Source organism: Kocuria sp. CNJ-770 (genome assembly GCF_001942375.1).
GTDB classification, from domain to species: Bacteria; Actinomycetota; Actinomycetes; order Actinomycetales; family Micrococcaceae; genus Kocuria; species Kocuria oceani.
Window position 1 is genome coordinate 1 of the sequence record NZ_MKJW01000111.1, and the last position, 56,149, is coordinate 56,149.

The 56,149-nt window shown below is 74.0% G+C and carries 49 protein-coding genes and 2 pseudogenes (1 of these 51 cut by a window edge); 27 read left to right on the plus strand and 24 right to left on the minus strand.

Features of this window, described 5'->3' with window-relative positions:
* Window positions 1-1,013: S-layer homology domain-containing protein (locus BJF77_RS12785; RefSeq protein ID WP_139318571.1), on the minus strand; the 1,013-nt coding region annotated here is incomplete at its 3' end.
* A 316-nt stretch (window positions 1,014-1,329) separates the two neighbouring features.
* Between BJF77_RS12785 and BJF77_RS12790 the strand changes: the two genes are divergently transcribed.
* Together BJF77_RS12790 and BJF77_RS12795 are read left to right on the plus strand one after the other, a co-directional pair.
* Window positions 1,330-2,049 carry a hypothetical protein gene (locus tag BJF77_RS12790; protein WP_075872411.1) on the plus strand — a complete coding sequence of 240 codons (720 nt, stop codon included), beginning with the start codon at window positions 1,330-1,332 and terminating at the stop codon, window positions 2,047-2,049.
* A gap of 94 nt (window positions 2,050-2,143) precedes the next feature.
* Complete coding sequence (locus BJF77_RS12795; protein ID WP_075872412.1) at window positions 2,144-3,196, plus strand: LLM class flavin-dependent oxidoreductase; 1,053 nt, start codon at window positions 2,144-2,146, stop codon at window positions 3,194-3,196.
* A 52-nt stretch (window positions 3,197-3,248) separates the two neighbouring features.
* Here the strand turns inward: BJF77_RS12795 and BJF77_RS12800 are convergent, their stop codons facing one another.
* The 3 genes from BJF77_RS12800 to BJF77_RS12810 all read right to left on the minus strand — a co-directional run bounded on the left by BJF77_RS12800 (window position 3,249) and on the right by BJF77_RS12810 (window position 6,413).
* Window positions 3,249-4,583 (minus strand): sensor histidine kinase, encoded by a 1,335-nt coding sequence (locus BJF77_RS12800; protein WP_075872413.1) that lies wholly within the window; start codon window positions 4,581-4,583, stop codon window positions 3,249-3,251.
* A gap of 50 nt (window positions 4,584-4,633) precedes the next feature.
* Entirely contained in the window at window positions 4,634-5,329 is a 696-nt protein-coding gene (locus BJF77_RS20845) for a response regulator transcription factor (protein WP_082157294.1), read from the minus strand.
* Window positions 5,330-5,459: 130 nt separating this feature from the next.
* On the minus strand, window positions 5,460-6,413 hold the full coding sequence (locus BJF77_RS12810) for a bacterial transcriptional activator domain-containing protein (protein WP_047802903.1): 954 nt from the start codon (window positions 6,411-6,413) through the stop codon (window positions 5,460-5,462).
* Window positions 6,414-6,726: 313 nt separating this feature from the next.
* Here BJF77_RS12810 and BJF77_RS12815 point away from each other — a divergent pair, with 313 nt between their 5' ends.
* The 4 genes from BJF77_RS12815 to BJF77_RS12830 all read left to right on the plus strand — a co-directional run bounded on the left by BJF77_RS12815 (window position 6,727) and on the right by BJF77_RS12830 (window position 11,652).
* Complete coding sequence (locus BJF77_RS12815; protein WP_139318573.1) at window positions 6,727-7,269, plus strand: hypothetical protein; 543 nt, start codon at window positions 6,727-6,729, stop codon at window positions 7,267-7,269.
* A 117-nt stretch (window positions 7,270-7,386) separates the two neighbouring features.
* The gene (locus BJF77_RS12820; RefSeq protein ID WP_075872414.1) at window positions 7,387-9,189 is read left to right on the plus strand and encodes a multicopper oxidase family protein; all 1,803 of its coding nucleotides are present in this window, start codon (window positions 7,387-7,389) and stop codon (window positions 9,187-9,189) included.
* Window positions 9,190-9,258: 69 nt separating this feature from the next.
* Window positions 9,259-9,792 (plus strand): signal peptidase I, encoded by a 534-nt coding sequence (gene lepB / locus BJF77_RS12825; RefSeq protein WP_187347279.1) that lies wholly within the window; start codon window positions 9,259-9,261, stop codon window positions 9,790-9,792.
* Between the two features lie 159 nt (window positions 9,793-9,951).
* Complete coding sequence (locus BJF77_RS12830) at window positions 9,952-11,652, plus strand: heme peroxidase family protein (RefSeq protein ID WP_083665147.1); 1,701 nt, start codon at window positions 9,952-9,954, stop codon at window positions 11,650-11,652.
* A gap of 341 nt (window positions 11,653-11,993) precedes the next feature.
* Here BJF77_RS12830 and BJF77_RS12835 read toward each other — a convergent pair whose 3' ends face one another.
* On the minus strand, window positions 11,994-13,994 hold the full coding sequence (locus tag BJF77_RS12835) for a hypothetical protein (RefSeq protein ID WP_139318574.1): 2,001 nt from the start codon (window positions 13,992-13,994) through the stop codon (window positions 11,994-11,996).
* A gap of 414 nt (window positions 13,995-14,408) precedes the next feature.
* Between BJF77_RS12835 and BJF77_RS12840 the strand changes: the two genes are divergently transcribed.
* Both BJF77_RS12840 and BJF77_RS12845 read left to right on the plus strand, forming a co-directional pair.
* A complete protein-coding gene (locus BJF77_RS12840) occupies window positions 14,409-14,741 on the plus strand; it encodes a helix-turn-helix transcriptional regulator (RefSeq protein ID WP_075872416.1) in 333 nt (110 codons plus the stop codon).
* Window positions 14,738-15,445 (plus strand): cation transporter, encoded by a 708-nt coding sequence (locus tag BJF77_RS12845; protein WP_075872417.1) that lies wholly within the window; start codon window positions 14,738-14,740, stop codon window positions 15,443-15,445. Before BJF77_RS12840 ends, BJF77_RS12845 begins: the two co-directional genes overlap by 4 nt.
* Before the next feature lie 37 nt (window positions 15,446-15,482).
* Here the strand turns inward: BJF77_RS12845 and BJF77_RS12850 are convergent, their stop codons facing one another.
* Complete coding sequence (locus BJF77_RS12850; RefSeq protein WP_075872418.1) at window positions 15,483-16,058, minus strand: cysteine hydrolase family protein; 576 nt, start codon at window positions 16,056-16,058, stop codon at window positions 15,483-15,485.
* Between the two features lie 120 nt (window positions 16,059-16,178).
* On the opposite strand from BJF77_RS12850, the gene BJF77_RS12855 reads away from it, so the two are divergent.
* Complete coding sequence (locus tag BJF77_RS12855; protein ID WP_047802878.1) at window positions 16,179-16,682, plus strand: phosphoribosyltransferase; 504 nt, start codon at window positions 16,179-16,181, stop codon at window positions 16,680-16,682.
* A gap of 18 nt (window positions 16,683-16,700) precedes the next feature.
* On the opposite strand, the gene BJF77_RS12860 is transcribed toward BJF77_RS12855, so the two are convergent.
* Window positions 16,701-18,095 carry an MFS transporter gene (locus tag BJF77_RS12860; protein ID WP_075872419.1) on the minus strand — a complete coding sequence of 465 codons (1,395 nt, stop codon included), beginning with the start codon at window positions 18,093-18,095 and terminating at the stop codon, window positions 16,701-16,703.
* Between the two features lie 177 nt (window positions 18,096-18,272).
* On the opposite strand from BJF77_RS12860, the gene BJF77_RS12865 reads away from it, so the two are divergent.
* From BJF77_RS12865 to BJF77_RS12875, 3 genes are all read left to right on the plus strand, one after another.
* Window positions 18,273-19,034 carry an IclR family transcriptional regulator gene (locus BJF77_RS12865; RefSeq protein ID WP_047802876.1) on the plus strand — a complete coding sequence of 254 codons (762 nt, stop codon included), beginning with the start codon at window positions 18,273-18,275 and terminating at the stop codon, window positions 19,032-19,034.
* A 74-nt stretch (window positions 19,035-19,108) separates the two neighbouring features.
* Window positions 19,109-20,011 (plus strand): shikimate dehydrogenase, encoded by a 903-nt coding sequence (locus BJF77_RS12870; protein ID WP_075872420.1) that lies wholly within the window; start codon window positions 19,109-19,111, stop codon window positions 20,009-20,011.
* Window positions 20,012-20,068: 57 nt separating this feature from the next.
* The gene (locus BJF77_RS12875) at window positions 20,069-21,916 is read left to right on the plus strand and encodes a bifunctional sugar phosphate isomerase/epimerase/4-hydroxyphenylpyruvate dioxygenase family protein (RefSeq protein ID WP_075872421.1); all 1,848 of its coding nucleotides are present in this window, start codon (window positions 20,069-20,071) and stop codon (window positions 21,914-21,916) included.
* Here BJF77_RS12875 and BJF77_RS12880 read toward each other — a convergent pair.
* Window positions 21,841-22,470, minus strand: coding sequence for a hypothetical protein (locus BJF77_RS12880; protein WP_075872422.1), 630 nt, complete (start codon window positions 22,468-22,470; stop codon window positions 21,841-21,843). The two genes, BJF77_RS12875 and BJF77_RS12880, sit on opposite strands and share 76 nt — an antisense overlap.
* 204 nt (window positions 22,471-22,674) lie before the next feature.
* On the opposite strand from BJF77_RS12880, the gene ppc reads away from it, so the two are divergent.
* Window positions 22,675-25,482, plus strand: a complete 2,808-nt coding sequence (ppc, locus tag BJF77_RS12885) for a phosphoenolpyruvate carboxylase (RefSeq protein WP_075872423.1) — start codon at window positions 22,675-22,677, stop codon at window positions 25,480-25,482.
* A gap of 272 nt (window positions 25,483-25,754) precedes the next feature.
* Window positions 25,755-26,792, plus strand: a complete 1,038-nt coding sequence (locus BJF77_RS12890; protein WP_075872424.1) for a zinc-dependent alcohol dehydrogenase family protein — start codon at window positions 25,755-25,757, stop codon at window positions 26,790-26,792.
* Between the two features lie 140 nt (window positions 26,793-26,932).
* Here the strand turns inward: BJF77_RS12890 and BJF77_RS12895 are convergent, their stop codons facing one another.
* The gene (locus BJF77_RS12895) at window positions 26,933-27,238 is read right to left on the minus strand and encodes a DUF4193 domain-containing protein (RefSeq protein WP_035929432.1); all 306 of its coding nucleotides are present in this window, start codon (window positions 27,236-27,238) and stop codon (window positions 26,933-26,935) included.
* Between the two features lie 182 nt (window positions 27,239-27,420).
* Here BJF77_RS12895 and BJF77_RS12900 point away from each other — a divergent pair, with 182 nt between their 5' ends.
* Window positions 27,421-28,188: an alpha/beta fold hydrolase gene (locus BJF77_RS12900; protein WP_075872425.1), complete on the plus strand. Its 768-nt coding sequence runs from the start codon at window positions 27,421-27,423 to the stop codon at window positions 28,186-28,188.
* A gap of 755 nt (window positions 28,189-28,943) precedes the next feature.
* Here BJF77_RS12900 and BJF77_RS12905 read toward each other — a convergent pair.
* The 7 genes and pseudogenes from BJF77_RS12905 to BJF77_RS12935 form a co-directional block, all read right to left on the minus strand.
* Window positions 28,944-30,683, minus strand: a pseudogene (locus BJF77_RS12905) (TIM-barrel domain-containing protein); the annotation flags it as partial.
* A gap of 32 nt (window positions 30,684-30,715) precedes the next feature.
* Entirely contained in the window at window positions 30,716-31,210 is a 495-nt protein-coding gene (locus BJF77_RS12910; protein ID WP_075872426.1) for a hypothetical protein, read from the minus strand.
* Window positions 31,211-31,460: 250 nt separating this feature from the next.
* Window positions 31,461-32,443, minus strand: a pseudogene (locus tag BJF77_RS12915) (pirin family protein).
* Window positions 32,440-32,976: a carboxymuconolactone decarboxylase family protein gene (locus tag BJF77_RS12920; RefSeq protein WP_075872427.1), complete on the minus strand. Its 537-nt coding sequence runs from the start codon at window positions 32,974-32,976 to the stop codon at window positions 32,440-32,442. Before BJF77_RS12920 ends, BJF77_RS12915 begins: the two are co-directional and overlap by 4 nt.
* A gap of 179 nt (window positions 32,977-33,155) precedes the next feature.
* On the minus strand, window positions 33,156-34,298 hold the full coding sequence (locus BJF77_RS12925) for an acetate/propionate family kinase (RefSeq protein ID WP_075872428.1): 1,143 nt from the start codon (window positions 34,296-34,298) through the stop codon (window positions 33,156-33,158).
* 62 nt (window positions 34,299-34,360) lie between these two features.
* Window positions 34,361-36,454, minus strand: coding sequence for a phosphate acetyltransferase (pta, locus tag BJF77_RS12930; RefSeq protein WP_075872429.1), 2,094 nt, complete (start codon window positions 36,452-36,454; stop codon window positions 34,361-34,363).
* Window positions 36,455-36,564: 110 nt separating this feature from the next.
* Window positions 36,565-36,822, minus strand: coding sequence for a metal-sensitive transcriptional regulator (locus BJF77_RS12935; protein ID WP_047802863.1), 258 nt, complete (start codon window positions 36,820-36,822; stop codon window positions 36,565-36,567).
* A gap of 187 nt (window positions 36,823-37,009) precedes the next feature.
* Here BJF77_RS12935 and BJF77_RS12940 point away from each other — a divergent pair, with 187 nt between their 5' ends.
* The 4 genes from BJF77_RS12940 (at window position 37,010) to BJF77_RS20595 (ending at window position 39,100) form a co-directional block, all read left to right on the plus strand.
* Entirely contained in the window at window positions 37,010-37,327 is a 318-nt protein-coding gene (locus BJF77_RS12940) for a thiamine-binding protein (RefSeq protein WP_047802862.1), read from the plus strand.
* A 23-nt stretch (window positions 37,328-37,350) separates the two neighbouring features.
* Window positions 37,351-37,866, plus strand: coding sequence for a GNAT family N-acetyltransferase (locus BJF77_RS12945; RefSeq protein WP_075872430.1), 516 nt, complete (start codon window positions 37,351-37,353; stop codon window positions 37,864-37,866).
* A complete protein-coding gene (locus BJF77_RS12950) occupies window positions 37,863-38,762 on the plus strand; it encodes a spermidine synthase (RefSeq protein WP_075872431.1) in 900 nt (299 codons plus the stop codon). Before BJF77_RS12945 ends, BJF77_RS12950 begins: the two co-directional genes overlap by 4 nt.
* Window positions 38,763-38,884: 122 nt before the next feature.
* A complete protein-coding gene (locus BJF77_RS20595; protein ID WP_047802859.1) occupies window positions 38,885-39,100 on the plus strand; it encodes a helix-turn-helix transcriptional regulator in 216 nt (71 codons plus the stop codon).
* Between the two features lie 23 nt (window positions 39,101-39,123).
* Here the strand turns inward: BJF77_RS20595 and BJF77_RS12960 are convergent, their stop codons facing one another.
* The 6 genes from BJF77_RS12960 to BJF77_RS12985 form a co-directional block, all read right to left on the minus strand.
* Window positions 39,124-39,450: a hypothetical protein gene (locus tag BJF77_RS12960; protein WP_083665148.1), complete on the minus strand. Its 327-nt coding sequence runs from the start codon at window positions 39,448-39,450 to the stop codon at window positions 39,124-39,126.
* Between the two features lie 122 nt (window positions 39,451-39,572).
* The gene (locus BJF77_RS12965) at window positions 39,573-40,367 is read right to left on the minus strand and encodes a GAF and ANTAR domain-containing protein (RefSeq protein WP_082157297.1); all 795 of its coding nucleotides are present in this window, start codon (window positions 40,365-40,367) and stop codon (window positions 39,573-39,575) included.
* A 203-nt stretch (window positions 40,368-40,570) separates the two neighbouring features.
* Window positions 40,571-42,457 (minus strand): pectinesterase family protein, encoded by a 1,887-nt coding sequence (locus tag BJF77_RS12970; protein WP_075872433.1) that lies wholly within the window; start codon window positions 42,455-42,457, stop codon window positions 40,571-40,573.
* Entirely contained in the window at window positions 42,454-43,803 is a 1,350-nt protein-coding gene (locus BJF77_RS12975; protein ID WP_047802857.1) for a polysaccharide lyase family 1 protein, read from the minus strand. Before BJF77_RS12975 ends, BJF77_RS12970 begins: the two co-directional genes overlap by 4 nt.
* Window positions 43,804-44,022: 219 nt before the next feature.
* Window positions 44,023-44,943, minus strand: a complete 921-nt coding sequence (locus tag BJF77_RS12980; protein ID WP_047802856.1) for an alpha/beta fold hydrolase — start codon at window positions 44,941-44,943, stop codon at window positions 44,023-44,025.
* 49 nt (window positions 44,944-44,992) lie between these two features.
* Window positions 44,993-46,474: an NAD(P)/FAD-dependent oxidoreductase gene (locus BJF77_RS12985; protein ID WP_255396257.1), complete on the minus strand. Its 1,482-nt coding sequence runs from the start codon at window positions 46,472-46,474 to the stop codon at window positions 44,993-44,995.
* Window positions 46,475-46,543: 69 nt separating this feature from the next.
* On the opposite strand from BJF77_RS12985, the gene BJF77_RS12990 reads away from it, so the two are divergent.
* The 3 genes from BJF77_RS12990 (at window position 46,544) to BJF77_RS13000 (ending at window position 48,956) form a co-directional block, all read left to right on the plus strand.
* Window positions 46,544-47,566, plus strand: coding sequence for an AraC family transcriptional regulator (locus tag BJF77_RS12990; protein WP_075872483.1), 1,023 nt, complete (start codon window positions 46,544-46,546; stop codon window positions 47,564-47,566).
* A 151-nt stretch (window positions 47,567-47,717) separates the two neighbouring features.
* On the plus strand, window positions 47,718-48,581 hold the full coding sequence (locus BJF77_RS12995) for an SDR family oxidoreductase (RefSeq protein WP_047802854.1): 864 nt from the start codon (window positions 47,718-47,720) through the stop codon (window positions 48,579-48,581).
* A 9-nt stretch (window positions 48,582-48,590) separates the two neighbouring features.
* Window positions 48,591-48,956 (plus strand): VOC family protein, encoded by a 366-nt coding sequence (locus BJF77_RS13000; protein ID WP_075872434.1) that lies wholly within the window; start codon window positions 48,591-48,593, stop codon window positions 48,954-48,956.
* A 10-nt stretch (window positions 48,957-48,966) separates the two neighbouring features.
* On the opposite strand, the gene BJF77_RS13005 is transcribed toward BJF77_RS13000, so the two are convergent.
* Complete coding sequence (locus BJF77_RS13005; RefSeq protein ID WP_075872435.1) at window positions 48,967-49,356, minus strand: YchJ family protein; 390 nt, start codon at window positions 49,354-49,356, stop codon at window positions 48,967-48,969.
* Between the two features lie 91 nt (window positions 49,357-49,447).
* Entirely contained in the window at window positions 49,448-50,917 is a 1,470-nt protein-coding gene (locus BJF77_RS13010) for an NCS2 family permease (protein WP_047802851.1), read from the minus strand.
* Window positions 50,918-51,174: 257 nt separating this feature from the next.
* Here BJF77_RS13010 and BJF77_RS13015 point away from each other — a divergent pair, with 257 nt between their 5' ends.
* The 5 genes from BJF77_RS13015 to BJF77_RS13035 all read left to right on the plus strand — a co-directional run.
* Window positions 51,175-51,654 carry a general stress protein gene (locus BJF77_RS13015; protein ID WP_075872436.1) on the plus strand — a complete coding sequence of 160 codons (480 nt, stop codon included), beginning with the start codon at window positions 51,175-51,177 and terminating at the stop codon, window positions 51,652-51,654.
* 157 nt (window positions 51,655-51,811) lie between these two features.
* Window positions 51,812-53,506, plus strand: coding sequence for a nitrite/sulfite reductase (locus BJF77_RS13020; RefSeq protein WP_075872437.1), 1,695 nt, complete (start codon window positions 51,812-51,814; stop codon window positions 53,504-53,506).
* The gene (locus BJF77_RS13025) at window positions 53,503-54,270 is read left to right on the plus strand and encodes a phosphoadenylyl-sulfate reductase (RefSeq protein WP_075872438.1); all 768 of its coding nucleotides are present in this window, start codon (window positions 53,503-53,505) and stop codon (window positions 54,268-54,270) included. The genes BJF77_RS13020 and BJF77_RS13025 overlap by 4 nt, the downstream gene beginning before the upstream one ends.
* A 26-nt stretch (window positions 54,271-54,296) precedes the next feature.
* Entirely contained in the window at window positions 54,297-55,229 is a 933-nt protein-coding gene (gene cysD / locus BJF77_RS13030) for a sulfate adenylyltransferase subunit CysD (protein ID WP_047802847.1), read from the plus strand.
* A gap of 2 nt (window positions 55,230-55,231) precedes the next feature.
* Window positions 55,232-56,149, plus strand: partial view of a sulfate adenylyltransferase subunit 1 gene (locus tag BJF77_RS13035; protein WP_075872439.1) — the 5' portion only. 471 nt of this gene lie beyond the right edge of the window; 918 of the gene's 1,389 nt are visible here — the first part of the coding sequence; the start codon lies at window positions 55,232-55,234; its stop codon lies off the right edge, out of view.

Sequence of the window (56,149 nt, forward strand, 5' to 3'; positions counted from 1 at the left end):
GAGCCGGCCAGGCGGTAGAGGGCGGCGGCGACCTGTTCGCGGGTCATCTGGTGGGCGGGGCGGTAGGTGCCGTCGGGCCAGCCGCGCAGCACGGCGCGGTTCTTCACCCAGGTGATCTCCGGGGCGAAGGTGTGGGTGGCGGGCACGTCCTTGAACGGGCCCGGGACCACGGGAGCCGGGGCCGGGACGGACGCGCTGCCGTACGTCCGCAGGGCCGCGTCGAGGAGCGCGGCCTGGTCGTACTCGTGGTGGTTGACGCCCGCGGGCACCTGGAGGCTGGTGCGGGTGAAGCCCTGGGCCGCGTAGCTCTGCTGCCCCCGCCGGGCGGAGGCGAGGGCCGACCAGGTCGCGGGCTGCGTGGCGCCGGCGACGTCGTCCGCGCCGGTGACCCACTGGATCGGCAGGGACTTCACGGCCGCGGACGGAGCGGTCTGCATCTTCCGGGCGCCGCCGCCGCCGATCACCACGGCACCGCCACCTCGGATCCAGTTCTGCCTGTCGGCCAGCACCTCCATGGTGATGAACTCCGCGCCGCCGGAGTACCCGGTCAGCCACACCCGGTTGGTGTCCAGGCCGTAGCGCTGGACGAGGTGGCCGGACAGGGCGCGGAACCAGTCCCCGTTGGCGTCGATGTTCTCCCACCAGGTGCGGCTGCCGGTGCGGTCCGGGGACAGGGGGACGACCAGGACCATGTTCCGGGCGGCCGCGTGCCGGGCCATGTTCCGCACCACCGATCCGGTCGGCCGCTGGGCCCAGTACTGGCCGTCGCCGTCGAAGTAGAAGGCCACGCCCACCGGCTTCGAGCGGTCGATGCCGTCGGCGTACAGGTTGTAGGTGGAGCTGAGGCCGTTCGGCGCGGTGAAACCACGGGTGAAGCCGGTGGTCGGGGTCTCGGCGGCCGCAGCGGGGCCGGTGCCGAGGAGGAAGGAGGACAGGACCAGGGAGACGACAGCGGCGAGCGCACCGAGGGGCCGAGAGGCCGTGCGGAACCGCCGCGCGATGTGGGGGGTCATAGCGCGTTCCGATCTGGGGGCACCGGGGGAGGTGCGGAAATGGGGAGGTGCCGGCGTCGTCTCCAGCCCGGAGGCGCACCGGCTGTCCACCCTTTGGTGGACATTGCATAGGTAAACAGAGGGAAGTCCGCTGTGACCAGGGGTTCCGGGAGAATGAAGACCTATGACGCGGGAGTCTGGACGATCGTCCATTCGCCGGGCGCGGGCCCGCGCTCGGGGCGCGGTGGTCGCGGGCCGCCCCGCCCGGGTGCGGGGCGGGGCAGGGCCCTACGGCTGGGGGCGGATCCGCCTTGCCCGACCGACCGAGGAGCAGCACGTGTTCAGCCATCCCGCCCCCGAACCCATCGAGCCCACGGGTCCCTCCGCAGCCGCCCCCGGCGAGCCCGCCCTGGACGGGCGGTGGCGCGCCGCCACCGCCGGATGGCGCCCGTCCTCGATCCGCGCCGCCGGCCCCGAGCGCGTCTGGGCCTGGGTGCGCCACGCCTGGGAGGCTCTCCTCGCCCCTCCGGCCGCGGGCGACGACGACGGGGCGGTGGCGGATGAGGGCGCTCCGGGCCGCTCCGCCACGGGGACCGGTCCCCGGGTGGACGACCTCCTGACGGTGGCCGCGCTGCTCGCCCTCCAGGAGCGGTTCCTGGCCGTCGCCGCCGGCGAGCCGGCACCGGCCGAGGTCCCCGACCCCCGCCGGGACGGCGCCGCCCTGAGCGACGACGAGGTGCTGACGGTGGTGCGCCGGACGTGGGAGATCGACCCGGCGGAGGCGGGCGCGGACGCCTTCGCGGCGGAGCTCTCCGGATTCCTGCAGGACCACCTGGACGAGCAGGCCGAGGAGGTGCGCGAGCGGCTGCTGGACCGGCGCGGGCCGACGCAGCTGTTCGCCGAGCTGTGGAGCCTCGAGCACGTGGACGAGCTCGAGCCCGCCGCCGAGCAGGACGCGGCGCCGCCGTTCCCACTCTCCACGGACGACATCGCCTGGATCGTCAGCGGCGTCCCGGGCCCCGAGAAGCACACCGCCTGGGGATGGCTCACGCGCTGACCGGGACGGCGGGCCGGGATGGGCACCCGGAATAGAACCGTCCGGCCGCGACTTTTATGGATGCATCCACAAAATCACGACGAGGAGCACCGCCATGACCCTCCAGCTCGGCCTCAACACCTTCGGCGACCTCTATCCCGGCCCGGACGGGCGGATGCTCAGCGGCGCCCAGGTCATCCGCAACGTCGTCGCCGAGGCCACGCTGGCCGACCGGGTGGGCCTGGACTTCTTCGGCATCGGCGAGCACCACCGGGAGGACTTCGCGGTCTCCTCGCCCGAGACGGTCCTGGCGGGCATCGCCACGGTGACCGAGCGGATCCGCCTGGGCTCGGCCGTGACCGTGCTCAGCTCCGACGACCCGGTGCGCGTCTACCAGCGCTTCGCCACCGTGGACGCCCTCTCCTCCGGGCGCGCCGAGGTCATCCTCGGGCGCGGGTCCTTCACCGAGTCCTTCCCCCTGTTCGGCTATCCGCTCGACGAGTACGAGGCCCTGTTCGAGGAGAAGCTGCAGCTGTTCGACCGGTTGCGCACCGAGGGCGTCATCGACTGGGAGGGCCGGCTGCGCGCGCCCATCCGCGGGCTGGAGGTCCACCCCAGGACCGAGTCCGGGTCGCTGCCCGCGTGGATCGCCGTGGGCGGCTCGCCCCAGTCGGTGGTGCGCGCCGCCCACTACGGGCTGCCCGTGATCTTCGCGATCATCGGCGGGAGCCCCGCCGCCTTCGCGCCCTTCGCGGACTACTACCGCCAGGCCCTCGAGCACTTCGGCAAGGAGCCGCAGCCGGTGGCCTTCCACTCCCCGGGCTACGTCGCGGAGACCGACGAGCAGGCCCGTGAGGAGTTCTTCCCCCACCAGGCCTACACGCACGCCCGGATCGGCCGGGAGCGCGGCTGGGGCCCGCTGACCCGCGCGGAGTTCGACGCGATGTGCGGCCCGGAGGGCGCCTACTTCGTGGGCTCCCCGGAGACCGTGGCCCGCAAGATCGTGCGCTCCTCGGCGGCGCTGGGCGCCGCCCGCTTCGACCTCAAGTACGCCGTGGGCACCCTGGACCACGCCCGGATGACGCGCAGCATCGAGCTGTTCGGCACCGAGGTGCGCCGCTACGTCGAGGACATGACCGCCGACCTGCCGGCCGGCGCCACCGGCTGAGCTCCCGCCGCCGACCCCCGTGTCCGGGGCGGCCGGGACAGGACGCGGGGTGTCAGAGCCGCACGGTCACCGCGTCGTGGGGCAGGGTCGTCACCACGGTGGTCCCCACCCCCGGCCGGGACCGGATCGAGAGCTCGGCCCCCGCGGCGTCGGCGATGTCCCGCATGATGCGCAGCCCGAGATGGCCCTCCGGCGACGAGCCGGAGTCGTCGAAGCCGGTGCCGTCGTCGCTGACCGTCAGCACCGTGGCCCCGTGCTCCACGCCGAGGTGCACCGTGACCGTGGAGGCGTGGGCGTGCTTCGAGATGTTGGCGAGGGCCTCCCTGGCCACCTTCAGGAACATCCCCTCCTGATCCGGTGCGAGGAACACGGCGGGATCGATCTGCACACTGGTGTCGACCCCGCGCTGCGCGAGCGGCTCCGCCAGGTTCGCCATGGCCTTCGGCAGGCCGAGGGTCAGCAGGTCGGGCGAGTAAAGGGCCGTGGTGATCCCGCGCAGCGTGCGCAGGCTGCCCTGCAGGATCGAACGGGTGCGGCCGAGCACGCCGCGCTGCTCCGGACCGGCATGCATCTCCTGGGCCTCGAGGGCGTAGGAGAGCCCGGCGAGGTCCTGGATCACGTCGTCGTGCAGGTCCCGGGCGACCCGGACGCGCTCCAGCTCGGCCGCGTCCACGGCGTGCTGGAGCAGCCGGGCCCGGGCCGCCCGATGGTCCTGGATCCGCCGGGCGAGGCCCACGGCCGGGGCGAGCTGGGCCAGCTGGAACAGCACCAGCGTCAGCAGGAGCGCGGGGGCCATGCCCATGAGCACCGAGCGCTGCTCGTCCTGCACGATCGCGTCGTCGTAGTAGGCCTCGAAGACGAGCTGCTCCCCGGCGACCGGCACGAACCCGACGTAGACCTCGACGAGCCGTCCTGCACCGGACTCGTGCGCGTTCTCCGCGCCCTCTTGGTGCTCGACGGTGGCGATCCCCTCGCCCCGGGCCACGAGATCGTCGTCCCAGGAGGGCGGGCCGTAGTTCTGGCCGATGAGCTCGTGCTCGTCGGCGTAGACGATGGTCCCGTCCTCGTCCCAGATCTTGATGCGGTGGATGGTGCCGTCGTCCAGCCAGGGCTGCAGCCGGACGTCCAGCTGGGCGGTGGCCGCCGCGTCGCCCGCGAGCAGGTCGTCGGTGATCAAGGGCGCCACGGCGTAGTCGGCCAACCGCTGGGTGACGCGCAGGACGTGCTCCACGGCATGCTCCTCGGCCACGGCCCGGATCCACCAGGTCGCGGGCACCGCGGCGACGAGCAGCACCAGGAGGCCGGTCAGCAGGAACCGCTGCACGGCAGTCCGGACCTCGGACCGGTCCGTGGCCAGGGCCGGTGGAGCCACCGGCCAGTCGGACATCAGGTCCCCGGCCGTGTGCCCAGGGCGCTCGGGGCGCGAGAGCAGGCGCCTCATGACCGGCCCGTCAGCAGGCCGAGCCTCGAGGCGACGGCGACCGCCTCGAGCTGGGAGTGGGCCCCCAGCTTGGCGAGGATCGTCTTCACGTAGCCACGGCAGGTGTTCGGGCTGATGCTCAGCAGCCGGGCGTTCGTGCCCACGCTGTGGCCCTGGGCCATGAGCTGCAGGACCTGCAGCTCGCGCTGGGTGAGCGCCGGCACCGCGGCGCCCCCACGACGGCTGGGGTGGTCCGCGGCCAGCAACGACGGGTGGACCGCCATCGTGCCGCAGCGGGCGCTGCGGATGGTCTCGAGCAGCGTCGCGAGCGAGCCGTCCTTCGGCAGGAAGGCGCAGATCCCCGTGGCCGCCGCGGCCTCCAGGACGTGCTGCGCCGGGTCCCCGGTCAGCATGACGATCCGTGTCCCCGGCCGCTCGCGGAGGATCCGCGCGGCGGCCGTCACCCCGTTGCCGCCGGAGAGGTGGTAGTCCATGACCACGACGTCGGGCCGCAGCATGCCGCACAGGCGAACGCTCGACTCGACGTCGTCGGCCACGCCGACCGCGTGCAGGTCCGTCTCCTGGCGCAGCGCGCCGGTCAGGAGCTCCGCGAACGTGGTGTGGTCGTCGACCACCAGTATCGAGGTGCGCCCATCGTGCACTTCCCCCAGCCCCTCGGCCATGTCCGACCAGCCCCCCGGCAACCCGTGCATTACGTACGAGTAGTATGCCGATCGCAAATCCCTGCCACCAGCTGGGCACGTGTCCCCATTTCGGCGCTTGACGAGGGGGCATGCTCTTCGGGTCGATCTCCCGGCGCACCGGTCCACCGTGCCGCCCGCCTCAGCCGGCCGGGGCGAGGGTGCGCCCCAGGAAGGCCTGGAGGACCGTGGCGGCCTCCTCGCGCGCCAGCGGAGGCGGTGCGCCCGGCAACCACTCCGTGTCACCGCAGGGGCCGTGCAGCACCAGGAGGGCGGACAGGGCCAGTCCCAGCTCACTGCCCGTCGTCGCCGTCGCCTGCAGCATGCGCCCGTAGGCGGCCTGCACGGCAGGCGCCGGAGCGCACCCCAGTTCCTCGCCGAGGATCCGGCGGCAGCGGTCGTACTCCTGCAGGCCCTCCACATGACGGCCCGAGCGCTCCAGTCCCAGCACGAGCACGGTCCAGGCGCGTTCGTGCAGCGGATCGCCCGCGAGTACCCTCCTCGCCTGGGCGACGGACTCCGGGCAGCGGCCCAGCTCCAGGCCGGTCTCGGCCGACAGCACGCGGGCCTCGGTCACGCGGGCCGTGTAGGCGTTGCGCTGGCCCTCGAGCCACTCCGAGTCCGGCTCGTCCCCGAGAAGCGGTGCGGAGGCCATGTCCAGGGCCCGGCGGAGCAGGGAGTGCGCCTCCGGTGCCGCGGCCTGCCGGGCCGCCTCCAGGAGGCGGTCGAACCGGGACAGGTCCAGCTCCACCATGGAGGCGTCCATGACGTACCCGCCGTTCGTGGTCTTCAGCGGGCCGCTCCTGCACTCCCCGGGCTGGAGGTGCCGGCGCAGAACGCTGACATAGCTCTCCAGGGTCGTCAGCGCCGCGGCCGGTGCCCGCCCGCCCCAGAGCAGATCGACGAGCCGGTGCTTCGACACGGGCGTCCCCAGCTGCAGGAGCAGGATCTCCAGGATCTGCCGCTGCCGGGGCCCGCCCAGTTCCCTGGACGTCAGGACCCGGCTCCCCTGCCGGACCACGAGCGGCCCGATGACCTGTACCGAGAGCCGGGCCTTCGTGGCCCCGGCTGCGGATCGTACGTTGACGGCTGACATGTTCACGATGATCACTCCCCCCGAAGTGGCCTCAGTGTGGTGGGCGGCCGCCGCTGTCCGTCAGCCCCGAACGGGGGGTGCGCATCCCCCCCCCATTCGGGGGGTGGGACCGCCGGCCCCGGAAGCACGGGGCCGGGAGCCCGGGAACGACGCGCGTCGGGCGAGCGCGTGCACCCGCTGATCCGGCGCGCACCCCGCGGGCGACGCCACGAATCGTCATGAACGCCCGGGGCGCCGGCCCGGCGGGCGGTGCTCCCGGGCCGACAGCCGTCACCGCAACGTTTCTCCAAGGTCGTGTCCCGAGCGTGGTGCCATGACCACTCAGGAAGCATCGATCACCACGGACGCGTCGCCGGTCCGGCGGAGCCGCCGGCGGTGGATGCCGCCGGCACTGTTCCTGCTGGCGCTCCTCCTGGTGCTGGGGCGCGGTCTCCTCTCCGCGGAGGACGAGCCGAGCACGATGCTCGGCGCCTCCGGTACCGTGCCGGGCGGGCTCGCCCGGCTGCACGGTGTGATGCCGTACACGGAGTTCGCCGCTCTGGAGGGCCGCGAGGTCCCCGCGGAGCTCACCGGCGACGTCCCGCGCGGCGCCCACCAGGTGGTCGTGCTGCTGGAGCTCACCGCCATGGATCCGGACGGGCTCGAGTTCACCGCGGACGACTACGCGGTGGACCGGCTCGGAGGCCGCCGCGCGCCCGTGGTCTGGGCGTCGTCGGCGGCGGCCTCGCTCGCGCAGGGCGAGACGCTGCAGGCGGAGCTGGTCTTCGAGGTGCCCGACAAAGCCCTGGAGCTGACCCTCGAGGGCGCCGGCGACGTCCGTCTCTCGATGGGCACCGATCACCACAGCGGCGGCTGAGGACGCAGGCCGCAGGAACGGCCCGTCCGGGGGGCCGGGCCGTTCCCCCACACGCACTGTCCAAGCACACGGGGCCACGCTCAGCGCAGCGGCCCCGGTCCAAGGGGGAACGACATCATGGCTGTCTCGAGAAGAAACGTCCTGCTGCTGGGGGGGCTGGGGGTCGCAGGCGCGGCTCTGGGCGTGCCGACCACGGCGGTCAACGCCAAGTCGGCGAGCGCGCTCGACGAATCCTTGATGCCCCGGCCGTTCCGGACGGACTTCACCCAGGCCCCGGTGCTCGGGCCCTCGTCGCCGGACACCGTCGATCCCGCGGACGGCAAGACCGTGCGGCACTACACGGTGGTGGAGAAGGCCGCCTCGGCGCAGATCCTGCCGAAGGCGGGTCTGCTCACGCCCATCCTCGGCTACAACGGCATCTTCCCCGGACCCACGATCGACGTCTACCAGGGCACGAAGGTCGAGCTCACCGTGGTCAACCAGCTGCCGGCCAGGCACGCCCTCGGGGGGCACAGCCTGGACACCTCCACGCATCTGCACGGCTCCGCCTCGCTGCCCCAGTACGACGGCTACGCCAGCGACATCACCCGGCCGGGATTCCAGAAGACGTACAAGTACCCGAACTTCCAGGGCGCGAGGACCCTGTGGTACCACGACCACGGGGTCCATCACACCGCGCTCAACGCCTATTCGGGTCTGGCGGGGCAGTACCACATGCACGACGCCAACTCCGAGCGGCTCCTGCCGCGCGGGAAGTACGACGTCGCGCTGACGGTCTCCGACGCGATGTTCGCGGCCAACGGGGCCCTGGGCTACGACGACAACAGCCAGTCGGGGCTGTGGGGGGACGTCATCCTCGTCAACGGGAGGCCCTGGCCCGTCATGAAGGTGCAGAAGCGGGTCTACCGGTTCCGGCTCCTCAACTGCTGCATCTCCCGCTCCCTCCGGCCCAGGCTCAGCACGGGCGACCCGCTGGTCATGGTCGCCACGGACGGCGGCCTGATGCCCACGGCCCAGCCCGTCCGGGAGTACCGGCACGCCGGCGCCGAACGCTACGAGTTCCTGGTGGACTTCAGCAAGTACCGGACGGGACAGCGCATCGAGCTGCAGAACCTGTCCAACGACAACAACGTGGACTACGACTTCACGAACAAGATCATGGCCTTCGACGTCGTGGACGAACCCGTGGACACCGCGGACCCGAGCTGGAACAGGATCCCCACCACGCTCGTCGGCAGCGAGGTGATGAACCTGCAGGAGAGCCAGGCGACGAGGACCCGCCGCTTCCGGGTCAAGCGCGAGAACGGCACGTGGACGATCGACGGGGTCACCTGGGCGGACGTGATCGCCAGCAACTACCGCAAGGTCGCCGCGGAGGTGCCGCTGGGCGCCACGGAGATCTGGGAGTTCGAGAACGGCTCGGGCGGATGGTTCCACCCCATGCACATCCACCTGGTGGACTTCAAGGTGCTGAGCCGCAACGGCAGGGCTCCGTTCGCCTACGAGAAGGGGCCGAAGGACACGGTTTACGTGGGGGAGAACGAGACGGTCCGGCTTCTCGTGAAGTTCGGGCCCCACCAGGGCCGCTACATGGTGCACTGCCACAACCTGGTGCACGAGGACCACGACATGATGGTGCAGTTCCGAGTGGGGGAGCCCGGTGACCCGGACCCCAACGACCCGATGACGGCGGCCCCGGCGGTGCCCTCGGGGACGACCGCCACCGTGCCCGAGCCGGCACCGACACCGTCGGCCACGCCCAGCGCGACGTCTGCACCGGCACCCACGCCCACACCCACGCCCACCCCGTCATCCACACCGAGCCCGGCTTCCACACCGAGCCCGTCATCCACACCGACCCCGACCCCGACCAAGACGTCGGGCAGGACGCAGCCCAAGCGGCAGCGTCCCAACGGGTGACGTGATGTCGATGCCGCAGCCGAACGGGAACGGCGGAGCCGCCGTTCCCGGACGAGAAGAGGAGCCGACATGGCAGCGTTGAGCACGGTCCCGCTCGCGGTCCAGGAGGCCGGGGACCGGCGCCGGCACCGCGGGCGCGGGACGTTCCGGGCGGTTCTGCTCGGTCTGGCCCTGGTCCTGGCCGCCCGGATCTGGCTGGTGGCGCCGGTGGTCGTCGCCTCGGACAGCATGGAGCCCACCCTGGGGGAGGGGAGCGTCGCGCTGCTCCTGAAACCGGGCCCCGACCCCGCCGGGGTGTCCGCGGGCAGCACGGTGGTGTTCCCCCACCCCGACGACGGCAGCACGACCGTGAAGCGGGTGGTGGCCACCGGTGGCCAGACCGTGGCGATCGAGGACTCCGTCCTCGTCGTCGACGGCGTGGCGGTCGACGAGCCGTTCGTGGACCGCAGCCGGATCGACGGCACCTATTTCGGGCCGGTCACCGTGCCCGAGGGCCACGTCTTCGTCATGGGCGACAACCGGGGCGTGTCGGTCGATTCCCGCCACTTCGGCAGCGTTCCGGCCGAGGACCTGGAGGCCACGGTCCTGCTGCCCTGGCCCTAGCGCCGCCGCCCGCGGGACACCGCGGCGGGCCCGGGACGAACCACTCCCCTCGCCCCGGGCCCGCTTCCCCGTGTCACGAACAGGAGTTCCGCAAGGTATTTCCAAGACCTGCGTCGTTTCCTGTTCGCACATGCACTGCCTGGGGGAGAGGAACATCCGATGAGAGCCACGAAGAGGACCCGCGTGCCGGAGGAGACGACGGCGACCGGGGGCATCTCCCGCCGAGGCGTTCTCGGCGGGGTGATGGCCGGCCTGGCCACGCTGCCGGCCGCCGGGCCGGCGCACGCCGCACCCAGGAAGCCCGCGCCCACGGCGCCCGCGGCGGGGCCCGCCGCCGCTCCGATCCTGAGCGCGGCACGGTCCGGCCACGGCGTGGGGGCACCGCGCGGCTCCGACATCGCGATCACCGCGGGACGGGCCAAGGAGGGACGCTTCGGTGTCATGTTCAAGAAGCTCCCCGCCTTCGCCCCGAGCGACGAGCTCCTCGCCGACCTGGCGCAGCAGATGGTCGACCGCACCCCACCTCTGGCCGACGTCTCGCTGAGCAACGACGGGTTCGACAACCCGGACATCCCGGCCGGCTACGCCTACCTGGGGCAGTTCATCGACCACGACATGACGCTCGACCGGACGCCCATGCCGCTGCAGGAGGTGGACCCCAAGGGCCTCACCAACTTCGACACCCCGTTCTTCGAGCTGGGGTCCGTCTACGGGCGGGGGCCGGCCGCCGACCCGCAGCTCTACGAACCGGCGGATCCGCGGCGCCTGCGCATCGGTCGGAACCACGACGGATTCCCGGATCTGCCCCGCAACGCCGACGGCACGGCGGTCATCGGGGACCACCGCAACGACGAGAACCTCATCGTCGCCCAGTTCCACCTCACCTTCCTGCAGCTGCACAACAAGCTCGTCGACGAGGGCAGGACGTTCGACGAGGCGCAGCGGCTGGTCCGCTGGCACTACCAGTGGCTGATCGTGCACGACTTCCTCCCCCGCATCGCGGGCAAGGCCCTGGTGGACAGCATGCTCAGGCCCCGCCGGGGCGGGCCGACCGGGGTGGACTGCAGGTTCTACAAGCCCGGCAACCTCACGCGGCCCATGATGCCCATCGAGTACTCGGTGGCCGCGTACCGGTTCGGGCACAGCATGATCCGCGCCGAGTACGAGATGCACGACGCGGTCACCATCCCCTTCTTCGGGAACCCGTCGCACGACCTCCGCGGGTCCCGCCCGCTGCCGACCATCGCGCGGGCCGACTGGAACTACTTCTTCGACGTCCCGGGGATGAGCGTGCCGGACGACCGCAACATGACCCGGCTGATCGACACCAAGCTCGCGCTCCCGCTCGACGAGCTCCCACCCACCGTGGTCCAGCACGTCGACGGCGCCATCCTCTCGCTGGCCCACCGCAACCTGCTGCGGGGCAAGCGGCTCGGCCTGCCGGCCGGCCAGGACGTCGCCAGGGCCATGGGCCTGGCCCCCATCCCCAACGACAGGCTCGGACTCACGGACCCCCGCTGGAACGGCCGGGCGCCGCTGTGGTTCTACGTGCTCAAGGAGGCGGAGCTCCTCGGTGGGCGGACGCTCGGCCCGGTGGGCGGGAGGATCGTCGCGGAGGTGATCCTGGGCATCCTCTCCCTGGACCGCACGTCGTTCCTCAACGCCCCGAACGGCTGGGCGCCCGAGCGGACGCCCTTCCGGAGCGGCGACTTCCTCGAGATGGCCGGAGCCCTCGAGAACATGCCGGTGGGCAACGAGGACGAGGGCGCCGAGGACGATCCCGGGGCGGAGGAGACCGAGGAGAACGAGGAGCTCCACGCGGAGGACGACGTCGAGGTGGAGCCCGAACCTGCGGGGTGAGCCCCGCCGCGCCGGCCGCGGCGGACCAGGACCGGCCGACCACGACCCGCCCTGCCCAGCCGGGCAGGGCGGGTCCGTGCGCGCGGGCCGGTGACCGACGGAGAAGCCGCTCACCCCACGAGGCCACGCCTGCCGTCGTCCTCGCCAGGAGGCCGAACCCCGGCGGACCGCGTGGACTCCCCGGTGCGGCCGACGACGGCGCGGGAGGCGGCCCCGGCACGCCCCGGCCCGGAGGGGCACGGGTCGGCACAGCACGTCCGGGTACGGGTACGGGCCGGGCCCGTGTTCCGAGAGTTCTCGGAGCACGGGCCCGGCCCGGGGAGTGGCCTATCCGGTCAGCGTCACCCCGCAGCGACCGCCCCCCTCGCCTCGCCGCCGCGCGTCGACTGCACGAGCACGTTGGCGACCGTGCCGCTGGGCGCCGGCCGCAGCCTCAGCTCCCAGTTGCCCAGGGTGTCCACCTGCGCCGTGCCGAGCTTGCGCTTGGACGTCCCGTCCGCGGCCATGTCGTAGACGTTGACCGACGTGGGCGGCTGGAGCAGCGTGGGAGCGCCCTGGACGACGGCCGTGCCGCCGAGCCGGAACTCCTTGCCGGCCCGGAACCTCGCCCCCGGGGCGATGGTGACCTCGTCGTCGCTGTTCAGCGTGATCGTCGCAGGAGCGCTCTTGTTGCCGGCGGGGTCCGTGACCACCAGCTGCAGCACCGGGTTCGCGTCCGGCGCCACGGGTGCCGCGGCACCGGTCGTGGTGAAGAAGGGAACCGTGACCTTGGGCTTGGCCACGTCCTTCCGGTCGAACGCCACCTCGGGACCGCTCACCTGGGACCACTCGTAGGTGACGGCGCCGGCGTTGTCCGTCGAGCCGCTGCCGTCCAGTTCGGTGGCGATGCCGCGGGGCACCGAGGCCGTCAGCGGGGCGATGGCAGCGGTCGGCTCCTCGGCGTCGGCGGGCGGAGTTCCGGTGCCCGGTGTGCCGGTGCCGGGGGTGCCGCCCTCGGTCTCCGTCACGGGACCGGGGTCCTCGCCCTCGGGGGGTGCAGGAACCCCGACGGGGGACACCGGGCCGTCGGTGACGACGACCGGAACGGTGGCCTTGCTGGTGCCGGTGGAGACGGTCACGTTCACCGGGGGAGCGACGGTGTCGAACGAGCCCTGGTAGGTGCCGTCAGCTCCGGGCGCGGTGTCCCCGAACCCGTCGACCTTCGGAGCGGACCCGGAGGTCGTCCTCGCCACGACGGTCAGCTTCGTGCCGTCGTAGGTGGCCGAGGTAGGCACGGAGACGTCGCTCACGCCCACCGTGCTGGTGCTCTGCGGGTCGTCGGCGAGGTTCGTGACGGTCACCTCGCTCGGCAGCGCCCCGTCGACCTTCACGCGGGCGTAGGCGAGTTCGGAGGTCCCCGGCGCCTTCTCCAGGGGAGTGGTGGCGATGCCCTGCCCCGACACCTCGAGCGTGTCGCCGCGGCTGGTGGCGAAGACGTCCAGGTACGTGCCGGTGGCGTCCGAGGTGGCCACGGCCTGCTCGGCCTTCACTCCCGTGTTGGTGGCGATCTTGCCCTGGACGGTGAACTGGTCGGTGCTCGCGGCGACGGCCTCGCCCGTCGCCGCGTTCGTGCCGGACACCGAGAAGGTGGTCCGGAGCCCGCCCACGATCCGGTGCGGCACGTCCGGGTTGCCCAGGTAGCCCGCGGGGGCACCGGTGTCCCACTTCAGGAACGGTCCGAGGTTGCTCCCCAGTGGTGTCTCGAAGTTGCCGACCGCGGGAGAGATGTCCTCCACGAGCTTGGCGTTGCCCTCGGCGTCGGTGTCGACCTCGATGGTCCCGTACGGGTGGGGAAAGGAGAGCGTGCTGTTGGCCGGGCCGTCCTTGACCACGAGACGCTGCCGGGCGAACACCATCTGCTCCCCGGGCGCCACCTCGTTGGCGAAGGCGGCCTCCAGCCCGAGCGTGAGCACGGCGCTCCCGCCGCCGGGGAGGTCCAGCTCGGACCCGGCCAGCATGTAGAAGATCTCGTGGGGGAAGTTGCCGGGCAGCGCGAGAGGCTGCTCGGGATCGAACCCTTCCTCCGGGGCCAGGCCGCACAGCGGGTTCGTGCCGTCGTCGCACAGTTCCAGCCGGGTTCCGGTCCGGTCCTCGTACCAGGCCGGGAACCCGTACTTGCTGCTCACCGGGCCGACCGCCGTCAGCTGCTGCTTGTTCGTCTCGGTGACCTTGGTGACGGCGACGGCGGCGCTGACGCCCGTGGCGCCCAGGGCCAGGGCGAGGGACACCGCAAGGCTCCGGCGGAAGCGAAGTCCTGGCGGCGGGTCCCGCAGCAGCTCCTGGGGGCTGGTTGACGTGCTCATGATGTCTCCTCACAGAGCGGTGGTGATGACATCGCAAATATGTGGACGGGCTCTTGGAAAAACCCTGTTGCAGATGTGACCGGCATCGGCGTCGGACCCGGTCCGTGCGGGGTCGGAGGTGGACGGCGCGACCCGGTGCGCGGCGCGCAGCCCTCCGCCGGGGGCCGTCCGCACCCGGTGCGCCGCGCCGTTCCTGCCCCGAGCCTGCCGGGGAGCAGTGGGAGGCGGACGCCCCGGGGCGTCCCGGGGAACGGCACCGAGGTGCCCGACGCAATGCGACACACACGGACGTCCCGGGCTCCTCGCGGGAGCCCGACCGGGCCGACGTCGGCGCCGTCCTGCTGGTCCCCGCCGCGAGCCGGTCCCCGCAGGCGTGGCACCCGCACGGTACATGGAAGCGTGTACTGTCAGAGGGTGACCACAGTGACCAGCACCCACTCCGCCGCCCTGGCCCGGCTCGGCCACGCCCTCTCGGAGGGCGTTCGCACCCGGATCCTGCTGAGCCTGCGGGAGGCCCCGGCGCGTCCCTCCGACCTCGTCGAAGCCCTGGGCGTGTCGAAGCAGGTGGTCTCCAACCAGCTCGCCTGTCTGCGGGGCTGCGGGCTCGTGGCCTCCGCCCGCGAGGGGCGCAGCACCTGGTACCGGCTGGCCGACCCCCGTCTGGGCGGCGCCCTCGGGGACCTGTTGGACCTCGTGGTCACCGTGGACCCCGACTGCTGCTCGCCGGAAGGCTGCACCTGCGCATGAGCTCCCGCGCCCCGGAATCCACGCCTCTGACCACCGACCGCCGGTCGGTCCTGCACCGGCGGGTGCGCTGGATCGTGGCCGGCACCATCACCTACAACGTCATCGAGGCGGTCGTCGCCCTCGCCGCCGGGGCGGTCGCCTCCTCCTCGGCGCTGATCGGCTTCGGTCTGGACTCCGTCGTCGAGGTCCTCTCCGCGGCCGCCGTGGCCTGGCAGTTCGCCGCGCCCGACCCGCACCGCCGGGAGCGGGCGGCGATGCGGGTGATCGCCCTCTCCTTCTTCGGCCTCGCCGCGTTCGTCACGGTCGACGCCCTGCGGGCCCTGCTCGGGGCCGCCGAGCCGGAGCACTCGCCGGTCGGGATCGGGCTGGCCGCGGTGAGCCTGGTGGTCATGCCGGTGCTGTCCTGGTTCGAGCGCCGCACCGGCCGGGAACTGGGCTCCGCCTCGGCGGTGGCCGACTCCCGGCAGACCCTGCTCTGCAGCTACCTCTCGGCCGTGCTGCTGGTGGGGCTGCTGCTCAACAGCACCCTGGGCTGGACCTGGGCCGATCCCGCGGCCGCACTGGTGATCGCGGCCGTGGCGGTGCGGGAGGGTCTGCAGGCCTGGCGCGGGGACGCCTGCTGCACGCCCGCGGCCGTCCTCGTCGGCGCGGACGCCGACGACTGCGCCGAGGAGTGCGGCCCCGGCTGTTCCTGCTGTTCCTGAGCCCGCTCCCGGACGCGGCGGGCAACGCCGCGGGCACTCAGCCGCGCAGCCGGGCCACCGAGTCGGGCTGGTGCAGGATGTCCTGGCGCATCTCGTTCTCCAGGAAGGCCAGGAGCGCCTGGGAGAGGTCCGTGTTCTCGGAGGCGACCGCGTCCCGGGCCACGGCGACCCGGAAGTTGTGCGCGAACGCGTCGATCGCGGTCTGCGCCACGCAGCTGTGCGTGGAGATCCCGCACAGCACCAGGCGGTTCGCGCCCAGGTTGCGCAGCCGGGCCGCGAGGTCCGTGTCGAAGAACGCGCTGTCGCGGGTCTTGACCAGCCCCACCCCGCCCTCGGTGTCGAGGCCGGCCACGTACTGGGACTGCTCCGTGCCCGGGTAGGCGAAGCCCTGCCCGTCGTCGTGCATGTTGACGGTCCAGGTGGAGCGGTCCCGCTCGTGCTGGGTGCGGATGAGCAGGATCGGGCACCCGCCCTCGCGGGCCGCCGCGATCAGCTCGTTCACCTTCGCCGTCACGGACTCCCGCTGCTCCTCGAGCTCGGGGAAGTCGAAGTAGGAGTTCTGCATGTCGATGACGAGCAGGGCCGTGCGGCCCTCCGTGCGCTGCGGGGTCATGGCGTCCTCTCCGGTGGGGGGCGCCGCCGGGGGTGGCGACACGCGACGATCTGATCAGCGAACTTACTACCAATGCCGCGGCCGCTCCAACCGCCGTCCCGCTCGGGTAGCCTGAAGCCCATGGCTTATCACGCGGACGCCCTGGAGCTCGAGGGCAAGGAGATCCTGACCTGGGAGCGCTTCGGCGAGGCGACCCAGGAACTCGCCCGGAGCGTCGTGGACAGCGGCTTCCTCCCGGACATCATCATCGCGGTGGCCCGGGGCGGCCTCCTCCCGGCGGGCGCCCTGTCCTACGCGATGGGGGTGAAGCTCTCCGACGCGATCAACGTGGAGTTCTACACCGACGTGCACCAGACGCTGCCGGACCCGGTGCTGCTCGCCCCCATGCTGGACACCGAGTCCATCGCGGGGCGCAAGCTGCTCGTGGTCGACGACGTGGCCGACTCCGGGCGCACCCTCGCCCTGGTGCTCGAGCTGCTGCGCGGATTCGGCGCGGAGGCGCGCTCCGCGGTCATCTACGCCAAGCCCCGCTCGGTCGTGGAGCCGGACTTCGTGTGGCGGGCCACCGACGAGTGGATCGTCTTCCCCTGGTCGGCCACCCCGCCGGTCACGGCCGCCGGCTGACGCCGAGCGGGGTCCGGCTCACCGGGAGGCGCGGGAGCTCCCGCCGGCCCGGTCGATCTCGACCAGCTCGAGGGCCTCGGTGCGGGTGGTGTGCAGGTCGTCGATCTGCCCCAGGGTCCGGTCCTTGGTCTCCGTGGCCGTCAGGGCGGCCGCGGCGGAGACCGCGCAGGCGAGGCTGACGAACAGGGCCACGCCCATCCAGTTGGTGCCCTCGGCGCCGGCCAGGGAGCTGGCGATGACCGGGGTGAGGCCGCCGGAGACGGCGAAGCCGATCTGGGTGCCCATGGCCAGGCCGGTCACCCGCACCCGGGTGGGGAACATCTCGGCGTAGAAGGACGGCCAGATGCCGTTGGCCATCGAGTAGAAGAACCCGGACAGGATCGCGCCGAGGACGAAGATCAGCACCCAGTTGCCGGCCGAGACCGCGGCCAGGTAGGGGTACACCATCACGGCCGGGCCGATGACCCCGGCGAGGAAGACCGGCTTGCGCCCCACCCGGTCGGCCACCGTCGCGGCCACGGGGATCATCAGCAGTGCCAGGGCGTTGGCGGCGACGGACACCCACAGCATGGTCGAGCGCTCCAGGCCCACCACCGACGTGGCGAAGGACAGGGACCACACCAGGAACACGACGTTGACGGTGTTGATCATCGCCGCGGCGGCGATCCGCAGGACGGCGGCCTTGTGGTACCTGAGCATCAGGGACAGCGGGGTGGCGGGCCTCTCCCCGGGCAGGGCGGCCTTGGCCTGCTCGAACGCCGGAGGCTCCTCCAGCCGGCGGCGGATCACCCAGGCGACGACCACCACCACGGCGGAGAGCCAGAAGGGCACGCGCCAGCCCCAGCTGAACAGCTGCTCCTCCGTGAGGAGGAGGGTGAAGGGGATGAACACCGCGGTGGCCAGCAGGGTGCCGAACTGGGTGCCCTGCAGGGTCCACGACGTGGTGAAGGCCCGGCGGTGCTCCTCGGCGTGCTCCAGGGAGACCGAGATCGCGCTGGCCTGCTCGCCGGAGGCCGACAGGCCCTGGACCACCCGGCACAGCACGAGCAGCGCCGGGGCGAGCAGCCCGGCCTGGTCGTAGGTGGGCAGGCACCCGACGGCGAAGGTCGCCCCGCCCATCATGAACAGCGTCAGCATGAGGACGAACTTCCGGCCCAGGCGGTCCCCGAGGGGACCCATGACCAGGGCCCCCAGCGGGCGCACGACGTAGGCCACGCCCACGGTGCCCATCGAGAGCAGGATCGCCACCCCGGGGGAGGCGTCCTGGGGGAAGAACAGATGGTTGAGCACCAGGGCGGCGGCGGTGCCGTAGACGGCGAAGTCGTAGTACTCCAGGGCCGAGCCGATCCAGCTGGCAAGCGCTGCCTTCTTCGGCGTCTTGACGTGGGCGGCCGGGGGCGAGGCGTGAGTCATGGTCGGGGTCTTTCACTCGAAGGACGGGCAGGACGGGCCGGGTGCGGCGGCGGTCCGTCGGTCCCCGCTGGAGGCCATCGGGTCGACTTTCCGTCGATTTCCACATATCGGCAATTGTTTCTGTATGCTGGACACACAGCATGTTCCAGATCACACTGGGCGTCAAGGGAGGTGCCTATGGCAACCGAGAAGTCCGGCACGGTCGGCAAAGCCCTGGGGCTGCTCACGCTGCTCGGGGACTACCCCGAGGGCGCGACGGCCGGCCAGATCGCCGACGCCGTCGGGTATCCGTTCAGCACGGCCTACCGGCTGCTCAACACCCTTGTCGAGACGGGGTTCGCCAGCTACGACCGGCGGGAGAAGCGGTACCGGCTCGGCCTGCGGATCTACCAGCTGGGCCAGAAGGTCGCCCACCACCGCGGCTTCGAGGGGGCGGCGGTGCCGGTCCTCCAGCGCCTGACCGACCTCACCGGCGAGAGCTCGATCCTGGCCGTGCTCGACGACGACCGGTTCCTGACGGTGCACAAGGTGGACGGGCCCCAGTTCCGCACCACCACCGACCCCGGCGACCGCGGCCCCCTGCACACCTCCGCACTGGGCAAGGTCCTGCTCGCCTGGACCGACCCGGCCACCCGCGAGCACCTGCTCGGGACGATCGAGCTGACCCCGCGCACCGAGCACTCGATCACCGACCGCGCAGAGCTGGGCCGGCAGATCGACCAGGTCCGCCGCCAGGGCTGGGCCGGGCAGCAGGAGGAGAACGACATCGGCATGGCGGCCGTCGCCGTCCCGGTCCTGTCGGCCTCGGACCGGCTGGTCGCCGCCGTGGCCCTGGCCGCCCCGATCTTCCGGGCCGACCAGGAGGCCCTGCAGGCCCACGTGCCGGACCTGCGCCGGGCCGCCGCCACGCTCGCGCTGGAGCTGCCGCTGCGGGCCTGAGCCCGCCCCGGCCCGTCCGCCCCGGTCCGCCTCCGCCACGGGCCACGCCCTGTCCACCAACCTCGAGGAGCCCCATGAGCACCGTCACCGAGTCCTACCTGGTCGGCCTGATCGGGGCGGGCATCACCGCCAGCCTCACCCCGCCGATGCACGAGACCGAGGCCGCCCACCACGGCCTGCACTACCTCTACCGGCCGGTGGACCTGGAGGTGATCGGCCGCCCGGGCAGCGACGTCGGCGAGCTGCTGCGGGCCGGGCGCGAGCTCGGCTTCAACGCCTTCAACATCACCCACCCCTGCAAGCAGCTGGTCCTCTCCCACCTGGACGAGGTGACCCCCGCGGCCGCCGCGCTGGGCGCGGTCAACACCGTGCTCGTCCGGGACGGGCGGTTCGTCGGCCACAACACCGACCAGTCCGGCTTCGCCGCCGGGCTCACCACCGAGCTGCCGGGCGCGGCGCGGGACACTGTGGTGCAGATCGGCACCGGTGGGGCCGGCTCGGCGGTGGCCGCCGCGCTGCTGTCCGCGGGAGTGCGCACGCTGCACCTGTTCGACGTGGACGGGGCCCGGGCCGCCGAGCGCGCCGCGGCGCTCGCGGCGGTCTTCCCCGGCCGCGAGGTGGTGGCCGCCCCGGCCGGGGCCCTGCCCGAGCTGGTCCCGGCCGCCGACGGGGTCGTCAACGCCACCCCCGTGGGCATGCACCACCACCCCGGCACCCCCGTCGATCCCGCGCTGCTGGACGGGCGCCAGTGGGTGGCGGACGTGGTCTACCTCCCGGTGGACACCGAGCTGGTCGTCGCCGCCCGGGCCAAGGGCTGCCGGGTGCTCGACGGCGGGCACATGGCCGTGGGGCAGGCCGTGGACGCCTTCCGGCTGATCACCGGGGTGACACCCGACCGCGCCCGGATGCGCGAGCACTTCCTGGACCTGCTCGCGACCCGGCAGACGGCCTCCCAGACGGCTCCGCCGGGCCCCTGAGCCGGCCCCATCCGCCCACCTTCCGCCGTTCCCCCACCGACCACAAGGGGTCCCAGCATGAGAACCTCCATCGCCACGGTCTGCCTCTCGGGCACGCTCGAGGAGAAGATGCACGCCGCCGCGGCCGCCGGCTTCGACGGGATCGAGGTCTTCGAGCAGGACCTCGTGGTCTGCCCGTCGGCGCCCGAGCAGATCCGGGACCTCGCCGCGGACCTGGGCCTGGGCCTGGACCTCTACCAGCCCTTCCGCGACGCCGAGGCCGTGGCCCCCGAGCGGTTCTCCGCCAACCTGAAGCGCGCCGAGGCGAAGTTCCGGCTGATGAACCGGCTGGGCACCACCACCATGCTCGTGTGCTCCAACGTCGCGACCGCCCAGGTCGACGACGACGAGGTCATGGCCGGGCAGCTGCGCGCGCTCGGGGACCTCGCCGCGGACCACGGGGTCCGGCTCGCCTACGAGGCCCTGGCCTGGGGGAGGTTCGTCGACGACTTCGAGCACGCCCAGCGGATCGTGGACCTCGCCGACCACCCGCACGTGGGCACCTGCCTGGACAGCTTCCACATCCTCTCCCGCGGCTGGGACCCCGCGCCCATCGAGGCCATCGCGGCCGAGAAGATCTTCTTCGTGCAGCTGGCCGACGCCCCGCTGCTGCACATGGACGTGCTCTCCTGGTCCCGCCACCACCGGGTCTTCCCCGGCGAGGGCGACTTCGACATGGTCGGGTTCCTGTCCCACCTGGTCCGCGCCGGCTACGACGGGCCGGTCTCCCTGGAGATCTTCAACGACGCCTTCCGCCAGGCCGACGTGCACCGCACGGCCGTGGACGGGCTGCGCTCCCTGCGCTGGCTCGAGGACCGGACCCGGCGGGCCCTGGCCGGCGAGCCGGCACGGGACCGGCTGCGGCTGCAGCCGCTGCCGCCGGTGGAGGAGCCGGAGGGCTACGACTTCGTGGAGATCCGCACCGGCCGCCTGGGGGAGACCACCCGGCTGCTGCACCAGCTGGGCTTCGCCCTCGGCGGGCACCACCAGTCCAAGGAGCACGTGCAGCTGTGGGTCCAGGGACCCGTGCGCATCGTCGTGAACGACGCCGTCGCCCCCGACGCCCCCACCGAGGTCGCCGCCCTCGGGTTCGAGGTCGCGGAGCCCGACACCGCGCTCGAGCGCGCCGCCCGGCTCGCGGCCCGGCCGGTGCCCCGCACCCAGGAGCCGGGCGAACAGGTGCTGCGCGGGGTCTACGCCCCGGACGGCACGGAGATCTTCTTCTGCCGCGCGCCCGGCAACGGTGTGCCGCAGTGGCTCGGGGAGTTCGGCGCGGACGAGGAGCTCGACCCCGCCTCCCTGGTCACCGGCGTGGACCACGTCAACATGGCCCAGCCGTGGCAGCACTACGACGAGGCGGTGCTCTTCTACACCTCGGTGCTCGCCCTCGCCGCCCAGCCGGCCCAGGACGTCCCGGGCCCGTCGGGGCTGGTGCGCAGCCAGGTGATGCGCTCCTCCGACGCGGCGGTGCGGCTGCCCCTGAACGTCGCCCCGGCCGCCGCCGAGCAGGGCTCCTTCGTGGGCGCGGCCTATCCCGAACACGTGGCCCTGGCCTGCACGGACGTGGTCGCGGCCGCCCGCCGGGCCCGCCGGCGCGGACTGGAGCTGCTGCCGGTCCCGCAGAACTACTACGAGGACCTCGCCGCCCGGTTCGACCTGGACGAGGAGTTCGTGGCCTCCCTGCAGGAGCTGGACCTGCTCTACGACCGGGACGCCGAGGGTGAGTTCCTGCACTTCTACACGGGCACCCTGGGCACGGTGTTCTTCGAGGTGGTCGAGCGCCGCGGCGGCTACGCCGGGTTCGGGGCGCCCAACGCCCCCGTCCGGCTCGCCGCACAGTACCGGCGCACGCGCGCGCACCGGTGACGCGCCGCCGGCCGGCTCCGGCAGCGCGTCACCGGTGCCCCGTTCCAGGCGGCCGGCCGGGGGTGCGGGCGCCGCTCAGCGCAGCGCCGCCCGCACCCCGGCCGGCCGGCCACGACCAGCCAGAGCACGTTGACGGCCACGAGGGCCACGGTGCTCAGCGCCGGCAGCAGGTGGCCGCCCAGCAGGAACACCGCCAGGTCGAAGACGTCGCCGAGCACGGCCAGGGAGCAGAAGACCAGGCCGAGGACCCACCCCCACTGCAGCTGCTCCCGCAGCGGGAACCAGACCAGCGCGTAGAGCACCGTCGTCAGCGCCACGCCGAACAGCGCCAGCGCGGCCGCCGGTCCGCCCCCGGGCAGCCCGGGGACGCTGATGGCGTCCTCCAGGCCCGGCAGCAGGGTGCTGACCCCCACCACCGCCTGGACGGCGGAGTCCGCCACGTTGACCGCGAACGAGAGCAGGGTGAGCCGCAGCAGCAGGCGCAGACCGGCCGTCCGGGGCGGCCGGGCCGACCCGGGCACGGGGCCGGGCGAACCGTGCTGGTCTCGGGTCATGGCGGTGCCTCCTGGCGCGGGCGAGGTGCTCACCGCCGAACCTACCGCTCCGGGGCACGGCGGGCACGGGAGCGCCCGGGCCGTGACGCCGGATACACCCGTCCGGGCCCGCGGGGTAGGGTGGACGGGTAGGCACCGACGGCGCGACCGGTCGTCGGTCGTGCGCGATTCCGCCCCGACCGACGAGCCAGGAGCAGCCGAGACATGACGACGCAGCACGACCGGCCCCCGCACACCGCCCCCAGTCACCCCGAGGTGATCGACGCCCCGCTGCGGGCCGACGTCCGGCGGATCACCACCCTGCTGGGAGAGACCCTGACCCGCCAGCGCGGCGAGGAGCTGCTGGACCTCGTCGAGCAGGTCCGCCGGCTCACCAAGGACGCCAAGGCCTCCGGGGACGACGGCGCCGCGGCCCAGGTCCGCGAGCTCCTCGGCTCCCTGCCCCTGGACCGGGCGACCGACCTGGTGCGCGCCTTCGCCCAGTACTTCCACCTGGCCAACGCCGCCGAGCAGGTGCACCGGGTGCGCGTGCTCGGAGGGCGCCCCGAGGAGGAGGGGTGGCTCGCCGCGGCGGTCGGCGACGTCGCCGCGGAGGCCGGCCCGGAGGCCCTGCGCCGGGCGGTCGACTCCCTCGACGTCCGCCCGGTGTTCACGGCCCACCCCACCGAGGCCTCCCGCCGCTCCGTGCTGACGAAGATCCGGCACCTCTCCGACATCCTGGCCCACGAGACCCCGGAGGGCTCCTCCGCCCGCCGGAGCCAGGACCGGCGGCTCGCGGAGCTGATCGAGCTGCTCTGGCAGACCGACGAGCTGCGCCAGAACCGCCCCACCCCGCTGGACGAGGCCCGCAACGCCCTCTACTACCTGCGCGAGGTGCTCACCGAGACCATGCCCGTGCTGCTCGCGGACCTCGAGGAGCAGCTCGCGGAGCACGATGTGCACCTCCCGGCGGGCGCCCCGCCGCTGCGCTTCGGCTCCTGGATCGGCGGGGACCGGGACGGCAACCCCAACGTCACCCCCGAGATGACCCGGAAGGTCCTGCAGCTGCAGGGACAGGCCGCCGTCGACATCGCCCTGAGCTTCCTGGACGTCCTGGTCTCCCGGATCTCCTCCTCGACCGCGATCGTCGAGGTCGACCCCGAGCTGCTGGAGTCCGTGGAGCGGGACGTGGCGCACCTTCCCGGGCTGGACCCGCGGGTGCTGGAGCTCAACGCGCAGGAGCCCTACCGGCTCAAGCTCACCTGCATCAAGGCCAAGCTGATCAACACCCGCCGCCGCTTCGCCGAGGAGACCGCCCACGAGCCGGGCCGGGACTACCGGACCACCGCCGAGCTCGTGGCCGACCTCGACGTGGTGGCCCGCTCGCTGCGCCACCACGCGGGGGCGCTCGCCGCCGACGGCACCCTCGCGGCCGCCACCCGCACGATCGCCGGGTTCGGACTGGGCCTGGCGACCCTCGACGTGCGCGAGCACGCCGACGCCCACCACGAGGCCGTGGGACAGCTGCTCGACCGGCTCGGGGAACTCGACCGGCCGTACGCGGAGATGTCCCGCGCCGAGCGTGCCCGGGTGCTGGCCGGTGAGCTCGCCGGCCGCCGTCCCCTCGCCCCGCCGGGGCTGTCCACCGGCGCCGGGCACCTGGACGGGGACGCGGACCGCACCTTCGCGGTGTTCCGGGAGATCGTCCGGGCGCAGGAGACCTACGGCGAGGAGATCGTCGAGACCTACATCGTGTCCATGACCCGCGCGGCCGACGACATCCTGGCCCCCGTCATCCTGGCCCGTGAGGCCGGGCTGGTGGACCTCACGGGGGAGCAGGACCGTGCCGGCATCGGCTTCGCGCCCCTGCTGGAGACCGTCCAGGAGCTGCGCCGCTCGGCGGAGGTCATCGACGAGCTGCTCTCCGACCCCGCCTACCGGCGGGTGGTGGCGGCGCGCGGGAACGTGCAGGAGGTCATGCTCGGCTACTCCGACTCCAACAAGGAGTCCGGGGTGATGACCAGCCGCTGGGAGATCCACCGGACCGAGCGCCGGCTGCGCGACGTCGCCGCCCGGCACGGGGTCCGGCTGCGGCTGTTCCACGGCCGCGGCGGCTCCGTGGGCCGCGGCGGCGGCCCCACCCACGACGCCATCCTGGCCCAGCCCAGCGGCGTCCTGGCCGGGGAGATCAAGTTCACCGAGCAGGGCGAGGTGATCAGCGACAAGTTCTCCCTGCCCGCCCTCGCCCGGGAGAACCTGGAGCTGTCCCTGGCCGCCGTGCTGCGCGCCACCGCCCTGCACCAGGACCCGCGCTCCTCGGAGGAGGAGCTGGACCGGTGGGGCGAGGTCATGGACGTCGTCAGCGACGCCGCCTTCGCCGCCTACCAGGGCCTGGTCGAGGACCCCGACCTGCCGGAGTACTTCCTGGCCGCCACCCCGGTGGAGCAGCTCGGCGCCCTGAACATCGGCTCCCGCCCGGCCAAGCGCCCGTCGTCGGACACGGGCCTGTCCGGGCTGCGCGCCATCCCGTGGGTGTTCGGGTGGACGCAGTCCCGCCAGATCGTCCCGGGCTGGTTCGGCGTGGGCTCGGGCCTGCGCGCCGCCCGCGAGGCGGGGATGGAGGGCGACCTGCGCACCATGCTCGAGCGCTGGCACTTCTTCCGCTCCGTGGTCTCCAACGTGGAGATGACCGTGGCGAAGACCGACCTGGAGATTGCCGCCCACTACGTCCGGGCGCTGGTGCCCGAGCGGCTCCAGCACCTGTTCGAGGTGATCCGCCGCGAGTACGAGCTCACCCTGGACGAGCTCTCCCGGCTCACCGGGCAGGAGGAGCTGCTGGACGGCAACCCCACCCTGAAGCAGACGCTCCAGGTCCGGGACCAGTACCTCGACCCCATCTCCTACCTGCAGGTGGAGCTGCTGAGCCGGATCCGGGAGCAGGCCGCCGCGGGCCAGGAGGTCGACGAGGGCCTGCAGCGGGCCCTGCTCATCACCATCAACGGGGTGGCCGCCGGGCTGCGCAACACCGGCTGAGCCGGTGGGCCCGCACGGTGGCCGCCACCGGTCACCGTGCGGCCCCCTGCCCGAAGGGCCGTCCGCATGCACCCGCTGACCGCAGCAGAGATCCGCGCCGGCCTCGTCAACTGTTCCCGCAGGGACGTCGCCCGGCTGCCCGTGCCCCCGGACCTCGGGGCTCTGGACTGGGACCGCCTCCCAGGATCCTGCGGAGGCGGTCGCCGGACCACCGCGGCGCGGACGGCGCCGCCCGGCGCCGGGAGCCCGGCCACCGTGGGAGAGTGGGAGCCATGCGCGCAGTGGTGATCGATGCTGTCCGGGCCCGGCCCGAGGTCCGTGACGTCGCCGAGCCCTCGGCCCCGCCGCACGGGGTGGTCGTCCAGGTGCGGGCCACGGGTCTGTGCCGCAGCGACTGGCACGCGTGGGCCGGGCACGACGAGATCGCGTGGCCCCACGTGCCCGGGCACGAGCTGGCCGGGGTGGTCGCCGCGGTGGGCGAGGGCGTGCGCCGCTGGAGGACCGGGGACCGGGTCACCGTCCCGTTCGTCTGCGGCTGCGGTCGCTGCGACTGGTGCCGGGCCGGCGACGCGCAGGTCTGCCCCGCGCAGGAGCAGCCGGGGTTCACCCACTGGGGGTCCTTCGCCGAGCGCGTCGCCCTGCACGCCGCCGACACGAACCTCGTGGCCGTCCCCGAGCACGTCGACTTCGCCACCGCGGCCGGGCTGGGATGCCGGTTCGCCACAGCGTACCGGGCCCTGGCCGCGCGGGCGCGCGTGGCCGAGGGGGAGTGGGTGACCGTGCTCGGCGCCGGCGGCGTGGGGCTCAGCGCGGTGATGATCGCCCGCGCGCTGGGCGCCCGGGTGATCGCGGTCGACCGCAACCCCGAGGCGCTCGCCCGCGCCCGCGAGCTGGGCGCGGAGCACACGCTGCGCGCGGACGGGACCGACGTCCCGGAGGCCGTCGCCGACCTCACCGGCGGCGGCAGCCACGTGGCCGTCGACGCCGTGGGCAGCGAGCAGACCTGCGCCGACGCCGTGCTGAGCCTGCGCCGGCGGGGACGGCACGTCCAGATCGGCCTGCTGCCGCCGGTCGAGGGCCACCCGCGGGTGCCGATGGCGCGGGTCATCGGCTGGGAGCTCGACCTGCTCGGCAGCCACGGGATGGCGGCGGCCGACTACCCGGCCATGATGTCGCTGATCGAGCAGGGCACCCTGCAGCCCCAGAGGCTCATCGAGCGCACCATCGGGCTCGACGCGGCCGCGGCGCTGCTGCCCGTGTTCGACCGGGCGGCGGTGGCCGGCATCACCATGATCGACCCGGCGCGGTAGACGTCGTCGAGGAGGTCCGCCCCGGGAGGGCGCGGGGCCGCCTGTGCCCCACCTCGCCCGGTGGCGCACGGAGGGCGGCTCGGGCCCCGGCGCGTCGTGCGCCGGGGCCCGAGCCGTCGTCCGTCGGTGGCTGCGAGGGCTCAGCCCTCGCAGTCGGTGCAGTAACTGGTGCCGGCGCTGGTGCGGGCGAGCTGGGAGCGGTGGCGGACCAGGAAGCAGGCCCCGCAGGTGAACTCGTCGCTCTGCTCGGGGATGACGGCCACGGTGAGCTCTTCGTGCGAGAGGTCCGCGCCGGGCAGGTCGATGCCCTCGGCGGTGTCGAAGTCCTCGGCGTCGATCACCGCGGTCTGGGTGGCGGCGCTGCGCTGGACCTGGATCGCTTCCAGGGACTCGTTGGCCGGCTCGTCCTCGGGGCGGGTGCGCGGAGCGTCGTAGTCGGTGGCCATGATGTGGTGCGTCCTCCTGGGAAAGGCGTTGCTGTGCAGGGCTGCCCTGCACGGAAGGACCAAAGTGTAACCGCACCGGGTGGGGATCTGCTGGGGCCCGGGGCTCACGGCCCGGTCCGTCGCTCCGGTCCGTCGCTGCGTGGTGCTGGTGCGGCGCGTCCGGGGAGGCGATACTGAGGCCCATGGACACCGAGGGGACCGGCCGGCCCGCGCGGCTGTGGTTCGATGCCCGCGGGGACGGGCCGCCCTTCGTCCTGCTGCATCCCGGCGGCACGGACTCCCGGGCCCTGGAGCCGCTGGCCGGGGAGCTGGCCGGCAGCTACCGGGTGCTCACCCCGGAACAGCGGGCCCACGGCCACACCCCCGACCCGGGCGGTCCGCTGTCCTACGCCGCGATGGCCGGGGACACGATCGCCTTCCTGGAGCGGGAGGCGGGGGCCCCGGTGCACCTGCTGGGCTACAGCGACGGGGCCGTGGTCGCCCTGGCCGTGGCGCTGCGGCGTCCCGACCTGGTCCGCGACCTGGTCGTCGCCGCCGGGGTCCACCACCACAGCGGATGGGCGCCGGGAGTCCTCGAGGACCAGGCCCGGGTGCCGGAGTTCATGGCCGACGCCTACGCCGAGGTCTCGCCCGACGGGCGGGAGCACTACGGGCAGGTGGTGGAGAAGCTGCGGCGGATGCACGCGACGGAACCGGCCTTCACGGACGCGGACCTGGCGGGTCTCGGCCTTCCCGTGCTGGTGCTCCTCGGCGACGACGACGAGGTCCGGCTCGAGCACGCCGTGGCCATGTACCGCGCCCTGCCGCAGGCGGAGCTGGCCGTGGTCCCGCACGCCTCCCACGGGGTGCTGGTCGAGAAGCCGGGGCTGTGCGCGCGGCTGATCACCGACTTCCACGCCACCGACAAGCCGGAGACCCTCGCCCCGCTCCGGCGCCGCGCGGACGCCTGACCGGAGCGCCGGGGACGGACGAGCGCACCCCGGTGGCGCGGTGCGGGCGGGACCCGGACCGGAGGGCCCGGCGGGCTGCCGGGCCCCGGGATCAGGCACCGTCCCGGGAGGCCAGGACCAGCTCGGCGAGCGCGCTGAGCAGTGGCCCCTCGGCGCCCAGGGCCGGGGCCTGGCCGAGCGCCGCCACGGGGTCCTGCCGGACGGCGGCGTAGAGGCGCTCCTTGACGTCGTAGCCGATCTGGGCGTCGTTGAGCAGGTCGAAGACCCGGGGCGCCGGGTCCGGGGCCGACACCCCGCACAGGCCCGGGGAGCGGAGCACGACCTGCGCCCCGGCCGGGACGTCCGGGACCGTGACGGAGGTGCGCCGGTCCCGCCGGACGACGGACACCGGGGCGTCCTCGCCGTCCACGGTGACGGTGAGGCCGGTCAGCTCCGCGGCGCCGAGGACGGTGAGGGTCCAGGTCCGCACCGGCGGCAGGCAGCCGAGGTTGCCCGCGCGGGCCGAGCGAGAACTCCCCGGCCGCGACGTCGAGGGCCAGCTCGGTGCGGGCCCAGCGGGCGGGGTCCCGGCCGTCCCCGGCGTCGTCGTCCTCGTCCAGGACGGCGCCGTGGGAGTCGCCCGCCACCACCAGCACCTCGAGCTCGGCGGGGTTTCCCGGGCCCGGTGCGGCGTCGCGGTCCGCGCCGGCGAGCGGGAGTATGGCGCCGGCGCGCGCCAGGACGGGCAGCTCGCCGAGGCCGCGGTGCAGCACGAGCTCGCGCCCGCCGTCGTAGACGGTGCCGGTGAACAGGTCCGTCCACGACCCCTCCGGCAGCCACACGGGCACCGCGGCGCGGGTGAGCACGGGGTCCACGGGGGCCGTCACGGGCGCGACCATCAGCTCGGGGCCGAACAGGTACTGGTGGTCGTAGCGGTAGGCCTGCTCCGCCTCCGGGTGCTCGAAGTACAGGGGCCGGACCAGCGGCACGCCGTCGACGGCCGCGGCGCGGTTGGCGGTGTGCAGGTACGGCACGAGACGGTGCCGCAGGCGCAGGCCTCGCTCCATGATCTCGGCGTAGGGGGAGCGGTAGCGCCACGGCTCCTTGGCGATGAAGTCGTTGTCGCCCGAGTGCAGGCGCAGCACCGGGGAGAACACCCCGAACTGCAGCCAGCGCGTGGCCAGCTCGTCGTCGCGGGAGCCGTGGATGTGCCCGCCGATGTCGTGGCTCCACCAGCCGAAGCCGATGTTCGCCGCCGTCGCGGTGAACCGCGGCTGGAAGGCCAGCGAGGCCCAGAAGATGACGGTGTCGCCGGAGAACCCCACGGGATAGCGGTGGCTGCCGGGGCCCGCGTACCGGGAGAGGATCAGCGGGCGCTCGCCGCCCGAGGCGGAGTCCAGGAAGTGATAGTGGTTGAGCACCCACAGCGGGTCCACACCGGGCAGGCGGGAGTGCTCGCCGGACTGCCAGTCGATCCACCAGAAGTCCACGCCCTCCGCCTCCAGGCCCCGGTGCAGGACCTCGAAGTAGGCGGAGAGGAACTGCCGGTCGGTGACGTCGAAGGCCACCGGCTCCTCCGTCCCGGGGTCCCGGCCCAGGGCCTCGAGCATCGCGGGATAGGGCTCCTCGAAGGAGCGCACGCCGTCGGCCGGGTGCAGGTTGAGGGTGACCCGGTAGCCGCGCTCGTGCGCCCACCCCAGGAAGCGCCGCGGGTCCGGGAAGAGCTCCCGGTTCCAGGTGTAGCCGGTCCAGCCCGAGCCGTGGTGGCGTTCCACGTGCTCGTCGGTGAGGTGCCAGTCCATGTCCACCACGAGCACGGAGAAGGGCAGGCGGCGCTCCGCGAAGTCCTGGACCAGCTGCCGGTACTCGGTCTCGTCGTAGGCGTGGTAGCGGCTCCACCAGTTGCCCAGGGCGTAGCGGGGCAGCACCGGCTGCGGCCCGGACAGCGCGTAGAAGGCGCGCAGGGCCTCCTGGTGGTCGTGGCCGTAGCCGAAGAAGTAGAGGTCCACCGCGCCCTCCTCACGGGGACGCGGGGCGTACCAGCCGTCCTCCGTGAGCAGCACGGACCCCGAGTCGTCGACCACCCCGAAGCCCTCCCGGGAGTTGATGCCCGGCTCGAGCGGGATGGGGCCGTCGGCCTCGTCGAGGGTGCGGGCGGTCCCGCCGAGCGTGGGCACCGGGGTGCCGTAGCGCCACACGCTGTGGTAGTTGGTCACCCCGCCGCGCACCTGCACGGACAGGCCGGAGGGGCTGAACTCCCGCTCGTCGTAGCTCAGGTGGATCCGGTCGGTGAACAGCTCCAGGCCGGCCTCCGAGCGCCGGACGCGGAACGGCGGCACCGGGAACCGGCGGTGCACCGCGAAGGCCGAGGGCCGGTCCTCGAACCGGCCTCCGGGGCTGTACTCCAGGCGGAGCAGCCCGTCGGTCAACACGGTGATGCGGTAGTGCGCGCCGGCGACGACGGCGGCGGGCTCCGGGGAGCCGTGGCCGGTGGGACGGAAGCGGGGGAGGGGCATTCCCCCAGCGTAGGGCCCCGGACCCGGCCGGGTCAGCGCAGGGCGGCGCGCACCCCCGGGCGCACGGCCACGACCAGCCACGCCGCGTCCACCGCGAGCTTGAGCGCGGCGGGCAGCAGCTGCAGCGGCTGCGTCCCGGTCGGCACGACGGGCACGGCGAACGACAGCACGAGACTGGCCACGGTGCTGAGCACCGCCATGGACGCGAAGACGATGCCGAGGATCCAGGCCCACTGCCGCTGATCGCGCAGCGGGAAGAAGACCAGGGCGTACAGGCCCGCGCTGACGGCGACGCCCACCACGGCGCTCGCGAGCACGAAGCCCGTGCCCAGGAACATGCCGCCCGAGGCGGCGGCCACCTGCTCCGAGGACGTCAGGTAGCCGATGACGCTGCCCAGCACGCCGATGGCGAGGGACGCCACCGTGAGCCGCAGCAGCAGCCGCAGGTCCGGGGTCCTCGGCGGGACGGGACGGGCCGCCCACGGGCCGCCGGGGGCGCTGGACGGGCCGTACGGGTACTGGGTCATGGCGGTCGACTCCTCGCGGCGGGACGGGCCCGGTCGGGGCTCAGCACCGAACCTAGCCGCTGATCCCGCCCGCCGGACCGTTCGCGACCGTGAAGACACCGGCGCGTCGCCGAACGGCGGCCTGCGATCCCCCTTCGGGGCACGGGTTCTCCCGGCGCGGGCCCACCGACCCTGTGCCGGGCGCTCCGGTGCCCGGCGACTCGGTGCCGGGCGAACGGCGCCCGGCACCGGGCCGGGCGGCCCCGGGGGCTCAGCCGCGCGGGCGCAGCGGGACGGTGGGCAGGGCGGGGGCCGGCAGCGGAGCGGGCTCTCCCTCCGGATAGGGGCCGAAGCGCGGGTCGGCCGCTCCGGCCGGTGCCGGCTCGGCCCGATCTCCGCCTGCCAGGCCGCCCGGTAGGAGGCGACCTCCTCGTGGCTGCGGCCCACGAAGTTCCACCACATCACGATCCGCTCGCCCAGGGGCTCCCCGCCGATCAGCAGCGCCCGGACGGGGAGCGACCCGGCCTCCAGGACCAGGCGCGCCCGGCCCGGGGGCAGGTAGGCCAGGTGGTCCGCCGGCACCGGGTCCCCGTCCAGGGCGAGGTCCCCGGCGTCCAGCAGCACCCCGTGCTCGAAGGCCGGATCCACCTCCAGCTCCAGCCGGGCACCGGCGTCCAGGGCGATCTCGGCGGCCAGCAGGGGCGGGGTGTGGGTCCGCACCGGGGAGACGGACCCGGCCAGGGAGCCCAGGTACACCCGCAGCAGGCTGCCCGGCCCGGGCACGGGCTCCGGGGCGTAGTGCTCGAACGTCGGGGCCGTGTGCCGGGTCCGGTCCGGCAGCGCGTACCACAGCTGCACCCCGTGCAGGAGGCCGGTGTCCGGGGTCGAGAACTCCTGGTGGGAGATCCCGCGCCCGGCCACCATGAGGTTGACCTCGCCGGGGCGCACGATCGCGCGGTACCCGGCGGAGTCCTGGTGGGCGATCGCCCCGGTGAAGAGCAGGCTCACCGTGGCCAGGCCGGTGTGCGGGTGCCGGGCCACCCGCATCCCCCCGGACGCGGAGACCGGGTCCGGGCCGTAGTGGTCCAGGAAGCACCAGGAGCCGATCAGACTCCGCCGGCGCTGGGGCAGGGTCCGGCGCACGGTCATCGCCCGGGGCCCGCCCAGCGGCACGTCGCGCGGCGGGAGCAGCTGCGGGCCCCCACCGCCCTCGGTGCAGACGACCTCCTCGGGGCGCGCGTCCAGATTGGTCATGCCCCGCCCCCGGGCACGCTCGCCGGGGCAGGGGTGGCCGGGGCCGTCGCCGCGGCCGCCTTCGCGCCGCCCCTCGAGCGGACGGGGTGGCGGGAGAGGATCGAGATCCGGTTGAACGCGTTCATCGTCACCGCCGCCCACTGCAGCGCCGAGAACTGCTCGTCGGTGAGCGCCTCACGGGCCGCGGCGAGTTCCGCGGTGCGCGCCGGTTCCTCGGGCAGGACCGTGGCCGCCTCCCCGACGGCCAGCGCCGCGCGCTCGAGGTCCGAGTACAGGGCCTCGGCCTCCCGCCAGGAGGTCAGCACAGCGAGCTGCTGGGAGCTCACCCCGGCCTTCACGGCGTAGCGGACGTGCAGGTCCAGGCAGTAGGCGCACCCGTTGAGCTGGGAGATCCGCACGTTGACGAGTTCGAGCACCGCCCGGGAGACCCCCGCCTCCTCGGCGGCGTCGGCGACCGTGCCGGCCAGCCCGTTGAGGGCGCGCCAGGAGCCGGGATCGGACTTGTCGAGGAAGAAGCGGTCACGGGCGGTCATGGATCCTCCTCGCCGTCGGTGCGGTCCGGTGCGTCGGTCAGCGGAGCCCTGTCCTTCAGCAGACACCTCCGCCGCTGCCCCGTCAAGGGCGGGCGGCACCGCGCCGTCAGCGGTGCGCGGCGGGCCGGCGGTGCGCCCGGTGCGGCGCTCCGGTGTGCCGGTCCGGTCTCCCGGGATGCTCAGCCGGCGACCAGCGCCGCGGTGGCCGCGGCGATCGCCTGCTCCTCGTCGGTGGGCACCACCAGCACCTCGAGGGCCGAGCCGGGGGCCGAGATCCGCCGGGTCCCGCGTGCGCGGGCGGCGTTGGCGTCGTCGTCGAGCCGGACCCCCAGGGCGCCGAGCCGGTCGCAGACCCGCTTCCGGAACGGCGCGGCGTTCTCGCCGATGCCGGCGGTGAAGACCAGCGCCTGCGCCCCTTCCACGGCCACGTGGTAGCCGCCCACGTACTTCGCCAGGCGGTAGGCCGCCATCTCCAGGGCCAGCTCGGCGCGCTCGTCGCCGCGTTCGGCGGCCTCCTGGACGGCGCGCATGTCGTGGTCCCCGGCCACGGCCCGCAGCCCGGACTCCTTGTTCAGCACGGCGTCGAGCCGCTCGGGGGTCATCTCCGGGTCCCGGCGCAGCACGGCGGTGACCACGGACGGGTCCAGGTCCCCCGTGCGGGTACCCATCACCAGCCCGGCCAGGGGCGTGTAGCCCATCGAGGTGTCGTAGGAGCGGCCGTCCCGGATCGCCGTGACCGAGGCGCCGTTGCCCAGGTGGGCGACGACGGCGCGGAACCGCTCGCGCGGGATCCCCAGGAACTCCGCCGCCTGCCCGGTCACCCAGTCGTGGGAGGTGCCGTGGAAGCCGTAGCGGCGGATCCCCCAGTGCTCGTAGAACCGCTCCGGGACCGCGTAGCGCCACACGTGCTCGGGCATGGTGCGGTGGAAGGCGGTGTCGAACACGCAGACCTGCGGCAGCTGCGGCCAGGTCTTCTGGACGGCGCGCAGGCCCAGGACCGCGGCCGGGTTGTGCAGCGGCGCCAGCGGGACGAGCCGCTCGATGTCGCGGATGATCTCCGGGGTCGCCAGCACGGGTGCCGAGAACCGCTCGCCGCCGTGCACCACGCGGTGCCCGGCGGCGTCCACGGTCCGCCCGTCCAGCTCGGTCCCGAGGCGCCCGGCGAGCAGCTCGAGGGCCTGCGTGTGGTCCTGGATCCGGGAGCTGCCGATGTTCTCGATCAGCCCGGACGTGAGCACGGTGCCGCCGTCGGCGCCCGGCTCCAGCTCCCGGACCTGGTACTTCAGCGAGGACGAGCCGCAGTTGACGACGAGCACGAGCATGGTGGGTCTCCCTGGGACGGTCGGGAACGGGGCGGTCGGGAAGCGGGCGGCGGGGCGCCGGCTCACATGTGCTGGGCCTGGATCGCGGTGATCGCCACCGTGTTGACGATGTCGTCCACGGTGCACCCCCGCGAGAGGTCGTTGACGGGCTTGCGCAGCCCCTGCAGCACCGGGCCCACGGCCACGGCGCCGGCGGACTGCTGGACGGCCTTGTAGGTGTTGTTGCCGGTGTTGAGGTCCGGGAAGACGAACACGGTCGCCCGTCCCGCCACGGCGGAGCCGGGCAGCTTGGAGGCCGCGATCGAGGCGTCCACCGCGGCGTCGTACTGGATGGGACCCTCCACCTCCAGCTCGGGGTCCGCCGCGCGCACGATCTCGGTGGCCGCCCGGACCTTGTCCACGTCCTGGCCGGAGCCGGAGCCTCCGGTGGAGTAGGACAGCATCGCCACCCGGGGCTCCACGCCGAACTGGCGGGCGGTGCGGGCGGAGGCGAGCGCGATGTCCGCGAGCTGCTGGGCGTCGGGGTTCGGGTTGACCGCGCAGTCGCCGTAGACCAGCACGCGGTCCTCGAGGAGCATGAAGAACACGGAGGAGACGATCCGCACGCCCTCGGAGGTCTTCACGAACTCCAGGGCGGGGCGGATCGTGTTGGCCGTGGTGTGCGCGGCGCCGGAGACCATGCCGTCCACGTCCCCCATCTGCACCATCATGGTGCCGAAGTAGGAGCCGTCGAGCATCCGCTCCAGGGCCGCGTCCTGCTGCACGCCCTTGTGGGCGCGCAGCCGCACGTACTCGCCGGCGTACTTCTCGCGCAGCGCCTCGTCGTGCTCGAAGTCGACGAGCGTGAGCCCCTCGTCGTCGAAGTCGAGGTTGATGCCCTCCGTCTGGCACAGCCCGGCGATCCTCGCGGGGTCGCCGAGGACCGTGAGGTCGCAGAAGTTGCGGCGGTGGATCATCTCGGCGGCGCGCAGGATGCGGGGGTCCTCGCCCTCGGGCAGCACGATGTTCTTCCGCTGCGTGCGCGCCGCCTCGACCAGTTCGTGCAGGAAGCGCAGCGGCGTGCGCCGCAGCGGGCGCGGCAGGTCCAGGCGGCTGACCAGCTCCTCGTCGTCCACGCGCCGGGCCCACTCGCCCAGCGCGGCCGCGACCTTGCGCGGATGGGCCCCCGAGAGCGTGCCGCGGGAGCGGGAGACCGCGCGGGCGGCGCTGTAGGTGTCCAGCCCCGTGGTGAGCACGGGGAACGGCGCCGCGGCGGTGAGCTCCTGGATCCGCCCCTCGGTGCCGAAGCCGCCGGTCAGCAGCATCCCCGAGGGGACCGGCAGGGCCGGGGAGAGGGCGGAGGCCAGGGACGCGACGACGATGTCGGAGCGGTCCCCCGGGGTGATGACGAAATCGCCGTCGGCGAGCTGCTCGAGGTAGTGGGCCACCGTCATCGCGGCGATCTTCACGCCCTTGACGTCGCGGTCCAGGGAGACGTCCGAGGGCCCGTCCCCGAAGCCGTGCCGGTCCCGCAGCTCGGCCACGGTGGGCGCGGCCACCGCGGCGTTCTCGGCGATCACGTAGACGGGCAGCCCGCGCACGCCCCGGGAGGCGTTGGCGCTCAGCCGCTCGACCCACTCGGGCCGGGCCCGGTTGACGATGACGGCGAAGATGTCGCACCGGGCCTGGTGCAGCTCCGCGCGGGTGACCTCGATCGCGTTGAGCACGTCCTCGGGGGACTCGGACTCGTCCGCGCCGATCACGGCCAGCACCGAGGTGCCCAGGTTGTTGGCCATCCGGGCGTTCATGTCGAACTCGGCGGTGGCCGCGTTGTGCGCCAGCAGGTCGGTGCCGTCCACCACGATCACGTCGCAGTGCCGGGCCATCTCGCCGTAGACGCTCACGGCCATCGAGTCGAGCTCGTCGTGGTCCCCGGCCGCGAGCAGCTCCCGGGTGCGGGCCAGCGAGAGCCCGCCGCGGCACCGTTCGTCGGGGAGGTCGAAGTTGCGCTTCATGAGCTGGACCATGGGGTCCTCCGCCGGGCTCCGCCCCAGGTGGACGGGCCGGAAGTAGCCCAGGCGGTCGGTCCTGCGGAACAGCGAGTCGGCCAGCCCGAGGGCCACGAGCGACTTGCCGGACTGCGGCGTCATGGCACTGACGTAGATGCCTTGGGTCATGGTCTGGGCGTCCTCCGGTGGGCGGGCTCGGAACTGACGTGCTCGCCCCAGTCTAGGGTCCGCCCGTTCCGGGGGCCGGGCCGCGGCGCTCGCCGCCCGGCCGGGCGGGCTCAGGCCAGGGAGAGGAACATCTTCTCCAGCTCGGCCTTGTCCAGGCTGGGGTCCTCCTGGCGCAGGCACTGCTCCAGGCCGGTCGCGATGATGCTGAAGCCGGCCTTGTCCAGGGCGCGGGAGACCGCGGAGAGCTGGGTCACCACGTCCTTGCAGTCGCGGCTCTCCTCGAGCATGCGGATGACGGCGGTGAGCTGGCCCTGCGCCCGCTTGAGGCGGTTGATGGTCGGGGTGAGGTCCTGGGGATCGAGTTGCACGGGGCGCTCCTGGGGGACGAGGGCGGGTCCCGGCCATTCTATACCCCCCGGGGGATCCGGCATACCCTTCGGGGTATCTTCCGCGACGGGTCCCCACCGCTCCGGGCCGGACCGCCCCGGGGCGGCGGGGCCGTCGTCGTCGTGGCGCGGGGTTCTCCCCGGGCGTCCCGGGTGGGAGACTGGGGGCATGCTGGTTGCCTTCTCCGTCTCCCCGTCCGGTGGCTCCGACGCCACCGGCTCCGTGCACGACGCCGTCGCCGCCGCCGTCCGGGTGGTCCGCGACTCCGGACTGCCGCACGAGACCGACGCCATGTTCACCACGATCGAGGGCGAGTGGGACGAGGTCATGGACGTCGTCAAGCGCGCCACCGAGGCCGTCGGCGCCTACGGGCCCCGGGTGTCCCTCGTGCTCAAGGCCGACATCCGCCCCGGTCGCACCGGCGAGCTGACCGGCAAGGTGGAGCGGCTCGAGGCCGCGATCCGGCGGCAGGCGATCGAGTCCTGACCCGCGCCACCACGGCCGCGCGGGTGCGCCCCGCCGGTGTCGAAGACGCCTCCGCGTGGTCCGCCCTGCACCTGCGCTGCCTCGACGAGACCTACCGCCCGCTCTTCGGCGACGCCTTCGCCGACCGGCAGCGCGACGCGGCCGACCGCACGGCCGGCTACGACCGCGACCTCCTCGCCGACCCGCGCGTGCGCACCCTCTGGGCGCTCGACGACGACGGAGCCGCCCTCGGGCTGGTCTCCGCCGGACCGGCACCCGCCGCGTGGGAGACCCGCGCCGGGGTGCCCGCCCCGGTGGTCCCCCGGCAGCTGTTCCAGCTCTACACCCTCGCCGCGACGCACGGCACCGGACTGGGCGCGGCGCTGCTGGAGGCCGCCGTCGGCCCCGCGGACGCCTACCTGTGGATCATGGACGGCAACGACCGCGCCGAGCACTTCTACGCCAAGCACGGTTTCCGAGCCTTCGAGGAATCCTTTCCCGCCGGCGGGCCGTGGACCGGGCAGCACATGCACCGGATGGTGCGGACGGGTCCGGCGTGAGCCGCGCGGCCCGCCGCGGGCGCCGGGCGCCGGAGCCCGCCGCCCCGGGCGGCCCCGCGGCCGGCAGCTACGAGATCTCCACCGGCACCGCCGAGCTGGTGCCCGACGAGTACGCTCCCGGCTCCTGGGTGCTCCACGTCAACGGGGTGCCCTCCTCCCACGTGGACCCGCAGCACCCCGAGCGGCTGGACTTCGAGTACATGCGCTGGATCGCCGCGCTCGTCCACGCCCACGTCGGCGCGCACCTGGACCCCGCCGCGCTGCGCGTCCTGCACCTGGGCGGGGGCGCCTGCTCGATGGCCCGGTACCTCGCCCACGCCTATCCGGCCGCACGGCAGGTCGTCGTGGAGCTCGACGGCCGGCTCGCCGAGCTGGTCCGGCAGTGGTTCGACCTCCCGCGCGCCCCGCGGCTGCGGATCCGAGTGGGGGAGGCCCGCGCCGTCACGGAGTCGCTGACGGCGGCCACCCGGGACGTGGTGGTCCGGGACGTGTTCGCGGGGTCCACGACCCCGGAACCGCTCACCACGGTGGAGTTCGCCCGGCGCGTGGCCCGTGTGCTGGCCCCGGGCGGGCTGTACGTGCTCAACTGCGGGGACACCCGGGACCTCGCCGGGGCGCGGGCCGAGCTGGCCGCGCTGTCCGAGGTCTTCGAGCACGTCGGCGCCGTGGCCGACCCGGCGATGCTCAAGGGCCGCCGCTACGGCAACATCGTGCTGGCCGCCTCCGCCGTGCCGCTGCCGGCGGAGGGCTCGCCGGAGGCCGCCGCGCTCGGCCGCGAGCTGCTGGGCGGAGCGGTGCCCGCCCAGTACAAGGACGGGGCCTGGGCCCGCTCCTTCGTCGCCGGGACGCCCTCGCGCCGCGACGCCGTCCCGCCCCGGGCGCCGCACGCCCCGTGACGCGCCCCGCGCGGGGATCCGGGGGACACGCAGGTGCTCGCCGGGAGTTGCTCGGCAGTGCGCCGCCGAAGCCGCTAAGGTTGCTTGGTAACCGACGAGGGTGTCCGAGGAGGTGGTCGCAGGTGCGCAACGAGCTGAAGGCGCTGCGGGCCGCCCGGACCCTGTCGCAGGGGCAGCTGGCCATCGCCGTGGGGGTCTCCCGGCAGACGATCTACGCGGTCGAGAACGGCCGGTCCGAGCCGTCCCTGTCCGTGGCCCTCGCCCTGGCGCGGTTCTTCGGCCGGCCGGTCGAGGACGTCTTCCACGACGACGCCGGCCGCACCCCGCCCCGGGCCTGACGGACCGCGGCCGGCGCGGGGGCTCACCCGGCGCGGCGAGGACCCCGGGCCGCGAGCTCGGCCGCCACGTCGTGCTGCCGGTCCCGGGTGAGCGGGTGCGGTCCCTCGGGGGAGAGGTGCTCGTGCTCGGCCTGGCGGGTGACGCGGCTGTGGAGCACCTGCAGCTCGGCCAGGGGGAGTTCCTCCAGGCCCTCCGGGAACTCCTCGTCAGGAGCGAGAGCGGTCTCGTCGGCGGGCCCTGCGTCCGCGGCGGCGAGCCCGGCCCGGCCGGGCGCCGGCGCGGGATCGGCGTCACCGCCCAGGACGGCCACGGTCGGGGCGGTGACGGGGGTGGCGGGAACAGAGTGCACGGGAGCTTCTTTCGCTGGCTACGACAAAGTCGCGGCCGACTACTCGACGCACTCCTCGATCCTAGCCGCGCGGCATCCGGGGCGCCACCGCCGGCACCGGGGGACCCGGGGTGCGGTCAAGTTCAGACCACGCTCCCGTCCACCGGGGACGGCACGGGCCGGGACCGCGACGCGGGCGGGGCGGACGGGTTGAAGTGCGTGCTCGTCGGCCCGTCGTTGGCCGCCGCCACCAGCTCGGCGGCGACGTCGCGCAGCTTGACGTTGCGGTGGTTGGACGCGGCGGTCAGCAGGGCCACGGCGTCGTCCTGGGTGCAGCCCTGGCGGGCCATCACCAGCCCGATGGCCATGTCGATCGTGGTGCGCGAGGCCATCGCCGCAGCCAGGTCGGTCTGCGTCTCCCGGTGCCGGGCCAGGCGCAGGGCCAGGCGCAGGGCCCGGGAGGCCAGTGCGACCTCCCGCTCGACCGCCGCCGTGGTCCGGGCGTCGAACGGGCGCAGCGTCCCTGAGTAGACGTTCAGCGCCGCCCGGGCCCGGTCCTCCAGCTCGAAGGGCACGGCCAGGACGGAGCGGACCCCGTGCTCCGCGGCCGCCCGGCTGTAGGCCGGCCACTGCCGGTCGGTGCGGGTGTCGGCCAGCAGCACGACCCGGTGCCGCTCGGCCGCGCTCAGGCACGGGCCGCCGTCGAAGGCGTACTGGACCTCGTCCAGGGCGGCGGCCCGCTCGTGGCTGGCGACCACCGTGGCCGCGGCGGCACCCCGGACCAGGGTGATCGAGCACCACAGGTCGTCGGCGTCCTCCGCGAGGTGCCGCGCCGTGCTGCGCACGAACTGCTGGAGGAAGTCCGTCAGGTCCTCGGAGGCCAGCAGCAGGTCCTCCAGCTGCACGGAGCGCGCGTCGGCCGTCGTCGAATCCACCATGGGCAGGCCCACCCGTTCCGTCCTGTGTGCGGACCCCCTCGCCGCAGTCGAGGCCGGCGCGTGCGCGTGCCGGCGGCAGAACTGTACCAGCACCCCGGACGAGGACGCGCGGGCGGCGGCCCACGGGGACGTGTGCGGGAGGGAGCGGTGGCCCGCCGGGGACGTCGCCGCCCGGCGGGCCACCGCCCCTCGTGGCGGCCGGGTCAGCCCGGCAGGTCGAGCAGGGCGGTGCTGTCGACCGCCGTGCCGGCCAGCTGCGGGGCCCAGCCGTCCTCGCCCGCGAGGTAGTCGCGGACGGTGAAGCGCTCCGCCTCGCCGGCCGGCAGCTGGGGGCGGTCCGGGGTGAGCCGCGCGCCCGGGCCGCGGTTGGCGTGCTCGGCGAAGCGGGCCTCCCGCCACGAGAAGCCGCTCATGTCCGTCCACGGGCTCGCCGCGATGTGGGCGCCGAGCCAGGAGTCGCGCACGAGCACCTGCGCCACGGCCCGGGGGTCACCGCCGGGGTGCCAGGGGCGGCCGAGGTGCACGGTGCCGGCGGCGGCCCCGGACGTGAAGCGGCAGCCGCTGAACAGGTACCCGCGCTCGACGCTCAGGTCCTGGCTGCCGGCCGTGACGTACCCGTTGTTGCTGTCGGAGCCGCGGTCGAGGGACCGGAGCTCGCAGCCGTCGAACACCGCGGTGCCGCGGCCGAACACGAAGTCGACGTCGCCCTCGACGTAGCACCGGTCGAACCAGGACCGCGCGGCCACGCCGCTGTCCGGGGAGTTGACCAGCAGGGTGTCCTGGTTGCCGAGGAGGCGCACCCCGGAGAGGACCGCCCGGTCGCCGGTCAGGTGCAGGGCCACCGCCTGGCGGTTCTTCATCCCCGGGTGCGCGGCCTCGTCGAAGTCGTTGCCGAACGTCAGGTTCCGCGCGACGAAGTCCGCGCCGTCCACCCGGGCAGAGGCGCTGCCGAACGTGCCGAACGGACCGCTCCCGTCGGGCTTGAGGGTCCCGGAGGCGTTGTCGTGCACCAGCACCACGTCCTCGGGTCCCTCGCCCGTCCCGACCAGGGAGATCCGGGGTCTGCTCGACGGCACGTGCAGGACCTCCCGGTACTCCCCGGGGTGGATCCGGATCACCGTCCGGCGGGCGCCGCCGGGCTCCGCCGCGTCCACGGCGGACTGCACGGTGCGGAACCGTTCGCCGGGACCGACGTCGAGCACCACGGGGGTGTCCACGGGCCGCTCGGCGGGCCAGTGCATCCGGCCCAGCGGGTCGGCCGCCGCGCCGGTGTCCGCGAACCAGCCCGGCGGCACGATCCGCTTCGACCGCAGCTCGCGGGCGACCAGCCGGGCCACCGCGAGGGCGCCGAGGGCCTGGAAGTGGGTGTTGTCCGCCGAGCCCTGCGGGTACTGCGGGTGCTCGCCCGGCGCCAGGTGCAGGAAGTGGGAGGTCGTCCCCTCGGGGCCGAGGCGCTGCCACAGGTCCTTGGAGGAGGCGGTCAGGTCCACCAGGGGTGTGCCGGTGGCCGCCGCGAGGTCGCGCACGGCCTGGGGATAGGCCCCGTGGGTGTCCCGGGCCGCCCCGAAGGCGTCGAAGCGCCGGCGCTCCACCGGGGTGACCAGCACCGGCTGCGCGCCCTGCGCGACGGCGCCGTCGACGTAGCGGCGCAGGTACGCCTCGAAGGTGGAGCCCGGCAGCGTGCCGTGGGCCGGGTCCTGGACCTTCTCGTCGTTGTGGCCGAACGCGATGAGCAGGTGGTCGCCGGGCTGGAGCATGCCCAGCACCCGGTCGAGCAGCCCGGCGTCCGCGTAGCTCTTGGACGAGGCCCCGGACCAGGCGTAGTCGGCCACGCCGGCCCGGGGGCCCAGCAGCAGGGGCAGGGCCTGTCCCCAGCCCGCGCGGGGGCGCTCGGAGTGCTGGTAGGCGGACGACGTCGAGTCGCCGACGACGAACAGCGCCGGGCGGGTGCGCCGCATCCCGCCGTTGTTGCCGGTGGCCCCCGGCGCGGCCAGGGCCGGGGTGCCCGCCGCGCCCGTCAGGGCGGTGCTGCCGGCCGCCAGCGCGAACGCGGTCAGGAGGGTGCGCCGGGTCGGCGCGGCGGGGCTCACCGGTTCCCGCCGGTGCTGAGCACGGGACCGGTGGTGCGGGCGAGCAGCGCCGGCACCGCCTGGGCGGAGTGCACCTTGGTGCGCAGCGTGGGCGTCCAGGAGGTGTCGTGGGCCAGCTGCGCGCTCTCGGGGACGGCGGCGTTGTAGGCGGCCCGGAGGTCGACCTCCTTGCCGTTCACGGTGTTGTCCACGGTGGCGACGACCGAGCCCTTGTAGCGGCCGATGAGCCGCGCGGGGTCCGTGCCGGCGGGCAGGGTGAAGGCGTTGGCCTCCGCGTACAGGTGCGACTCGATCCCCGCGCCCAGGGAGTACACGAAGGGCACGGACCCGTCCTCGGGCACCACGTAGTGGTTGTTGTAGACGTCCACCTGGCCGTAGCGCACCCGGGGGGCCCGCTGGCCGACGTCCTCGAACACGTTGTGGTGGACGGTCACCCGCAGTCTGCCGGGGTCCCCCCGGGTGGGGGAGTCGGTGGACCCGATGAGCATCAGCTTGTCGTGGTCGGTGAACCGGTTGTAGGAGATCGTGACCAGGTCCGACCCGTTGGTCACGTCGAGGGCGCCGTCGTGCACCTGGTAGGGGGTGCCGAAGTAGCTGGGCTGCCCGCTGTCGGGGTTCGGGGCGTCGGTGAACTCCGAGTGGTCGACCCACACGTGGGTGGCGCCGTTGATGACCTGCAGCAGGTCGTACTCGCTGTTCCAGGCCCCGGTGCTGCCGTCGCCCGGGTCCCAGGCCGGGAAGCAGTCGGCGGCGTCGGAGAACGTCAGGTTGCGCAGGATGACGTTGTCGGCCCCGTTGATCCGCAGCGCGGCGCCGCGGATCTCGCTGTCCGGGCCGGCGCCGACGATCGTGGTGTTGCCGGGGACGTCCCAGCGGATCGTGCGGGCCTGGTTCGCGGCCGCGGCACGGCGGGCGTCCTCCTGGGCCCCCGCCGGGTCACGGTCCCGGCCCCAGGTGGCGGGGTCGTAGTCCTGCAGGTACTGCTCCAGGTCGTAGCCGGTGCCGGCCGCGTAGTCCGCGCAGCTCAGCGCGGAGCCGTCGGGCGCCGTGTTGGCGTCGATCCTGCCGTGCACGCGGATGATCTTCGGCCGCTCGCCCGAGGCGGCGAGCGCCTCGAGGAGCCCGGCCCGGTCGTCGACGTCGTGGACGTCGGCGGGGGCGGCCGCAGCCCCGCCGGTGGTCCCGCCGTCGGCGGAGGCCCAGCCGTCACCGGCGGGCAGCACCTGCCGCTCGACCGGGGTGCGGGCCGACCGGGCCGTCGGGTCGGCGAGCGGGCCGGGGGCGGCCGCGGCGGGGGACGCCGTGAGCAGCGCCAGTACGGCGGCGGTGGACAAGGACAAGGACATGGACAAGTGCGAGGCGCGTGGGCGCATGATCCCTCTTCCGTCGTTGCGGTGGGCACGCCCCGGTGAGGGGAAGAACTGTGATGGGGGTCACTGGGGGTGCTGGGCAGGACGGTAGCAGAAAGCGCTTTCCGGCCGGAAGGTGTCCGGGTGTGCATGCTCGAAAGGACCTGATCGGCCGGGAGTCATGCTCGGTGGTGCCGCCCGCGGTGCGCCGCGGGATCAGGAGGCCGCGCGGCGATCCTCGGCGGAGGCCACGAACTCCCGGGCCAGCTCCACCAGCTCCGCGGTCCGCTCGATCTGCGGCATGTGCCCGGTGTCCGGGAACACGTGCAGGCGGGCCCCGGGCAGGGCGGCGGCCGCGGCGTCGGCGTGGTGGGCGGGCAGCACGGCGTCGGCGTCGCCCCACAGCACGAGCACGGGCAGCCCGGAGGCACGGATCTTCTCGAGCAGGGCCCGGCGCCAGCCGGGCAGCACGCCCACCACCGGCAGCCCGATGCTGCGGTAGGTGCCCAGGAAGGTGGCCCGGAAGTCCGGCTGCGAGCCCACCGTCGCCGCGTGCCGGAGGAGCTCGGGCGTGGCCAGCGCCGGGTCGAAGAAGCAGTTCTGGTTCGAGCGCACCGCGGCGGCCCTGGCCAGCGGGCGGAACCGGGCGCCCACCACGGGCAGGCGGGACAGCGCGGCCCAGACCATGGGCAGCGGGGAGACGTTGGCCTCCCGGCCGAACCCGGCGCTGTTGGCCAGCAGCAGGCTCGCCACCCGCTCCGGGTGCTCCGCGGCCACGGTCATGGCCACGGCGCCGCCCAGCGAGTTGCCCATCAGGTGCACCGGGCGGTCCTCGCCCACCGCGTCGAGCACCCCGACCACGGCACGGGCGAACGCCCCGAGTCCCGGCTTCTCCGGGCCCGCGGGACTCAGTCCGAAGCCGGGCAGGTCGGTGCTCAGCACCCGGTGGTCCCGGGCGAGCAGCTCGTGGGCGGCCGACCAGTCCTCGAGGCTGCGCCCGATCCCGTGCAGCAGCACCACGGGCGGGGCCTGCTCCGGCCCGGAGAGGCGGATGCGCACGGGCCGGCCGGCGACCTGCACCGTCGTCGTGGCCCCCGGGGCGCCGGCGGCGGGCTGCGAGGTGTGCTGCTCGGTCATGCGTGGGTCTCCTGGGGTGCGGCCGCGGGGCGGGCGGCGGGGCGGGGGATCAGGTCGAGGGTCCGGGACAGCGGGGTGCGCAGGGTGGTCGCCGAGTCCAGCAGGTAGTTCTGCCGCACCCGCCAGGGGTGGCGGTCGCCTGGCGGGGGAACGCGTCGATCGAGCGCCGGACGTAGCCGGATGTGAGGTCCAGCAGCGGGTGCTCGGTCATGCCCGGGGCGGCCTTGGGCACCACGGCGGCGGCGTCGTGGCGCTCCAGGTGCTGGAGCACCTTGCAGACCAGGCGGTGCGTCAGGTCGGCCCGCAGCGTCCACGAGGCGTTGGTGTAGCCGATGCACAGCGCGAAGTTGGGCACGCCCGTGAGCATGGCGCCGTTCCAGACGAACTGCTCCGACAGCTCCACCGGGGCGCCGTCCACCGTGGGGGCGATCCCGCCGAAGGGCAGCAGCCTCAGCCCCGTGGCGGTGACCACCACGTCGGCCTCCAGGACCCGGCCGCTGCTCAGCCGGATCCCCTCGGGCACGAACGTGTCGATCGTGTCGGTGACCACGTCGGCCCGGCCCCGCCGCAGCGCCTTGAACAGGTCCGCGTTGGGCACGGCGCACAGCCGCTGGTCCCAGGGGTCGTAGGACGGGGTGAAGTGCTCGGCCACGAGCTCCTCCGAGCCGAGGATGCGCGCGGCCCGGGACGTGAAGTACTCCCGCGCCGCGGCCGGGCGGCGCCGGCAGAACTGGTATACGGCCGTGCTGAACAGGATGTTCTTCGTCCGGATCAGCCGGTGGGCCGGCCCCGGGGGCAGGGCCCGGCGCAGGGCGTCGGCGCGCCGGTCCCGGCCGGGCACCGCGCTGATCCAGGTGGGGGAGCGCTGCAGCATCGTCACGCTCGCCGCGTCCGCGGCCATCGCCGGCACCAGGGTCACCGCCGTGGCGCCGCTGCCGATCACCACCACCCGCTGCCCGCTCCAGTCCAGCTCCTCGGGCCAGAACTGCGGGTGCACCACCCGGCCCCCGAACTCCTCGATCCCGGGCAGGACGGGGTCGTGCCCCCGCTCGTAGTCGTAGTACCCGGCGCAGGAGTACAGGAAGGAGCACGTCATCGTGCGCCGCCGGAGCCCGCCCTCGTCGTCGCGCTCCTGGAGGCCCAGCGTCCACCGGGCATCCGCGGAGGACCAGTCGGCCGAGACCACCTTGGTGCGGTAGCGGATGTGCCGGTCGATGCCGAACTCCTCGGCCGTCTCGCGGATGTAGGCGAGGATCGAGGGGCCGTCGGCGATGGACTGCGGGTCCCGCCAGGGCTTGAAGGAGTAGCCCAGGGTGAACATGTCGGAGTCCGAGCGGACGCCGGGGTAGCGGAAGAGGTCCCAGGTCCCGCCCATCCCGTCGCGCGCCTCCAGGACGGCGTAGGACAGGCCGGGGCACTCGGTCTGCAGGCGGTAGGCCGCGCCGATGCCGGACAGGCCCGCGCCGACGACCACGACGTCGCGGTGCTCCGCCCCGGCGGGGTTCTCGGGGGTGGGGAAAGTGGCTGACATGGGTCCAGGATCCCCCGCGGCGCCCGGCAGCACTTGACGCTGCACGACGATTGCTTGACCCTGGGCGACATGTCCGTCATCCGTTCCGCGGGGCTGCGCGGCTTCCGCGCCGCGGTGGCCGAGCTCGGGGGCGACGCCGAGGCGCTCGCCGACGCCGCCGGCCTGCCCCGTGCCGCCCTGGACACCGACGACCTCCTGGTCCCGGAGCGGGCCGTCGGGCGGGTGCTGGAGGCCGCCGCCCGGGAGCTGGCCTGCCCCGACCTGGGGCTGCGGGTCGCCGCCCGCCAGGACCCGGGCGTGCTCGGCCCGCTGGCGCTCGCCGCCCGCCACTCCGAGACGGTGCGCGACGCCCTGGAGTGCGCGTCCCGCTACCTCTTCGTGCACGCGCCCTCCCTCGAGCTGGCGCTGGTCGAGGACCCCTACGGCGCCCGGGGGGTGACGGCCGTGCGCTACGGCGGGCACGCCCCGGCGGCCCGGGGCGGGCACGGCAGCCCGCAGGGCACCGACCTCGGGCTGGGGCTGCTGCACCGGGCCCTCACCTCGCTGGTCGGCGGCCGCTACGGGCTGCGCACGGTCGACCTGGACCACCGCCCCGCCGCGCCGCTGCGGGTCTACGAGGAGTTCTTCGGCGTGCCGGTGCGCCCGGGCCGGCCCGAGGTCCTGCTGCGGATCCCCACGAGCACGCTCGCCCGGCCGCTGCACGGGGACGCCGGCGTGCGGCAGGTGGCGCTGGCCTTCCTCGACGCCCAGATCCCGGGTGCGGGCTCGGCGTGGGCGCCGCGGGTGCGCGGGGTGCTGGTGCAGCTGCTGGGCACCGCCGACCCGGAGCTGGAGGCGGTGGCCCGCGTCCTGGACCTGCATCCCCGCACCCTCCAGCGCCGGCTGGCCGAGGAGGGCACCACCTTCGGCGCGGTCCTGGACGAGGCCCGGCGCAGCGCGGCCCTGCGCTGGCTCACCACCACCGAGGTCCCGCTGAGCCAGATCGCCGGGCTGGTGGGCCTGTCCGAGTCCTCGGCGCTGACCCGGTGCGCCCGCCGCTGGTGGGGCGCCCCGCCGCGGGACGTGCGCCGCGGGGTGGCGCGCACGAGCTGATCGTGTCGCGTGCGGTCAACTTCCTGTCGTGACCGGTCAAGCCCGGCTCGGCGGGAGCGCCCCACACTGGACCCCGAGCCCGTCGCCCGGACCCTGTCCCGCGTCCTCGTTCCCGTATCCGCGTCCCGTTTCCTCGTCCCAGGAGCAGCCCGTGTCCCCCTCCGCCCCCTTCCGCTTCTCCGGCGCCACCGCGGTGCTCACCGGCGCCGCCGGCGGCATCGGCGAGCAGCTGGCCCACGGCCTCGCCGCCCGCGGCGCCCACCTGGTGCTCGTCGACCGGGACGAGCCCGGGCTCGAGGGCGTCGCCGGCACGATCCGCCGGCGGCACCCGGAGGTGCGGGTGCGCACCGTCGTGGCGGACCTCGCCGAGCTCTCCGCGCTGCCCGCCGTCACCGACCGGATCCTCGCCGAGCACCCGCGCATCGACCTGCTGGTGAACAACGCCGGCGTGGCCCTCGGCGGCACCTTCGAGCAGGTCTCCGCCGAGGAGTTCGACTGGCTCATGGACATCAACTTCCGGGCCCCGGTCATCCTCACCCGGCGGCTGCTGCCGGCCCTGCTCGCCACTCCCGGCAGCCACCTGGTCAACCTCTCGAGCCTGTTCGGGCTCATCGCCCCGCCCGGGCAGGTGGCCTACGCCGCCAGCAAGTACGCCGTGCGCGGGTTCACCGAGGGCCTGCGCCACGAGCTGGCCGGGCGGGTGGGCGTCACCGTGGTCCACCCCGGTGGGGTCCGGACCCGGATCGCCGAGTCCGCCCGCACCCCGGCCGGCGCGCCGGCCGAGGAGGCCGCGGCCGGTCGCGAGAGCTTCGCCGCGCTGCTGAGCTACCCCGCCGAGCGGGCGGCCGCGGACATCCTGGAGGCGGTGGAGCGGCGCCGGGGCCGGCTGCTGGTGGCCCCCAGCGCGGTGCTGCCGGACCTGGCGGCGCGGCTGTTCCCGGGCACGTACTGGTCCGTCCTCCAGCGCGCCCGCCCGCTCCTGCAGCGCCTTTCCCGGCGGCGGCGCCGGGCCTAGGCTGGCCCCATGACCAGCACCCTGTCCTCCGTCGTCGTCGACTGCCGCGACCCCGCGGCCCTGGCCCGCTTCTGGTGCGCGGCCCTGGGCTACACCGTCCACGGCGAGGCCGAGGGCTACGTGGGCATCGCACCCGCCGCGGGCCCGGGCCCGCACCTGGACTTCCTGCTCGTCCCGGAGCCGAGGACCGCCAAGAACCGGCTGCACCTCGACCTCCGGGCGGCGGACACCGACCAGGACGGGGAGGTGGCCCGCCTGGAGTCCCTCGGCGCGCGCCGGGTGGACGTGGGGCAGGGGCCCGAGGTCACGTGGGTGGTGCTGGCCGACCCGGAGGGCAACGAGTTCTGCGTGCTGGCGGACCTCGAGGACGCCTGAGCCGGCCGGCTCAGGCGGGGGTGCCGTCCACGTAGAACCAGCGGCCGTCCTCGCGCACGAACCGGGAGCGCTCCCGCTGCCGACCGCGCGCCCCGGAGCCGTCGCGCCAGTGGGCGCTGAACTCCACCCGGCCCTCGCTCTCGAAGGGTCCGCCGCCGTCGGCGGCGTGCACGTCCAGCCGGTACCAGCGCAGCTGCGGGTCCAGCGCCACGGAGGCGGGACGCGTGCCGGGGTGCCAGGTGGCCAGCAGGTACTCCTCGTCCCCGGCGGCGAAGGCGCTGTACCGGGAGCGCATCAGCAGCTCGGCGGTCGGCGCGCTGCGGCCGCGGTGGAAGCGCCCGCAGCACGCGCCGTAGTTCTCACCGGTGCCGCAGGGGCAGCGGGCGTCGTCGTCGATCATTCCCCCATCCTCCCGCGGGGTTGCGGCTCACGGCCACCGGGAGCGGCTCGGTGGCCGTGAGCCGCAACCTCGCGGGGGCGGGAACAGCCGGTCAGGCGAGCCAGCCCTCCACCACGCCCTTGCCGAAGAACACCACGAAGGCCGCGGCCACCACGTACATCAGCGGGTGGACCTCCCGGGCCCGGCCCTGCACGAGGCGGATGAAGACGTAGGAGACGAAGCCGGCCCCGATGCCGTCGGCGATCGAGTACGTGAAGGGCATCACGGCGAAGGTCAGGAAGGACGGCACGGCCAGGCCCCAGTCCTCCCACTCGATCCGCACCACCTGCTTGGCCATGAGGAAGCCGACCACGACCATGGCCGGGGCGACGGCCTCGAACGGCACCACGTTGACCAGGGGCGTGACGAACATCGCGAGCAGGAACAGCGCGCCGGTGACCACGTTGGCCAGGCCGGTGCGGGCGCCGTCGGCGATGCCGGTGGAGGACTCCACGAAGATCTGGTTGGAGGACACGGAGCCCGCGCCGCCCGCGATCGCACCGGCGGCGTCCACGAGCAGGACCCGGTCCACGTTCTCGATCTGCCCGTTGCGGCCCACCAGGCCGGCCTGCTGGGAGAGCCCCACCATGGTGCCCATCGCGTCGAAGAAGATCGAGAGCAGGATCGTGAAGACCAGCAGCAGCGCCGCGAGGGCGCCCAGGCTCCGGAACGCCTCCAGCGGGGCGACCGCGCCCACGAGGGAGAGGTCCGGGAGGGCGACGAAGGAGGTGGGGGCCGAGGGCACCACGAGGGACCACCCGGTGGGGTTCTCCACCGAGGAGCCGGACGGGAAGACCGCCTCCAGGACGTGGGCGAGGACCGTGGTGAGGACCACCGCGATCAGGATCGCGCCTCGGACGTTGCGCACCATGAGGGCCAGGGTCAGCAGCAGGCCGACGACGAAGGTGAGCATGGGCCAGCCCAGCAGCGTCCCGCCGTCGCCGAGCTGCACGGGCACGGTGGTGCCGGCGGCGTCCGGGATGCGGCGCACGAAGCCGGCGTTCACGAAGCCGATCAGGGCGATGAACAGCCCGATGCCCACGACGATCGCGGTCTTCAGCGACGGCGGCACGGCGTTGAACACCGCGGTGCGGAAGCCGGTGAGCACCAGGACGAACATGACCACCCCGGCCCACACGACCAGGCCCATCACCTGCGGCCAGGTGAGCTCGGGGGTGGTCACGATCGTCACCGCGAGGAACGCGTTCACCCCCAGGCCGGTGGCGATCGCGAACGGCGAGCGGGCCACGAGCCCCATCAGGATGGTCATCACGCCGGCCACGAGCGCGGTGACGGCCGCGACCCGCTCGGCGCCGAGGGTGTTCCCCGCGCCGTCCGGGCCGTAGCCGAGGATCAGCGGGTTGAGGACCACGATGTAGCTCATCGCGATGAACGTGGCCACGCCGCCGCGGACCTCGCTCGTCACGGAGGAGCCGCGCTCGCTGATCCGGAAGAAGCGGTCCAGGCCGTTGCGCGGCGGACGGGAAGGGGTCTCCGTGGGAACGGAGGCGGAGGATGCCATGGCGGTCCTAAGGGCACTCGACGGGACAGGGCGGGCTCGACGGCGGCGGCCCCGGAGCGGCCCCGGATCCGCGTACCACCGGGGGAACATTACCGGTCCCGCCCGGTGGTGTCGCGGTGAGCGCCCGGTCATGGACGAGGCCGTCCGGCGCCGGGCGGAACAGGGGCGCGCCGGATCCCGTTGGACCGGACGGCGGTCGCACCGCGAGCGCGGCACCGGAGCCCACCCCAGCACCACGGAACAGGAGCGCAGCAGCCATGACCCAGCCCTCACGGATTCCTCCCACCTCCTCCGGCAACTACCGGGTGCTGCGGACCGTGCCCACCTACGCCGAGGCGCAGCAGATCGTCGACGCCCTCTCCGACGAGGGGTTCCCCGTGGAGCACGTGCGCGTGGTCGGCACCGGGCTGCGCTCGGTCGAGCAGGTCACGGGGCGGATGACCAACGGGAAGGCCGCGCTCTACGGCATGGCCTCCGGCGCGTGGCTCGGCCTGTTCGTGGGGCTGCTCCTCGGCCTGTTCACCGTGGGCGGCTGGCTGTCCGTGGTGCTGTGGGGCGTGGCACTGGGTGCCGTCTGGGGCCTGGTCTTCGGCCTCGTGGGCCACGCGGCCACCGGCGGGCGCCGTGACTTCCGCAGCGTCCAGGGCCTCGAGGCGGACGCCTACGACATCCTGGTGAACGCCGAGCACATCGACGACGCCGCGGCGCGGCTGACCGGGGGCGGGTCCACCGCCTGAGGGCGCCCGTGCCGGGTCCGCCCGGCCGGGCCCGGCACGGCTCGCCGCCTTGCACATGCGGGCGTCGGTGTCCAGCCCTGTGTCACGTCGGGTCGGTTCATGGCGGTTTGTGACGACCGGCGTGACTGTCCGGGGCAAGCCGCGAAGAATCGACGCCATGACACAGACGACGCGCGCGCCCCGTGCCGCCCGGAAGCCGAAGCCCGAGGGGCAGTGGAAGGTCGACGGCCGGGACCCCCTGAACCCGAACGAGGTCTTCAAGCAGGCCGACGACGGGCTCAACGTGCGCACCCGGATCGAGGAGGTCTACTCCCGGGAGGGCTTCGACTCGATCGACCCCCAGGACCTGCACGGGCGGTTCCGCTGGTGGGGGCTCTACACCCAGCGCCGGCCGGGCATCGACGGCGGCCGGACGGGGTCCCTGTCCGACGCCGAGATCGAGGACAAGTACTTCATGATGCGCGTCCGGCTCGACGGCGGGGCGCTGACCCGCGAGCAGCTGCGCGTGCTCGGTCAGATCTCGGCGGACTTCGCCCGGGACTCGGCCGACATCACGGACCGGCAGAACATCCAGTACCACTGGATCCGCGTGGAGGACGTCCCGGAGATCTGGCGCCGGCTCGAGGACGCGGGCCTGGACACGACAGAGGCCTGCGGGGACGTCCCGCGCGTGATCCTGGGCTCCCCTCTGGCCGGGATCGCCGCGGACGAGATCATCGACCCCACCCCGGTGATCGAGCGGATCAAGTCCACCTGGATCGGCTCCCCGGAGTTCTCCAACCTGCCGCGCAAGTACAAGACCGCGATCACCGGCCACCCGTCCCTGGACGTGGTGCACGAGATCAACGACTGCGCCCTCGTGGGCGTGGTCCACCCCGAGCTCGGCCCCGGCTACGACCTGTGGGTCGGCGGGGCGCTGTCCGTGGTGCCGTTCCTCGGCAAGCGCCTGGGCGCCTTCGTGACCGAGGAGCAGGCCCCGGAGGTCTGGAAGGGCGTCACGAGCATCTTCCGCGACTACGGCTACCGGCGGCTGCGCAACCGCGCCCGGCTGAAGTTCCTGGTCCAGGACTGGGGGCCCGAGAAGTTCCGCCAGGTGCTCCAGGACGAGTACCTCGGCTACGAGCTCGCGGACGGCCCGGCGCCGGAGAAGGCCGCCGTGCCGGGCGACCACATCGGCGTGCACCGGCAGAAGGACGGCCGGTTCTACATCGGGGTGGCCCCGCGCGTGGGCCGCGTCTCCGGGGCGAAGCTGCTGGCCCTGGCCGACGTGATGGCCAAGTACGGCTCCGACCGGCTGCGCACCACCCCGCACCAGAAGCTCGTGCTGCTCGACATCGAGGAGGCCGACGTGGAGAGCGTGGTCGCCGACCTCGACGCCCTGGACCTGCAGGCGCGGCCCTCCGCGTTTCGCCGCTCCACGGTGGCGTGCACCGGCATCGAGTACTGCAAGCTCGCGATCGTCGAGACGAAGCAGACCGCCTCGGACACCATCGACGAGCTCGAGCGGCGGCTCGACGGCGTGGAGCTGCCCCACCCCATCTCGATGCACGTCAACGGCTGCCCCAACTCGTGCGCCCGGATCCAGACCGCGGACATCGGGCTCAAGGGCCAGCTGCTGCCCACCGAGGACGGCGGGCAGAAGCCCGGCTACCAGGTGCACCTGGGCGGCGGGCTCGCCGCCGACGACCGGGCCGAGGCCGGACTGGGGCGCACCGTGCGCGGCCTGAAGGTGTTCCAGGACGACCTCGCCGACTACGTCGAGAAGCTGGTCCGGCGCTTCCTGGCCCAGCGCACCGGGAACGAGACCTTCGCCGAGTGGACCCACCGGGTCGAGGAGAGTGAACTCGCATGACCAGCACCGACACGGGCACCCGCCCCGCGCTGCGCGACGAGCAGCAGCTGCGCGAGCTCGCGGCGGCCGGCGCCGCCGCGCTGCACGCCGAGCTGGACGCCGAGGGCCGTGTGCCCGCCGCCGGCGAGGCGTCCACGGAGGAGGCGATCCGCTGGGTCGCGGAGAACTTCGACCTGCGCAACGTCACCGTGGCCTGCTCGATGGCCGACGCCGTGCTGCCGGCCCTCGTCGCCGAGCAGCTGCCGGGGGTGGACGTGCTCTTCCTGGAGACCGGCTACCACTTCCCGGAGACCATCGGCACCCGGGACGCCGTGGCGCACATGCTCGACATCACCGTGGTCGACGCCCTGCCGGAGCTCACCGTGGCCGAGCAGGACGAGAAGCACGGCAAGGACCTCTTCGCCCGCGACCCGGGCCTGTGCTGCGCGATCCGCAAGGTGGCTCCGCTCAAGAAGTCCCTCGAGGGCTACGAGGTCTGGTTCACCGGCGTGCGCCGCGACGAGTCCTGGACCCGCACCAACGCGCCCATGGTGACCTTCGACGAGACGCACAAGCTCGTCAAGGTCAACCCGATGGTCCGCTGGAGCCTCGACGAGCTGGTCCAGTGGTCGCAGGACCGCGGGATCCCGACGAACCCGCTGATGGGGGAGGGCTACCTCTCGATCGGTTGCGCCCCCTGCACCCGGCCCACCGCCCCGGGCGAGGACCCGCGCGCGGGCCGCTGGTCCGGCCAGGACAAGATCGAGTGCGGGATCCACCTGTGAGCGCACCCACGACGACGGAGGCGAACGTGACCACCCCCAGCACCGCCCCGGCCCCCGCGGAGGCCGGCGTGCACAGCAGCCTCGACGCGCTCGAGGCCGAGTCCATCCACATCCTGCGCGAGGTCGTGGCCGAGTTCGACCGCCCCGCCATGCTGTTCTCCGGCGGGAAGGACTCGGTGGTCATGCTGCACCTGGCCGCCAAGGCCTTCTGGCCGGGCCGGATCCCCTTCCCCGTGCTGCACGTGGACACCGGGCACAACTTCCCCGAGGTCCTCGACTTCCGGGACCGCACCGTGGAGCGGCTGGGCATCCGCCTGGTCGTGGCGTCCGTGCAGGACTACATCGACGACGGCCGGCTGCTCGAGCGCGCCGACGGCACCCGCAACCCGCTGCAGACCGTCCCGCTGCTGGACGCGATCGCCGACAACCGGTTCGACGCCGTGTTCGGCGGCGGCCGCCGCGACGAGGACAAGGCCCGGGCCAAGGAGCGGATCCTGTCCCTGCGCGACGAGTTCGGCCAGTGGGACCCGCGCAACCAGCGGCCCGAGCTGTGGAACCTCTACAACGGCCGGCACACCGCCGGTCAGCACGTCCGGGCGTTCCCCATCAGCAACTGGACCGAGCTGGACATCTGGCGCTACATCGAGCGGGAGAACATCGAGCTGCCGCCGATCTACTACGCCCACGAGCGCGACGTGTTCCGCCGCGACGGGATGTGGATGGCCGTGGGCGAGTTCTCCGCCCCCTCGGCCGCCGAGCCGGTCGAGCGGCGCAGCGTGCGCTACCGCACCGTGGGGGACATGTCCTGCACCGGGGCGGTGCTCTCCGCCGCGGGCACCGTGGCCGACGTGGTGGCCGAGGTCGCCGTGTCCACGCTGACCGAGCGCGGGGCCACCCGCGCGGACGACAGGATCTCCGAGGCCGCCATGGAGGACCGCAAGAAGGACGGGTACTTCTAGACATGACTTCCCCCAGCACCGTGACCCCGCAGGTCCCCGCCGAGCAGGTCCCGACCATCGACCCCGGCTCGCTGTTCCGCTTCGCGACCGCCGGGTCCGTCGACGACGGCAAGTCCACCCTGGTGGGCCGGCTGCTGCACGACGCGAAGGCGATCCTCGCCGACCAGCTCGAGGCCGTGGGCCGCACCTCGGCCGAGCGCGGCTTCGGCGGCGGCACGGGCCGGCTCGACCTCGCCCTGCTGACCGACGGCCTGCGCGCCGAGCGGGAGCAGGGCATCACGATCGACGTGGCCTACCGCTACTTCGCCACCGACCGCCGCTCCTTCATCCTCGCCGACTGCCCCGGCCACGTGCAGTACACGAAGAACACGGTCACGGGCGCCTCGACGGCCGACGCCGTCGTGCTGCTCGTGGACGCCCGGCACGGGGTGGTCGAGCAGACCCGCCGGCACCTGGCCGTGGTCTCGCTGCTGCGCGTCCCGCACGTGGTGATCGCCGTGAACAAGATCGACCTGGTCGACTACGACCGGGAGGTCTTCGAGCGGGTCGCCGCCGACGCCACCGGCGTCGCCGCCCGGCTGGGCATCGAGGACGTGCACGTGGTACCCGTCTCCGCCCTCGAGGGCGACAACGTGGTGGAGGCCTCCGCGCGCACCCCCTGGTACACCGGGCGCCCGCTGCTGCGCGTGCTCGAGGAGCTGCCCACGGTCGACGAGTCCGGGCGCGGCACCGCCCGCCCCTTCCGCCTCCCCGTCCAGTACGTCATCCGCCCGCAGGGCGGCACGGCGCCGGGCGCGGACGCCGAGGCGCTGCGCGACTACCGCGGCTACGCCGGGCAGATCGCCTCCGGCACGGTCGCGGTCGGCGACGAGGTGGTGGTCCTGCCCGCCGGCCGGCGCACCACGGTCACCGGCATCGAC

What these genes read in the sequence shown, in the direction of transcription:
- BJF77_RS12795 (WP_075872412.1), top strand. Translation starts at nt 2,144, where the DNA reads ATGACCCTCCAGCTCGGCCTCAACACCTTCGGCGACCTCTATCCCGGC.
- BJF77_RS12800 (WP_075872413.1), bottom strand. Translation starts at nt 4,583, where the DNA reads ATGTCCGACTGGCCGGTGGCTCCACCGGCCCTGGCCACGGACCGGTCC.
- BJF77_RS20845 (WP_082157294.1), bottom strand. Translation starts at nt 5,329, where the DNA reads ATGCACGGGTTGCCGGGGGGCTGGTCGGACATGGCCGAGGGGCTGGGG.
- BJF77_RS12810 (WP_047802903.1), bottom strand. Translation starts at nt 6,413, where the DNA reads ATGTCAGCCGTCAACGTACGATCCGCAGCCGGGGCCACGAAGGCCCGG.
- BJF77_RS12815 (WP_139318573.1), top strand. Translation starts at nt 6,727, where the DNA reads ATGACCACTCAGGAAGCATCGATCACCACGGACGCGTCGCCGGTCCGG.
- BJF77_RS12820 (WP_075872414.1), top strand. Translation starts at nt 7,387, where the DNA reads ATGGCTGTCTCGAGAAGAAACGTCCTGCTGCTGGGGGGGCTGGGGGTC.
- lepB (WP_187347279.1), top strand. Translation starts at nt 9,259, where the DNA reads ATGGCAGCGTTGAGCACGGTCCCGCTCGCGGTCCAGGAGGCCGGGGAC.
- BJF77_RS12830 (WP_083665147.1), top strand. Translation starts at nt 9,952, where the DNA reads ATGAGAGCCACGAAGAGGACCCGCGTGCCGGAGGAGACGACGGCGACC.
- BJF77_RS12835 (WP_139318574.1), bottom strand. Translation starts at nt 13,994, where the DNA reads ATGAGCACGTCAACCAGCCCCCAGGAGCTGCTGCGGGACCCGCCGCCA.
- BJF77_RS12845 (WP_075872417.1), top strand. Translation starts at nt 14,738, where the DNA reads ATGAGCTCCCGCGCCCCGGAATCCACGCCTCTGACCACCGACCGCCGG.
- BJF77_RS12850 (WP_075872418.1), bottom strand. Translation starts at nt 16,058, where the DNA reads ATGACCCCGCAGCGCACGGAGGGCCGCACGGCCCTGCTCGTCATCGAC.
- BJF77_RS12855 (WP_047802878.1), top strand. Translation starts at nt 16,179, where the DNA reads ATGGCTTATCACGCGGACGCCCTGGAGCTCGAGGGCAAGGAGATCCTG.
- BJF77_RS12860 (WP_075872419.1), bottom strand. Translation starts at nt 18,095, where the DNA reads ATGACTCACGCCTCGCCCCCGGCCGCCCACGTCAAGACGCCGAAGAAG.
- BJF77_RS12865 (WP_047802876.1), top strand. Translation starts at nt 18,273, where the DNA reads ATGGCAACCGAGAAGTCCGGCACGGTCGGCAAAGCCCTGGGGCTGCTC.
- BJF77_RS12870 (WP_075872420.1), top strand. Translation starts at nt 19,109, where the DNA reads ATGAGCACCGTCACCGAGTCCTACCTGGTCGGCCTGATCGGGGCGGGC.
- BJF77_RS12875 (WP_075872421.1), top strand. Translation starts at nt 20,069, where the DNA reads ATGAGAACCTCCATCGCCACGGTCTGCCTCTCGGGCACGCTCGAGGAG.
- BJF77_RS12880 (WP_075872422.1), bottom strand. Translation starts at nt 22,470, where the DNA reads ATGACCCGAGACCAGCACGGTTCGCCCGGCCCCGTGCCCGGGTCGGCC.
- ppc (WP_075872423.1), top strand. Translation starts at nt 22,675, where the DNA reads ATGACGACGCAGCACGACCGGCCCCCGCACACCGCCCCCAGTCACCCC.
- BJF77_RS12890 (WP_075872424.1), top strand. Translation starts at nt 25,755, where the DNA reads ATGCGCGCAGTGGTGATCGATGCTGTCCGGGCCCGGCCCGAGGTCCGT.
- BJF77_RS12895 (WP_035929432.1), bottom strand. Translation starts at nt 27,238, where the DNA reads ATGGCCACCGACTACGACGCTCCGCGCACCCGCCCCGAGGACGAGCCG.
- BJF77_RS12900 (WP_075872425.1), top strand. Translation starts at nt 27,421, where the DNA reads ATGGACACCGAGGGGACCGGCCGGCCCGCGCGGCTGTGGTTCGATGCC.
- BJF77_RS12910 (WP_075872426.1), bottom strand. Translation starts at nt 31,210, where the DNA reads ATGACCCAGTACCCGTACGGCCCGTCCAGCGCCCCCGGCGGCCCGTGG.
- BJF77_RS12920 (WP_075872427.1), bottom strand. Translation starts at nt 32,976, where the DNA reads ATGACCGCCCGTGACCGCTTCTTCCTCGACAAGTCCGATCCCGGCTCC.
- BJF77_RS12925 (WP_075872428.1), bottom strand. Translation starts at nt 34,298, where the DNA reads ATGCTCGTGCTCGTCGTCAACTGCGGCTCGTCCTCGCTGAAGTACCAG.
- pta (WP_075872429.1), bottom strand. Translation starts at nt 36,454, where the DNA reads ATGACCCAAGGCATCTACGTCAGTGCCATGACGCCGCAGTCCGGCAAG.
- BJF77_RS12940 (WP_047802862.1), top strand. Translation starts at nt 37,010, where the DNA reads ATGCTGGTTGCCTTCTCCGTCTCCCCGTCCGGTGGCTCCGACGCCACC.
- BJF77_RS12965 (WP_082157297.1), bottom strand. Translation starts at nt 40,367, where the DNA reads ATGGTGGATTCGACGACGGCCGACGCGCGCTCCGTGCAGCTGGAGGAC.
- BJF77_RS12975 (WP_047802857.1), bottom strand. Translation starts at nt 43,803, where the DNA reads ATGTCCTTGTCCTTGTCCACCGCCGCCGTACTGGCGCTGCTCACGGCG.
- BJF77_RS12980 (WP_047802856.1), bottom strand. Translation starts at nt 44,943, where the DNA reads ATGACCGAGCAGCACACCTCGCAGCCCGCCGCCGGCGCCCCGGGGGCC.
- BJF77_RS12985 (WP_255396257.1), bottom strand. Translation starts at nt 46,474, where the DNA reads ATGTCAGCCACTTTCCCCACCCCCGAGAACCCCGCCGGGGCGGAGCAC.
- BJF77_RS12990 (WP_075872483.1), top strand. Translation starts at nt 46,544, where the DNA reads ATGTCCGTCATCCGTTCCGCGGGGCTGCGCGGCTTCCGCGCCGCGGTG.
- BJF77_RS13000 (WP_075872434.1), top strand. Translation starts at nt 48,591, where the DNA reads ATGACCAGCACCCTGTCCTCCGTCGTCGTCGACTGCCGCGACCCCGCG.
- BJF77_RS13005 (WP_075872435.1), bottom strand. Translation starts at nt 49,356, where the DNA reads ATGATCGACGACGACGCCCGCTGCCCCTGCGGCACCGGTGAGAACTAC.
- BJF77_RS13010 (WP_047802851.1), bottom strand. Translation starts at nt 50,917, where the DNA reads ATGGCATCCTCCGCCTCCGTTCCCACGGAGACCCCTTCCCGTCCGCCG.
- BJF77_RS13015 (WP_075872436.1), top strand. Translation starts at nt 51,175, where the DNA reads ATGACCCAGCCCTCACGGATTCCTCCCACCTCCTCCGGCAACTACCGG.
- BJF77_RS13020 (WP_075872437.1), top strand. Translation starts at nt 51,812, where the DNA reads ATGACACAGACGACGCGCGCGCCCCGTGCCGCCCGGAAGCCGAAGCCC.
- BJF77_RS13025 (WP_075872438.1), top strand. Translation starts at nt 53,503, where the DNA reads ATGACCAGCACCGACACGGGCACCCGCCCCGCGCTGCGCGACGAGCAG.